This window comes from Clostridium ljungdahlii (assembly GCF_001636845.1).
GTDB classification, from domain to species: domain Bacteria; phylum Bacillota; class Clostridia; order Clostridiales; family Clostridiaceae; genus Clostridium_B; species Clostridium_B ljungdahlii_A.
Map to the genome: position 1 here is coordinate 57,672 of NZ_LITT01000004.1, position 57,671 is coordinate 115,342.

The window sequence follows — 57,671 nt, forward strand, 5'->3', positions numbered from 1 at the left end:
ATTGAGCTATCCATAATCTTAACTCTTTTTAAAAGTTCCAGTGAACGCTTGTAAACTGCCATTGGTCTTACTTCTTTATATAGAGCAGGTGTGGTCTCTACATTGTGATTTATTACATTAGGTTCTGAATCCACTACCTTTTTAAGTGCAGTTTCATTTCCTTTAAAATCCGGTATTAAAACTTCTACCGTTATATTTTTATTAAGCTTTCTTATTTCTTCTACAACGCTAGCAAAATGAGAAGCTCCTCCATCTTCTAAATCATCTCTTGTAACAGAAGTTATTACTGCATATTTCAATTTTAGTTTATCCACTGCTTGTGCCACATTAAAAGGTTCTTTTTTATCAACTTTTTCAGGTTTGCCCTTAGTTACATTACAAAAAGTACAATTCCTTGTGCAATTTTTTCCAAGTATCATGAAAGTTGCCCTGCTTTTATTAAAACATTCCATTCTATTAGGACAATTTGCCTCACCACATACAGTATTTAAAGAATACTTTTTAAGTATATCCTTTACATCCTGAGATACTTGTCCCCCTCTTATTTTTATTTTTAACCACTCAGGTTTTCTCTTATACATAAAATACAATCCCTCGTTTCTTCTTTTAAAATATGCTAATTTTTTAACACATCTCCACAAAATTAGTATACTACTATTTAAGCATAACCTCCATAATATCTTTTTTGCTTATATTATGCATATATCTTTCAATGTCTACGTTTTCAAGTGCTTTCAGAATTTCTTCCTTTTCATACTTAATTCCTAAAAACTTATTTTCCAATTCACCAATATCACAACTGCTGAAAAAATCTCCAAAAAATTTTATACTACCTATAATACCTTTTTTTACATATATATTAACCTGTACAATTCCTCCTGGGAATTTTTTCTCGTTGGAATAATTAAACTTTTTAAGATGTCCATAATTCCATTCCCAAGTCTCATATTTATGAGAACATATTTCTTTTATTTTTTTCCATTCCTCTTTTGAAAATGTATATATTTTAGGATTTTTATCTTCACTTATAACTGATTTCATTAAAAATTCTTTGAATTCAATTATAGTCATATCGCTTTTAATATAATCATATATATTCGTAACTCTGCTTCTTACTGATTTAACAGCTTTATCGGAAAATTTTATAGGATTTACATAAAGAGCTTCATTCAAATTTTTCATATTAACAGAAAATAAAATGCTTCCGTGATGCAAAATTTTATTTCCATGTTTATACTGAGCATTTCCTGAAATTTTTTTACCATCTATAACCAAATCATTTCTACCAGAAAGCTCTGCATTTACAGATAGCTTTTTCAATGCTCTTATTATAGGATACGTAAACTTACTAAAATCTGCAAAAACATTGTTTTCGCCTACAGATATAAAAGTAAAATTTAAAGTTCCTAGGTCATTGAATATAGTTCCTCCCCCTGACACTCTTCTTACCACTGACAAATTATGTTTTTTTACATAGTCTATGTTTATCTCTGAAAGGGTATTTTGATTTTTGCCTATTAAAACACAGGGTCTGTTTCTCCAAAGGATAAAACAATCCTCATTGAATGTTTGCATTACATATTCTTCAATTGCATGGTTCATATATGGGTTCGTATTTTGGTGCTCAATAAATAACATTTTCATTACTCCTTTTTTAGAATAGACTTTTTACCAACACTTATCTACAAAGCTACCTAAAATGAATTATACACAATAAGTTTAATATTTAAAAGTAGTTAAATTATATTTCGATACTTGTAATATATAGATAAAAATGTATTAAATGTTAAATGATAATATTACTAAAAAAGTTTTTAATGGTAGCAAAATTATTTTAAAAATTGCTTTGATTATAGAGTCAAATTAATGTATAATATGTTTATTAGGTAACATCAATATTTAATGTGAAATTTTAAGATTTGTTGTTAATTTTACATTTTTGTGTTATACTAATGTAATAATAAACACCGATATACAAAATCAAGCTATATCAATTATAAGTGTTTTATCTTTAGGAGGATAATAAATGAAAATAGGAACAGTAAAATGGTTTAACTCAGAAAAAGGATTTGGATTTATCGAAGTACCTGGCGAAAATGATGTTTTCGTACACTTCACTGCAATCCAAAGTGATGAACCAAGAAAAAATCTTGAAGAAGGTCAAAAAGTTCAATTTGATGTTGAAGAAGGACCAAAAGGTCTTCAAGCTGCTAACGTTGTAAAACTATAATTTATAGCTTACAATATTAGAATAAAACATCTTAACATAAATGAATAGAATGTTTTACCACCTCTGAATAAAAGGTGGTTTTTTATACCTTTGAAAAAAGGGATATACAAGTATTTGTATATCCCTTTTTTAATTTCCAAGTACCTGCTTTTTTAACTTAAGGCCAGTTTCTGTAACTGCAAGTCCTCCAAGTGCTGTCTCCCTAAGTGCACAGGGAAGTTGTTTTCCAACCCTATACATTGCCGAAACAGTATCATCAAAAGGTATTCTACTATATACACCTGCCATAACCATATCTGCTGTAGTTAGTGCGCTTACGGTTCCTGAAACATTTCTCTTGGCACAAGGTACTTCTACAAGACCTGCTACAGGATCGCAAACTAATCCTAATACATTTTTTATCACTATAGCACTGGCATTTAAGGCTTGCTCTGGAGTACCGCCCATCATCTCAACCACTCCTCCTGCTGCCATAGCAGCTGCAGAACCACACTCTGCCTGACAACCACCTTCAGCTCCTGACATAGTGGCGTTTTTAGCTATTATCATTCCAATTCCAGTTGCTGTGAAAAGCGCTTGAATCAATTCATCCTCGCTCTTGTTTAGCTTTTCTCCTGCACTTATTATTGCCGCAGGTATTATTCCACAAGAACCTGCTGTAGGTGCAGCCACTACCTTTCCCATAGCAGCATTAACTTCCGAACACGAAAGTGCCCTTGCCATAGCTTTTATCATAAAATCTCCAGTTAAACTTTTTCCTTCCCTACAATAATTATTTAATATGTAAGCGTCCCCACCTATAAGTCCGCTTATAGATTTTACTTTATTTTGCAGACCATATTCTGCAGCATTTTGCATTACTTTAAGATTTTTTCTCATCTTTCCTAAAATTTCTTTCCTGCTGGAATCTCCCCTTCTAACTTCTTCCTCAACTGTATATTCCCATATTTTCATACTTTTTTCTCTACATATTTTTATAAGTTCATATCCGGTATTAGCCATCTATCATTCCTCCTCTGTTATAGGATTTATAGCTCTTATCTTCTTTATATTTGAAATTTCATTTATCTCATTCACAACATCCTCGGAAATTAAATCGTCCACTTCAAATACCATAGTTGCTCCAGAACCTCTAGTGCTTTTTCTATACACTCTCATAAAAGCTATATTTATTTTATGCTTATAAAGTATATCAGATACCTTTGCAACCATGCCTGGTACATCCATATGATTTATCAATATAGTAGGGTAACTTCCTGTAAATTCTATTTTGTCCCCATCTACTTCACTTATTACTACATTTCCTCCACCTATAGATGAGCCTACCATTTCACAAGTTTCCCCATTATCCTTTTCTATAATAAATTTGACTGTATTAGGATGAACGTCTCCTAAATCTATTTCTTTAAATTCAATTTTAATTCCCTCTTTCCTTGCCAAAATAATAGATTCTTTTAGATTTTCATCCCAGGGATCCATTCCCAGTATTCCAGCAACTAAAGCCTTGTCTGTACCATGTCCTTTATAAGTTTTAGCAAAAGATCCGTGAAGCAGAAATTGTACCTTTAAAATTTTGCCTCCTGCTATAGTCTTTGCAATTTTACCCAGCCTTGCTGCCCCAGCAGTATGAGAACTGGAGGGTCCTATCATTATGGGTCCTAGAATATCAAAAGCACTATATTCTCGCATATTAAGCACATCCTTTCATTTTAGTCCTAAGATATAACAGCTTTTATTATATTATGATCATTCAAGAACTAGTATATAATTAAACTAAAAAAATTGCACTAGGCTGGCACTTTTTATGTGCATATTTTTGTTTGTATTTGCAGAATATAAATTCTATAATATATAAAATTTTTGGAGGAAGTACATAAAATGTATGCAAATAAAAATATTCAACTACTAGAACTAGAGCGCATTTATGGTAAAATAAGTCCTTTTGAATTAAAAAACAAACTAATTAGCCTTGCTAAAGATCAAAAGGTAAAAAGTGCACATACTCTTTTAGATGCAGGAAGAGGGAATCCTAACTGGATAGCCGCTTCTCCCAGAGAAGCCTTTTTTGCTTTTGGACAATTTGCATTAGAAGAATCACGGCGAATATGGAATGAAAAAAACTTAGGCGGAATGCCTGAAAAACAAAATATACATATACGCTTTTATAACTATATTGAAACTCATAGAACTTGTCCAGGCATAGATATGTTAAAAAAATTTATAGACTATGGTATAAACTCACAAGGATTCAATGCAGAAGATTGGATTTATGAACTAACAGATGGAATTATAGGTGATAACTACCCGGACCCAAGCAGAATGTTAACTCATGTAGAAAAAATAGTAACCCAGTATTTAACCAAGGAAATATATCACTTACAGGAGTTCGATTCTAAGTTCAAATTATTTGCCGTAGAAGGTGCTACTGCTGCTATATGTTATATATTTGATTCATTAATTGCCAATGAACTTCTAGAAAAAGGCGATAAAGTGGCAATTATGACTCCTATTTTTACTCCATATTTAGAAATTCCAATTATTCCAAGATATAACTTTAATTTAGTTAAGATAATGGCCTCTGAAAATTCCGAAGAAGGAAGTAGTCCATGGCAATATCCAAAATCAGAACTAAAAAAACTAGGTGACAAAACTATCAAGGCTTTATTTTTAGTAAATCCAAGCAATCCACCTTCAGAAGCCATGGAACCTGACTCAATTAAATATCTTATAGAAACTATTAAGGATTCCAATCCAAATTTAATGATTATATCAGATGATGTATATGGTAGTTTTCCAGACAACTTTAATTCTATAGTATCAGCTCTCCCCTATAATTGTATAGGAGTTTATTCATTTTCAAAGTATTTTGGTGTAACAGGCTGGAGGCTTGGTACTATAGCTATCCATGAAAATAATGTATTTGATAATCTTTTAAAAGAGCTGCCAGAAGATAAAAAAAGTACTATAAAAAAACGTTATGAATCCATTTCAACCGATCCAACGGAAATTAATTTTATAGATAGAATCGCAGCAGACAGCCGTCAGGTAGCACTTCACCATACTGCAGGTTTGTCAACGCCCCAGCAGGTTCAAATGGCCTTTTTTGCAATATTCTCACTGCTAGATACTAAAAACGAATATAAAGACCTGATAAAGAGCATATGTAAAAGGCGAAAAAGGTTACTATTTAAAAGTCTTGAAATAACTATACCAGAAGATCCTTTTGACGCAAGCTACTATGCAGAGTTTGATCTATTAAAATGGGCAAATACTCATTACGGAAAAGCTTTTGGAGATTATTTAGACATGAACTATGAACCAATAGATATACTCTTTAAATTAGCTGAAAAATCTTCTATTGTATTATTAGGAGGATCTGGCTTCTATGCCTCTAAGTGGTCTGTGAGAATTTCACTTGCAAATTTAAATGACAGTGCCTATTCTAAAATAGGAAATGTGCTCCATAACATCTTACAGGAATATAAAGATACTTGGGAAAACAGCAAATAAGGATAACATATATATAGCCTATGCTTAATTCCTATGTTTATTTTATTCATAAACTTTTCAGCTATTTGGTACATTTAAAATCATACTACATATTATATATAAGTACCTTATAGGAGTGATTTTAATATGTCCTATGATAAAATAAATCATAATTACAGAGAATTAATAACCGGTGTAGATACAAAAATACCTTTAAAAAATGGGAAGCTGGTAACTGCTATAAATTTTGATAATGCAGCTACTACACCTCCTTTTAATTATGTTATGGAAAAGGTAGTTAGTTTTTCACCCTATTATTCTTCTATTCATAGGGGAACCGGTTTTAAATCTAAATTATCCTCTGAAATCTATGAAACATCGCGACAACTTATATGTAACTTTGTTCACTGTGATTCCGAAAAAAATACAGTAATCTATGTAAAAAACACTACTGAAGCTATCAATAAATTATCTTATATTTTTAATTATCTATATAAAGATGCTGTTATATTAGCTACTAGAATGGAACATCATTCTAATGATTTGCCCTGGAGGAACAAATTTAAAGTAGATTATTTGGAGGTGGATGAAACTGGTAAACTAATTCTTTCAGATTTAAAGCGTAAATTAGAAAAACATAACGGCAAAGTTAAGTTGGTATGTGTAACTGGTGCTTCTAATGTAACGGGATACAAAAATCCTATATATAAAATTGCAAAAATTGCCCATAATTATGGATCAGAAATTCTAGTAGATGGTGCACAACTTGTACCTCATTATCCTATATACATGAAGCAGCATTATGAAGACGAATCTATTGACTATTTAGCCTTCTCAGCACACAAAATGTACGCACCCTTTGGTATAGGCGTATTGATAGGCCCCAAGGAGACTTTCTGTAGTGTATCACCTGAATATAGTGGAGGAGGTACTATAAAATTAGTTACAGATGACAGTGTAATATGGAATGATCCACCTGAAAAAAATGAAGCCGGTACTCCAAATGTACTTGGTATAGTTGCCCTAACTGCTTCTATTGAAATGTTAAACAAATTGGGAATAAACAATATAGACAAAAGTGAAATGAAAATATATAACTACGCTTTAAGCAAAATCATTAGTCTTCCAAACATCGCTTTATACTGTGACCCAAATCCAAATTGCGATAAAGTTGCAATTCTTCCTTTTAATATAAAAGGACTTTATCATGGTATTACAGCAAAACTTCTTTCAGATTTATCCGGTATTTCAGTCAGGAGTGGCTGCTTTTGTGCTCAGCCTTACGTACAAAGACTTCTTAAGCTTTCTCGTAAAGATATAACCTACTTAAAACACAATTACAATGACATCTCCCACCCAGGTCTCGTTCGATTGAGCTTTGGTTTATACAATACTTATAGTGAAGTAGATATTTTAATTGACACCCTAAAGGAAATAATTAAAAATAAAACTTAAATAAAAATGTTATATGGCAAGGATAAACAATTAAACTTTAGGTGTTCTATCCTAAAATTTAATTGTAGGTGTTCTATCCTAAAGTTTAATTGTTCTATTTGCTATTTACTTAAAAGTCCTGCTGACAATACAAATACCATGAGTATAGGAAAACAATCACATATGATCCAACCCAAAATTATAATTATAAGGCTTAATAGATTGTATTTAAAGTACTTGTAGATAATTAAATTATATATAAAAAACAAATTAGTCACTATAAAGGCAATAATCATAGGAATTGGATTGGATACTCCATATACCACTAAAACATGAAGTACAAATATAAGTGTTAAAACAGTAGCCATAAAGAAAATTATTCTAAGCCCATCTCTATTTTTAAATTTTAAAAATATACAAAATCCATCGTACACACATAATGCCAAAGGTACGAGTGCAATTATTTCAAATTTGTCTATGTAAAAATAAGCAGTGATTAAGACAGCAACAAAAAACAGCACCTTAACATTAAAGTTAAAATTTTTTTCATTCATTAAAATCGTCTCCTAAAATATTCTACTTTTTCATAGAAAAAACACGCAAAAAATTTCTAGCTACCGATGACATATATCTATTCTTTAAACATATGGCAGCTATACTAGTTTCCAAATCAACTTCATCTATCCTCTTTCTTTTCAAATCTACATTTTTCACCACATCAATGGATGTCCTTGGAACAATGGCCATTCCAATGCCCGATTCTGCCCACACAATTGCTGTTCTTGCATCTTCAGTGCTACAAATTATATTAGGTACAAAACCTTCTTTATTGCAGCACTCAAATATCAACTTTTCAAATCTTCTGTATATAATCAAAGGTCTACCTTTCAAGTCCTTTAAGCTTACACTTTCTCTATCTTCAAACAAATCACACTCCTTGTTAAATACAACAGTCATAGGCTCTTTAGGCAGAGCAGTTATTTCAAGCCCTTCAGTATTAAAAGGGGTTCTTACAATACCAACTTCTATCAATCCACTATTTAATATTTCTAATATTCTAAAGGTATTTCCTTCCCATACGTTAAAATTTACCTCTGGATATTCTTTATGAAAAATATTTATTCTTTCTGGTAACAATGTAGCACCTGAAGAAGATACTGTTCCAATAGAAAGCGTTCCCTTTGCTCCTTCTTTAAAATCCTTTAACTCTTTTGCAGTAAAACTTACTAATTTAAGTATTTGTTCAGCTCTGTTTGCAAGTATTTGTCCTGCACTTGTTAAATGTATCTTATGACTTCCCCTATCCATAAGCTTAACACCTAATTCTTCTTCCAAAAGCTTTAAGTGATAACTTAAAGGTGGCTGCGCCATATTTAGTTTTTTAGCTGCACTAGTTATTTTACCTTCTTTAGCAATAGTCAGAAAATACTTCAGCTGCTTAATATCCATAAAAAGATATCACTCCTATTATATAATTTCTATATACTTTGAATACTAATTATGTATTTTAAATATACAAGTTTCCTTGATATAATAATACTTGAAAACAAAAATTTATTCAACATAGGAGGAATGGCATTTTGTCGATATTAACATTAGAAATTCTCAGTGTATCCGTTATTGCAGGCATAGCAGGATCTATACTGGGTCTCGGAGGTGGAACAGTAATTACTCCAGCACTTACTCTTTTATTTGGAATAGATATAAAATATGCTATAGGTGCTAGCTTAATATCTGTTATTGCCACTTCAAGTGGAGCCGCTGCAGCTTACATAAAGGATAGAATAACAAATTTAAGAGTTGGCATGTTTCTTGAAATAGCCACAACTATAGGGGCTATAACCGGTGCCTTTCTTGGAGGAATCATAAATCCAAAGTATCTTTACTTTTTGTTTGGATTGCTGCTTCTATACTCCGCACTAGCTATGGCTAAAAAAGGCAAAAGTGAACTGCCTCAAGGTGTACAAACTCATCCTCTTGCAAAAAAACTTAAACTAAATGGTGAGTACTATGACAAGATTGTAGGACAAACTATATGCTACAACGTAGCTAATGTACCCAGCGGATTCGGGGTAATGTATGGTGCTGGTATCATTTCTGGTCTTCTTGGAATTGGAAGCGGTAGTTTTAAGGTCATGGCTATGGATTTATTTATGAAATTGCCTTTAAAAGTATCAAGTGCCACCAGCAATTTTATGATGGGCGTTACTGCTGCTGCCAGTGCAGGCGTTTACCTTTTAAGAGGCAATATAGATCCTAAAATTTCTGCTCCCGTTGCCTTAGGTGTATTAGCAGGGGCAACTATAGGCACTCGAATTATGCAAAATATGAAAAGTAAAACCATAAGAAAGATATTTGTACCTTTTCTTATTTATATATCTGTAGAAATGGTTTTGAAGGGATTTGGGGGTAGGTAACTAATGCAACATCAAAATAGTACTATTGAAAAAAATAAAAAAAGTGCAGAAGAACTAGAACTTATTATAAGTACATTTTTAAGGATAGGTGTCATATTAAGCTCAATTGTAATATTAACAGGGCTTTTAATGTTTTTAATATCTGGCCACAGTGGCTATACCGGAAACTATTATCCAACTAAACCTATTGAAATATTAAAAGGTTGTAAATATTTTAAGCCTTATGCAATCATGTTGCTGGGTCTTTTGATTTTAATGGCAATACCTGTACTCAGGGTAGCAGTATCCATACTAGTATTTTTTAAAGAAGGGGACTACCTATATGTAAAAATTACTTCCTTGGTACTTGTAATACTTATATGCAGTATTCTCATGGGAAAAGTAGGCTAAATCTTTAAACATCATAGCGCTTCTAAACGAAAAATCAACGTATACTCCTTGTATATTTTTTTATATTTTTAATTACGGGACTTATATGGAAAAGAATATTTAAAAATTTGGTAGGAAAGTTTTCTCAAGAATTTGGTAAAAGTGGTCTTTCAAATGAATAAACCAAGGGATATAGATAAAATTTCACATCTATCTACATCCCTTAACTTCATTGATTTAATAAAGTTCTATCCATATCTGCTGCCACTAACTTGTACATGATTATCTCCTCTTAGGCATTTTCAAAGAAATAATCAGTCAGTATGCTAGACTACTTTCTTTCAAATGCCTTATGAATCTTTTTCTATATGTTTTCTTTTTTTTCATTTTTCTTTTTCAACTTGCTAACTATATTAGGTACCAATTCCATAAGTTTGCTAAGGTTATTCTTATCACCTATAGGCAGCATTTGAATTGTATCTCCTTTTATTACAAGTACTGCATTTGGAGTTATTTTCGCTCCTGCACCAATACCTGAACCTCCACCTTCCTGCTTATTTTTCGGATCTGTTCCCTCTCCACCACCGGTTCCACATCCAAAAGTAACTGTTATAAACGGTACAAGAGTTATATCTCCTACCTGTATTGGTTTACCTACAACAGTTTCTGTTTTAAAAAAGTTTTCCAATTTTGAAAATAAAACTTCTGTATTTTCTTTAATATCCATATAAATACCTCCATTTTTAATAGCTTATTTCCTTTTTTATACATGATATGTGCAATACTTTAAACAGTGTGATTGCAAGCAATACTATTCTGCATTTTCCACTAACTTCTACATACAAATTAAAAACTTCATTAAAAAAATCTGGTCTCACTCTTATAGAATTTTTAGGTAAAAATGAATAAATTACATTAAAAGCTCCACTCAACATACCCGTCATACAAGGATCATCAAACCCATAATTACCTTCTATCTTAACATACTTAGGCTTAGTTATAGAAATAATCTTTACTATAGAATCTTTACATTCATAAAGTTTTCTAATATATTGCATGATATGAGAGCAACTGCACGACAAGTCATCCTGTGTCCTATCTTTTTTAGAATTTATATTTAACTTCTTAGTAAAAAACAATATTCTTACAGATAAATGGCTGTCATTATTACTTCCCTTTAATATTATAGAAATAATATCAAAAAATAAACCAATTTTCAAATTATATATTATGTTATTTTCTCTAAAAGTAGACTTTGCCTTATATGTTACCTTACTTATTAACAAAAAGATTAAAAGAATTACAAGGATTAAAATTATAGCTCCCATTACTTTCAAAATAATCAAAATAAAGATTCCCCCCAGATTAAACTTAAAGTATCCATTATTATCTACTATATATCTATAATACTTAAAAGTTTAACAAATTTATATATATTTTTATCATTTTTTTTGTTAAAATCTATATGTGACTTACGTTAAGAGAGATTACTTATGCTTTTTTTCTTATATTTATCAGGAATATTGGCTATGTTACTTGGTGTAACCTTATTCCAAAGACAAAGTAAAAAAATAAGAAATAAAAATTATAGTGATGAACTTATACTACGCTACTTTGCAAAAAAAGCGATTGAAAATATAATGATAATGTGCTTAGTGGTAATAATCGTATCACTTCTACTTCCTCTTTTAATATGGACATTATCACCTAAAGAAGTTGGTGTCGTAGATAAAATTATAGAAACTAACACTTTATCTCCTATTTCTTCTTATAATAAAAATCAATATATAAAAGAAGTAACCGATACAGGTGTTAAATCATATATTGTAAATGTGGGGGAATCGTCTAAGGATATACAATATGATGAAGGAAAACTTATATCTAATAAAATAAAACTATTTGTACCTGACAAATAGAAATAATTTAGAAACAGTATAAGGGATGTTTTAAATGAAAAATCATTTTTTTATAAAATTAATATCTATATTTATAATAATTGCAGTTAGTTTTTTAGGATATAAAATTTATACTTTAAATAACAAAACTACAACTATTTATAAATACAGTGAAATTCAAATACCTTTAAAAGATAAAATTATATGGGATGACACTTCTATAAAAAATATTTCTGTAAAAAGTAAAGACAATGAAACTATGGATACCTATGTTTTTCCATCTGTGGATGGCAAAACTCTTTTTATAAATCCACCTATAGATGGTTTTTACGAGAATGATAAAATTTGCGTTACCTTATCTCCTAACTTACATTTTAAAAATTATAAAATGACGGAAGAAAAGAAGTTATATTTTCAGGTGAAGAGTGGAAATGATATTACCCTGTCCAAGGTACATACGGAGCCTCAATATGGAGATATAATAGGCACTGAAGATACCTTTATGGGCTATCAATATACACATTATGGAATATATGTAGGTAATAATAAAGTTATTCATTACTGTAGTACTACGGGTAACTCTAAAGATGCCAAGATAAAGGAAACAGACATGTCCCCTTATTTTAGGAAAGGACATTATTTTATTTTAAACATAAAAGGTAGTCCACAATTTGATTCAAAAGAAACCATTAAAAGAGCAGAGATGCGAGAGGGTGAAAGAAGTTATAATTTATTACAAAACAACTGTGAACATTTTGTAATTTGGGCTAAAACAGGTTATTCAAGATCCTACCAGATAGACAGCCTGTCCCAAGAAAAATTAGCTCAACTCAAAATATTCACAGCCATGGGTATAAATTTACAGTAATCAACCACCTATTTGATACATCATCTTCTCACTTTCACTTTTATGTTTAGAACTCATATTATGTTCCTCAGGTTTTCCTAGTATTCCTCGTTTTAATTCTTCCAAAAGGAGTTTTTCGTCATTTAAGCAGTGTTTTAAATTTATAACTTTATCCGAATGAAGACATGGTTTTAAATCTCCTATAGACGTAAGTCTTAATCTATTGCAGTCTTTACAAAATTTACAACTCATTGGACTTATAAAGCCTATGTTTCCCTTATATCCTCTCACCTTATATAGGGAAACAGTACTACTTTTAGAAGTAGGCTGGGAAATTACATCAAAATTATCCTGAATTTCCTTTAAAACAACTTCTGAAGAAAGATTATCATTCTCGTATAATTTTTTTCCTTCTCCTATAGGCATAAGTTCAATAAATCTAATATCTACTGGTAAATTCTTCGTAAACTCTACAAAATCCATAATTTCAGTATCATTAAAGCCCTTTAATAAAACTGTATTTATTTTAACAGGAGTCAATCCTATACTTAAACATTTGTCAATAGATTTTAATACTGCATCCAAGTTTCCACACCTGGTTATAAATTTATACTTATCTGCTTTTAGGGTATCTAAACTTATGTTTACCCTTTTTAATCCTGCTTCTTTTAACTTATCTGCCATATCACAGAGAAGTATCCCGTTGGTAGTAATGGCCACATCCGTAATTCCTTTTATACTGGCAGTTTCCCTTATTAAATACTCTATATCCTTCATTATAAGAGGTTCTCCACCAGTATACCTTATTTTATTTATTCCAAGAGTTGCTGCTGCTTTAATAATTTTTAATATATCTTCAAATCTTAACAGATCCCCATAAGGTCTTTTTACTATTCCTTCCTTTGGCATACAATATATACATCTTAAATTACACCTATCTGTCAGTGAAATCCTAAGATAGTTTATACTTCTTCCATAGCTATCTTTCATACAATCAATCCCCCTAAGTCACTATAATTAATTTTTATATCTATTACGCTGTACCATATAACTCAATTATACATGAAATTGTTTACAATTGTTAGCTCTATACTCAATATTTAAAATTTCTCTATACCTTCCTTATAAGCTTTATATAACTGGAAATTAATGAAGATTTAAACTTTAATTAACTTCCAGCTTTATTTGTATATAAAATAATTAGTGAACAATTTCATTAAAATCATGTGAACGTGCTCTTACTGAACTTTATACATGCCCTTGCTTTCCATATATTTATAAATGGATTCCCCATGCTGCTGTTCTTCTTTTTGTATATGGTTTAACACATTTCGGACATTCGTATCTCTAAATTCAAATATAGCTGCATTATAAACTCCTGAAATATATTTTTCTGCCATAAGCATATCCTTACACATATCCTCGTCACGTACTTCACACAAACCTACAGGTGGCATAGACGATCTAGCTATACCTGCTGTATTCACTTTGCTTGTACCTTGATTACTATTTAAATTAGGTACCTCACCGCCCAAAATACAGTTAATAGAATTTAAATGATCTTGCTCAACTGATGCATTATTTATGAATAGCTGTTTCAACTGTGAATCCTTTGTTTGATTAGCATAGTTTGTATATTTTTGTATACACATGGATTCATGACTTTTTTCATCTTCTAAAAGCATTCTTTCTTTATTGCTTAAAGTTATTGTCATAAAAAACACCTCCAAAATTATTTTGTATAATTAGAAGTGAATTTATACAAAAAGGCTTCAAATAAAAAAATATAATTTCATTTGAAGCAAAAAAAACATTTCAACCGTCTAAATAAATAGGAAGGTTTATGCAAACTCCTATAAAATACGAAAATATATAATTGGAGGGTACACAAATTATATAGTAAAAATACTACAGAAGCTTACACAAACTTGTTTATCAAATACGTGATTATTCAATTTCAGTCACTATATTTTAATACTATTAACAAGATGATTATACCATTAAACATCAGCATTTAAAACCTTTATTATAAATTTTACAAGGCAATTTATATTAACACAATTTATAAGTATTGAATATATTATCATTGTAAAGAGACTTAAGAGGTGAAAATAGTGTATTCAAAATTTGTTCCACATGCGAACTCAAGATCAATGCCATCTGCTGGCTTTCCTCCTAATTCAGGTAAAAGATTAGCAAGGGCTTATGTTCCTATGCAGCCTTATATTGGACTGCTTCCTTTAAATATAGCATTAAAGAAAGGTACCATATTTCCAAATTTAGTTATGCCTTTCCCTGAAAACGAAGATTAAATAGCAGTCATTTAACTGATTATACGAGGAGGTAATAACATGAGTGATCGTAAAAAGCTATTAGATGAAATTCGCCAGCTTGAATTTGCCACAGTAGATTTAAATTTGTATCTAGATAATTTTCCTGATAATAAAAAAGCTCTGTCTGATTACAATATGTTCACAAATCAACTTATCCGTTTAAAAAGGAACTATGAAGACAGATTTGGTATTTTAACTAATTTTGGATATTCCGAGAGTCAGTTTCCATGGACTTGGATAAACGAACCCTGGCCTTGGGAATGTGGAGAATAGGAGGGTTGACATATGTGGATTTATGAAAAAAAATTAGAGTATCCTGTAAAAATTAAAACAAAAGATATTCAAATGGCTAAATATCTTACTGCTCAATATGGAGGACCAGATGGGGAATTAAGTGCTGCTATCAGATATTTAAATCAACGTTATACTATGCCCAGCGGCAGTACTAAAGCATTACTTACAGATATAGGGACTGAAGAGTTAGCCCATGTTGAAATTATAGCTACCATGATATATCAGCTGTTAAAAGACGATACCATAGATGAACTTAAAGAAGCAGGATTAGCTTCCCACTATACCCAACATGGCAGGGCTACTTTTCCTCAAGATGCCAATGGCGTTCCATGGACATCCGCTTACATCCAAGCTACAGGAGATCCCATAACCGATTTACATGAAGATATGGCAGCTGAGCAAAAAGCCAGAACAACTTATGAACATCTTATAACTCTAACAGATGATCCAGATGTAATAGTTGTGCTTAAGTTTTTATGGGCAAGAGAAATTGTTCATTTTCAACGCTTTGGTGAAGCCCTTGTACATGTACAAGATAATATGGATGCTAAAAAGTGTTTCTAAATTGAAAGTTAGCTTATGCCAAATCATATAATAACAGGTTTCAATATTTTAGGCGTAAATTAGGAGTGGATAGTTGAAAGTGGATAGTAACTTAAAGCCTATTGAAGTTTTGCTTAAATAGCGCTATATTTAGACTTTCCGTAGTATTATCGAAAAAAGTCATCCATAACTATCAACTTTCCACTCTCAACTTTTAAATATATTTTATGTATAAATTTAAATTGAAATCAATTCAAAGGTCTTCTAACTCAAAAACATATATTACCTACTTACCACATTTACAGGAGATCCTTCCAAAAATCTTTCTAGATTCTCTGCTGCAATGTCCATAAGTCTCTGTCTTGATTCTCTAGGTGCCCAAGAAATATGTGGGGTAATTATACAATTTTTTGCCTTCAGCAGGGGATTGCTTTCCTCTATAGGCTCTATAGATACTACATCTAAAGCTGCTCCAGAAATTTTTCCACTATTTAATGCCTCTGCTAAATCTTTCTCTACAATTAAAGGCCCTCTAGCATTATTTATTATAATTACTCCATCTTTCATTTTACTTATGGAGTCTTTATTAATGATACCTCTATTACTGTCAAATAGTGGGCAGTGCAAAAAAACAACATCTGATTCTTGAAATAATTCGTTTAATTTTGCATATTTCATACTGTCGTTTTCCAAATTTTTATTCTCATGTTTATCATAAGCAAGTACTTTCATGCCAAATGCCTGTAGTATTTTTCCTGTTGATTGTCCAATCCTACCATAACCTATAATTCCTGCAGTCTTATTAGCTAACTCAATAAGGGGATATTTCCAAAAACACCAATCTCCATTGCTTGCCCATTCTCCATTTTTTACTGCCTCACTATGAGCCCATACATGGTGACATAATTCAAGAAGCAGTGCTACTGCCATTTGGCTTACAGAACTTGTACCATATGTCGGAATATTTGTTACAGTAATTCCTAATTCCTTAGCTGCATTTACATCCACCATATTGTACCCTGTAGCCAGTATTCCAACATATTGTAATTTAGGTGATTTTTCCAATACGTCTCTAGATAATGTTATATCATTTGTAAAAACAATTTCTGCATCTTTTATTCTCTCCAATATTAAATCATTATTATCGTTATCATGGGAAGTACGATCATAGACATTTAAATCTCCAAGCTTTTCAAGGGGTTCCCAGCTTATATCTCCGGGATTTAACGTATATCCATCCAATACAACAATTTTCATGCTAACTCTCCTCATAATTATAAATTTTCTAAGTATAAAATAATTTTATACGCATTAATATAGGATTATGTATAAATTAAAATACCTATAAACTCAACTTTCGCACATATAAAATTTTGACTTAACATAAAAAAATTACGTCGCAATATTTTTGAGAGGACAGAGGACAATTGACAAAGGACAGTGAAGGATGATTTTTCTCCGCTGCACTACGAAAAATCTTTAATTAAATTTTTAATGACTCATTTCACTAAAGTGAAATATTGCTGACTTATATAAATTTGAAGCTTGTTTTGCATTAGCAAAACAAGCCCCAAAAAATAAATTAGTTTTCTGACATAAGGAAGAAAACTTACCTTCACTGTCCTCTGTCCTCTGTCAATTGTCCTCTCAAAAAAAATTGCTTCGCAAAGTTTTTAAACTGCGAGAGTTGAATTTTCTAAGTAAAAAGTAACTTTATACACCTTGATATATCGTGTAGATTAAAATACTTATAAAATAATTATAAGTATTTTAACCACAAAAATCTATATTTGGCCTGTAGCTTTTAAAACAATTTGTGCAATCATAGTAGCAAAAACAAAAGTACCTGTGTAAACAGTTAATGCCACAATAATTATCTTCCAACTTAAAGATTTAAAAAGTTTTAAATCCTTGCCTAGTGACAAACCAGCAAAAGCTAAAACTGGAGTAGTAAGTGCAATCATATCTATTTTTTCTAAATACTGTTTGTCCAAAAAAGCACCATAGGGATTAAGAGGGCTTGTAACCAAAACAGCTACTATAGATACCCAAAACACTGTAGGAATATTAGCAGGTACAATTTTTTTAATTATAATACCTAATAAAGTAATAGCTACTAATATAGCCATTCCAATAATTCCTATTTTTAAAGGAACCTTATTTTTTATAGTATTTCCTACTAAAGCAATTATTCCAACCCAAAATAAAATAAACGCTTCCTGAATAAATCTTTTCATGCTAGATTTCCCCTCTCTTTTTGCTACTTCTTCCTATTTTAGGTTCTAACCAATCATACAATTTATTGGCAACTGGTAAAGAAACAAATAGTGTAAAATATATTCCTACTATGGTTGTTATTAAATTAGATGCTGCTGCAAAACTAGCTATTTCCTTAGCTTTTGCAGGGAAAACAGCAGTAATAGCTCCTGAAGCTGCCGCCATCATACTTCCAGATCCTACCCCTGATCCCATGGCTAATGCTAATGGGTTAAATATTTTTACTGATCCAATATATCCAGCAAGAAGTCCTATATAAATTGCCCCAAATAAAGTTCCACAGATATAAATTCCCATTACTCCACGTCCTTCTGGAGAATCCATACCATACTTTTCTGCAATAATTGCAATATTAGGCTCACGATCAATAGAGAAAGTAGCTCCTACTGCTTCACGTTTAAGTCCAAGTAAAAGGGCAATTGGAAGTCCTAAAATTACTGTACCTAAAAAGTGGCCTAGTTCCTGGAAACAAAGTGCCCATCCTGATTTAACTAGCATAGCAATAGAAGGTCCCATTGTAGCACCTATTTTGGCAACAAATAATATTACTACAATTCCCATAATATCATTTGACAGCTTCATTTCATCTTCCGACATAATTTTTAACTTAGGTAAACTTATAATTATTCCGATAACTAATGCATAGAGCATTGGTAGAAACACAAGATATCCTGGTCCTAGTTTTATTTTCTTTTGACCTATTAGTTCTGTTACTACAACTAATATAAGAGCTAGGATAAAAATTTTAAAATATTTTTTTAACATTATTTTGCCCCCTAATAATTTTTTAGCTAAAATGAATTTATGTTAATTATTAAACTCATCCATTACCTTTAGATATTCTTCTTTAGAAAATTTAGGCTTGAAATTTTTTACTATATCTTTGCCTTTTTCTGCACCATTAACTAAAAGATCTATTACTGTCATTGCAAATAACTTAGCTGGCAGAATACAGGCTGCTCTATAATCCTCTACATTAAATTCCTTTGAATGTAAATTTCCACTTACACCGCCTACATAAGGATGTATGCTCGGTATTAACTGAGATATATCCCCCATATCTGTTGAAGCAAAAAAATGTCCTCCATCTAAAATGCTTTTCTCAGGAAGGAATTCCTTACAGTTACTTTTATATATATCATTTAATTTAGCACAGCACTCAAGAGGTAGATAACCTGGTATAGTCTTAATAACTGTTTTTGCACCTACTGCATCTCCTCCAGCTTTAAGAGCTCTATCAACTTTTCTGTTGGTTTTTGCCATGGCATCTATAGTTCTTGCACGCACATAGCTTTCAATTCTTACATCATCAGGGACGCTGTTTACTACGTCTCCTCCTTTTGTAATAATAGGATGAAATCTTATATAGTCTTCATCTCTAAAAGTTTCTCTAAGAGCATTTACACCCATTAGTCCCAGCATTGCTGCATTTAACGCATTTACACCTTCATCTGGTGCTTCAGCAGCATGAGCTACTTTTCCTATATATTGTATTGTCTTTGCAACAAATCCATTGCTGGATTTACCTATTGAAACAGTAGGTTTAGGACTATTTTTTAGAGAGTGCACCATCATAGCTATATCTACATCATCAAATTCACCTTCATATATAAGCTGCTGTTTTCCTCCAAAAAAGTGAAGTTTGCCTTGCTTGCGAAGTTTTTCTCTGTAGTCAAATTCAATACATTCCTCTGAAGGTACCGCAAAAAAAAGTTACATTTCCATCTAACTTATCTGAAATTCCAGAAAGTTTTAATCCTACAGCAGCACCAATTAAAGCTCCTAGTTGGAGATGATGGCCACAAGTATGAGCTGCCCCAGTTTCTGGATTTGAATTTTTATTTCCTCTACATATAACTGCATCTAACTCTCCAAGTACAGCTACATTTACACCTTCACACTGGTCTTTTAATTTTGCCTTTACTCCAGTTAAAGCAAGACCGTCTCGATACCTTAAACCTATTTCGTCAAAAATGTTTTTTACCTTCTTTGACGTTTTCTCTTCCTTAAATCCTAATTCTGGCTCCTTTTCTACAGATTTTGAGAAATTTATTATTTTTTCTGCATTTTTTTCAATTGTACTACATACCAACTCCTTTAATTTTTTAATCTCTTCTTCTTCCATTATGTAATGCCCCCTAAATTTGATTTATAAATACAATTATAGCACATTTTATGACAAATTTATTTTCAACAAAAAACGATATAAAAATTGCTAATTTAGTCTCGTTAATATTTTATCAATTATAAATATAATTTTTGTAATATTTTTTTATTTAACTATCTAATACATAGGATAATAAAGTAATATCTCAAAATAACATTTAATTTATAATATTATATAAAAAACTTAAACTTTTTAGCCGTAAATAGCCAGAATCTTTCGAATTTGGTATTGATATTTTATTAACAATATTCCACCTTTAGTAGTATAATCAAGTAAATTAGGAAATATAAATAGAGGGAGGTAATTTATTATGAAAAATAAATCTTTGTTTCAACCTATTAAAATAGGGAAGATGGAAGTAAAAAACAAAATATCAATGGCACCTATGGGAGCTTTTGGACTTGTGGATAATGAAGGTTGCTATAATCAAAGGGCTATTGACTATTATGTCGAAAGATCCAAAGGCGGTACTGGACTTATTATAACAAGTATCACTAAAGTTGAAAATGAATTAGATAAGGTTGTACCAGGTATCATTCCTGTGATTTCAACAAACCCAGGAAGATTTCTAATGACATCCTCAGAGATGACAGAAAGAGTTCATGCTTATGGTGCAAAAATATTTTTGCAATTGACAATGGGCTTTGGAAGAAGTGGGGCTCCAGGAACACTTTTAACATCTCAACCTGTCTCTGCTTCAGATATTCCAAATTATTGGGATCCAACTGTTACCTGTCGAGCACTCACTACTTCAGAAGTAGAATGGATAGTTTCAAAATTCATTGAAGGAGCTGACATTGCTCAAAAAGCAGGTTTTGATGGTGTTGAGATACATGCTGTACATGAAGGCTACTTGCTTGACCAGTTTACACTTTCCATATTCAATAGAAGAACAGATAAATATGGCGGAGATTTAAGAGGAAGACTCCAGCTCCCTATAGAAATAGTTCAGGGAATAAAAGCAAGATTAGGAGATGACTTCCCAGTAGGCTTAAGATACAGCGTAAAAAGCTGCATAAAAGACTGGAGGCAGGGAGGGCTCCCAGATGAAGACTACGTTGAAAAAGGTCGTGACTTAAAAGAAGGCCTTGATGCAGCAAAAATCCTAGAAGCAGCAGGATATGATGAACTCAATACAGATGTAGGAACCTATGATGCATGGTACTGGTCACATCCCCCTATTTACCAAAAGAACGGATTATATTTACCTTATACCAAAGAACTAAAAAAAGTTGTAAAAATTCCAGTTATAGTTGCAGGAAAATTAGGTATACCAGAGGATGCAGAAAAAGCTCTTGATGATGAAGCAGCAGATATGATTGGACTTGGAAGACCGCTTCTAGCAGATCCATATTGGCCAAAAAAAGTTATTTCAAATAATTCTGAAAGAATTCGTCCTTGTATCGGATGCCATACTGGATGCCTTGGCAGAGGATTTCAGGGAAAACCTTTGAGCTGTACAGTAAATCCAGCTGTCGGCAGAGAAAGATATTATGAAATAAAACCTACACTTACACCAAAGAAAGTTATGGTTGTAGGAGGCGGAGTTGCCGGGATGGAAGCAGCTAGAATTATAAAAATGAGAGGACATGATGTTACAATTTATGAAGGTACAGATAAACTCGGCGGAGTAATTATTCCAGGTTCCGTACCTGATTTCAAAGTAGATGACAGAAGGTTAATTGATTGGTATAAAAATGAGATAAAGGAACTTGAAGTTAAAGTTAATTTTAATACAAAAGTAACAGAAGAACTTGTAGAAAAAGAAAAACCAGATGCAGTCATAATTGCAACTGGTGCGAAAGAAATTAAAATCAATGTTCCTGGTATAGAAAAAGATAAAGTTATAACAGCTGTGGAACTTTTAAATGGCACCAAAAAAGTTGGCAATAACGTACTTATGGTAGGCGGTGGACTTGTAGGCTGTGAAGCTGCACTTTATCTTGCAAAACAAGGTAAAAATGTTACCATTGTTGAGGCAAAGGATACAATATTAAGTTCAGGGAAACCAATTCCACATATGAACAAAATCATGCTTATAGATCTTTTAAATATGTATAATGTAAAAACCATTACAAATAATTCACTTTTGGAAGTAACCGATAAAGGTGCAGTACTTATCAATAATAAATTTAAAAAGCAAGAAGTATCTGCAGATACCGTTACAATTGCCATTGGATTTAAATCAGACAGAGAATTATATAACAAGCTGAATGGAAAGATAACTGACCTATACTTAATCGGAGATGCATACCAAGCTGCTAATATAATGGATGCAATTTGGAGTGCCAACGAAATTGGCCTCAACTGCTAAAATATAAATACTTATAGAGTTTCTAAGCAGAAAATAAGATTATACTCCCTTTTTCGTTTAGAAACTCTATAGGCCTCCTAGTTTGAAAGCTTATATTTATCAGTATTTATTTCTTGCTTAGAAATTTGTTTTCCATCCTTATAGGTAACTTTATAAGCTTTTACCGTTAGTACTGTTTTATTATCTTCCTTCGTTGTTTTAACACTATTTACAAGATTATAGGTTTTTTGAGTTAGTTTCGAATTAGAATAGATATTAAATGTTAAACTTCCATTCTCTACTAAGCATTCTATATACATTGGATAATTCAATGTATTTTTAAATTTATAATCTATATTTCCATAGTCTACTGTAGCATCCATTCCAAGCCCCACATAGCTAACAGGTAAATTATGATGATCCCTCTCTATAGGTACTATACCTGCCCTTATTATAGCATTATGAAGAGTACTTGATACCTGACATACGCCACCACCAAAACCAGATTCTAACTTATCACCTACAATAACTGCAGCGGCTTGATATCCTCTTTTTTCTGTTCTTTCTCCTACTATATTATTAAAACTAAAGATTTGATTAGGCATTATTGTAATTCCATCTAAACTCTTTACTGCCACATTAATATTATTAGCTCTACTATCTGTGGATGATGAAAAATCAGTTGTAAAACTAGATATTTTTGTATCTATCTTTTTTAAATCTGATTTTTTCATTACAGGCTGAACCTTTTTCATTTTAACATTAACCATTACATCTTTAGTATCTTTGCTATTAATTTCAGCTTCCATATCTTCAACAAGCTTGTCCTTATCAATCTCTTGCCCCTGCTTTTCCGAAGTAATTTGAAATTTATCATTCTTATCTCTAGTTATTTTGGCATCTATGGGTTTTTTATCAAAATCATTCTCAATTTTTGATATAATTTCTTCAACTTCACTTTTATTATAACTGTACTTTAACCTAAACTGTTTTTCTTTTGCACTTCTTATAATTTTATATTTATCGTAAATATCACCCTTTTTACCATATTTAAAAGCATCTTTTACAGTATCCTCTATGTTATAATTCATATTCAGCTTTGAATAGTTTATTGTATATATTTTATTTCCAGCTTTAATCAATATATTTTTTTTCAATACTTCATTTACATATTTGTGCTTTAAAGTATCTACAGCCTCTTTTTCAGTATCCCCACCTAAATTTATGCCCTCTACTTTAACTCCAGGATATATACGCTTATTATATCTATTAACTACAAAATGTACTAAGAATAGATGTAAAATATAAATTGATAAGATCAGCAGGCATAGTGACCTTATCATTTTCTTTTTATTAATTCTAAATTTTATTGTCTTTTTCTCATTTTCTGTAATTTTTACCATTTGCTATTGCAAATCCTCCTATAAACTAAAACTCTATTAAAATGGATTAATTTTATCCGATGGCTACCATCCGTAACACTCCCATCACATACAGCGAAAGTGACTACCACAAAATCAAAGATTTGGAGTATCTGCTTTTCTTTAGATGGGAGATATTAGAACTCTTGAGCTTCAGCGATTTAGAGTTCTTATGCTGTGCATAACGGCTGATACGCCCCTGGATAAGTTCTTCTAAGACTCAGATGGATAAGTATTCCTTATAAGCAAACTCCACCTGAGCCTAAGAATCACTTGATAAATAAATACACGAAACTTCACCTAAATTAGATAATTATGTTATTTTATACTATATATAATACACCTATTTTGAAACCTTTGCTATGAATTTTATCATATATTCATGTCTTTCCAATACTTTGAATTTTTATTGGATTTTAAATGACAAAAATGCAAATTCTAATATATAATTAATATAACAACATTTGTTGATTTTGAAAGGAGCTAATATAAATGAAATACGTTCTTGACGTACATACTCACACTATAGTTAGTGGCCATGCTTATTCTACTTTATTAGAAAATGCCAAATATGCTAGTGAAATAGGACTGGAGCTTTTAGGTTCAACAGAACATGGACCTTCTATGCCTGGTGCCCCTCATAAATGGTATTTTGAAAATCTTAAGGTACTTCCAAGAAAACTTTTTGGTGTAACTATGCTTTATGGATGTGAAGCAAATATCATAGATTATGAAGGAAATCTTGATTTATCAACAGATCTGCAGGAAAAATTGGATATAATCATAGCAAGTATCCATGAACCTATAATGGAGGCAAATAAAAATCCAGATTTAAATACCTCCACTCTATTAAAAGTTATGGATAACCCTAATGTACATATTTTAGGCCATCCTGGTAATCCAAAGTTTCCAATTCATGCAGAAGAAGTAGTTAAAAAGGCCAAAGAAAAAAATATACTTATTGAAATAAACAATAGTTCCTTCGTAAGTTCACGAAAAGGCAGTGAAAAGAATTGTACGAAAATAGCAAGTCTATGTAAGGAATACGGAGTAAAAATAATATTAAATAGTGATTCCCATTTTGCTTACCGCATCGGCGGCTTCGAAACTGCAGTAGAAATGTTAAAACAAATAGATATGCCAGAGGAACTAATCATAAACAGCAGTAAAGAAGATTTTCTCAGTTTCTTAAAAAGTAAAGGAAAAAACATTCAATAAGCAGAGTTCTTGGCATCAGATGGAGTTTTAACTCCACCTGATGCTTATTGACAGGCTTCTTAGTGCTTCAGCACTTAGAAGGCGTTATCCTTTAGGAAAAATCGTTATTCAGGGACGTAGCCGCTCTAATACTCCAACTTGTATAAGTTGGAGTATTAGAGCGGGTAGTCATCGGATAAACTATTAAAAAGGTGATAGTCTGAGAAGTTCAACTTTCCAGACTATCACCTTTTTATTTAATTAAATTTATATTTTTTATTAGTTAAGCGATAGCCATATTCAACTATTTTTTTTCCAAAGTTGCCATGAGCATTAGATATTATACCAAATAAACAGTATCTCATATCTGAATAGAGATTTTTATTTACACTCTTTAAATAGGACCACAAATCAGTTCTCTTTTTAAAGTTTTCCTCACTTCCCGAAACTATAAGGAGTACTGAAGAAATTGTCATCATCATAGAAAGATAGTTTCTCATGTACTTGTCCAAACGTTTATTAGGTATTTTATCAAATTTACAGTAAAAGTCTATCATACGTTTATTCACATAAAGCTGTTGATCTATCCTTTTTATCATGATTTTTTCATTTACAGATTGATCTTCCCTGCCAATAAAATATCTATATAAGTTGATATCCATGTAGTAAATTGTCTGTACATATGGAAGAGGCTCATAAACGAACAAATTATCCACATAAAAAGTATGCTTTGGAAGCTCAAGTCCACATTCACACAAAAGAGATTTTCGATATATAACAGAATGCATGAGAATATACTGGGATATCTTAAATTTACCTACATCATCCCATCCAAATATATGATTCTCAGGCAGCACATTTTTATAGTTAACTACATGGCTGGTATTATCTTTAGAATGCTCATAAACATAATTACATATCATCATATCTAGTGTTTTTCCCTCTTTATAAAGTCTTTTCAGCACATCTATAACTTTCAACATTCCGGGTACATCAAGCCAATCATCAGAATCTACAACTTTAAAGTATATACCCGAGGCATTCTTAATACCCGTATTTACAGCCTGACCATGGCCTCCATTCTCTTGATGTACCGCCTTTATAATATTAGGATATCTTGCTGCGTAATCATCTGCTATTTTTGCAGTATTATCAGAAGAACCATCATCAACAATTATTATCTCTACATCCTCTCCTCCTGGAAGGAGAGTTTCTATACAATGTTCCATATAATCTGCTGAATTATAGCACGGAACTGTAAATGTTATTATCTTCATCAATATTATTTCCTTTCCTGCTACAAATAATTTCATCTGCCAAAATTAGTGCCCTCTCAATTATTGCATCCATGTTATAGTATTTATATTCTGCAAGCCTACCTAGCAAATAGAAATCATGTAAGCTATTAGTAAGCTGTTTGTATTTTTCGTAAAGCTTAAAATTGTCCGAACTAATTATAGGATAGTAAGGTGTTTCACCTTCAGAACCTGTATATGATTTCGGGTATTCCTTCATTATAGTCGTCTTATTATAAACATTCTGACCTGTTAAATGCTTGAATTCCGTAATTCGTGTAAAAGGTTGATCTACCGTATAATTTATAGTTCCCTTTGACTGATACCATGTTACATCATGTGTTTCAAACAAAAAATCTACAGTTCTGTAGGGAAGACGCCCAAACTGGCAGTCAAAAAATTGATCTAGAGCACCAGTATATATCACTGTACCTTCAAACGGTCTATCCTCAAAAAATATATCACCTTCTATAATTTTCAAGAGTGCATTTGCATCAGTATCGAGACGCAAACTTACATTAGGATGATCCAATAACTTATCAAAAAGAGAAGTATATCCATTAGCTGGAATTCCCTGATATGTATCTTGAAAATAACGATTATCACGTGAAATCAGTATTGGGACTCTAGCTATAACAGACGAATCTATTTCTTCTGGAGTAACCCCCCACTGTTTTTGAGTATAATTGAGGAACACATTATTATAAACAAAATCAGCAAGTTCCTGAAATTCAATATCCTTATTATTTCGCAGTTCTGCAATGGTTAATCGCTGACCCATACCATAAGCAGAAACAAGCTTTTGTTCTAGTCTATCTGCTTTTTTCAAATCGAAGGCCATATAAAGAGAATTTAAATTAAATGGGACAGGCATAAATTTTCCATATATATTTGCCAAAACTTCATGAGAATAATCTCTCCACTTTGTAAATCGAGAAATATAGTCAAATACACGCTTGTTATAAGTATGAAATATATGAGGTCCATATTTATGTACTAGTATACCATCCTCATTTAAAAAATCATAAGTAGTACCTGCGATATGGCTGCGTTTTTCCATAATCAATACCTTTTTACCTGCCCGCTCTGCTAGTTCCCTAGATATCACCGCTCCTGCAAGTCCACAGCCTATTACTAGGCAATCATATGTTTTATTCATTTGTTCATATTTCCTCCATTCATTATGTATTGTGTCTTATGTAAAAAAATTATATACTTCATCTTAAAATAATCATTATTATATAAAATTAAAATTAACCTCACTTATTTTTTATTTTTATAAGTACCCTTATAATTTAATAGTACACATACCTTTTATTCATAGCAAGACTCTAATACAATATTTGTTTGTTTTTAAAAAAATGTTTACTTTTAATTGCAACAAAAAGAGAGATATAAATACCTCTCTTCACTTATCTAATGTTTATCCGAAATACCGCCGCTTTTTTCTTGAAACCTATCACACTGATAGGTGGGTGCTCTCACAGATGTTTCTATCTCTTAAATGCCTTAAAGGTCTCACAGAAGGTACATATACACATCAAAATATTGAACTCCCTTATAAATACTGTAGGATCAAGATAAGAAGCTAATCGAATATTTCAGAAATTATTTTCTTTTAATGTGAAGGACGGAAGTTAAATCTCTAGTAATTACTCACACGTTCTTCAAACTTCACTTATTAGAAACTACCCTAAACTACTGTAGATCAATACCTTTAGTAAACTTAAAAACAAGTTTACTATCATTCCATATATGTATATTATCACAATAAATTAAACATTTCAATTTAATTTTAATACTACTTTAACTCCATTGAAGCATACCTTTGGTAAAATGCTTAGCAAATAAAAAACAATCTCAATTTTAAAATTGAGATTGTTTTTTATTTTAACTATCTTAATGAACTCATCATTTGATTAGATTCATTTTTTAATTGTTGTACATCCGATTCTGGAGCATCTTTTGTAGGATACCATCCCTTTTGTCTCATAGTATCAAAAATTTTGTACTGAATATCCTGAGCATTTTTAAAATTGTTTACTAAAGTGCTTCTCAAATTAGTACAAGAAGTTTCTGTTATTCCTGTACTATATGCTGAAATAACCTGTTTTTCACTAGCTAAAAGGTCGTGCATAAGTTCTTGTTCATTCATAATCTAATTCCCCTTTCTTTTTATTGATGTGAATCTAAATAGGATTTTAAAGATGTAAAGTTTTGTTTGTGGACTTGAGCAGCTTCATTACACAAATTTTTTATTTGTGTATCACTACATCTTCCTGAACAATCATTAAACTTTTTGTTCATCAGTGCTTCGTATTCAATTTGATCCTTCAATACCTTTAAATTTCCAGTATCCAATTGTTTGTTGCCAGTTGTCATAATTTCTACCTCCCTAATTTTTTTTACAAGTATATTATTACCTTATAAATCAAATTTATGTATATAACATTCAAGATCTTTGAACATAAGCCTTTAGGTATTTTCAAAGAAATAGCCAATCCGTATACTAGCCTATTTTCTTTCAAATGCCTTATTGAATATTTTTTTATTAAAAGGAAAAATTAATCTTATCTGAATATATAAAGGAGCGTAGGTTTATGAATAAATGTTGTACTAACCCTAATGCTATAGAAGGAATTTTAGAGTCTTACTGGATAGACTCCACATCCAAAACAAATTACCCTTCTTTAAAAGAAGACATACAAGTTGATATTGCAATCATAGGAGGCGGCATAGCTGGAATTACCTGTGCTTTTCTACTCAAAAAAGAAGGTTTTAAAGTTGCTCTATTAGAAGCAGACAACATAGCAAACGGTACTTCTGGTCATACAACTGCTAAAATAACTTCCCAACATCATTTAATATATGATAAATTAATAAATGAATTTGGAATGGAAAAGGCAAGACAATATGCAGAAGCAAATGAAAATTCCATTAGATTTATAGAAAATTTAGTAAAAGAATACAATATAGATTGCGACTATAAACATGTACCTGCTTATATGTATACCCAGGACAAAAATTATGTAAAAAGTCTAGAAAAGGAAGTAAAAGCTGCTCAAAGCCTTGGATTAAAAGCAGAATACCTGGATAATATACCTCTTCCATTACCCATAGAAGGTGCTGTCTGTTTTAGAGACCAGGCTGAATTTCATCCTAAAAAGTATCTTTTATCCCTTGCTGATAAAATACCTGGAGATGGCAGCTATATATTTGAAAAGACTACTATAATAGATGTAGAAAGTGAAGATCCCTGTATACTTTTATCCCGTAATGGAAAAAAAGTAACCTCATCAAAACTCATTATAGCTTCACATTTTCCGTGTTATGATAACTTAGGTTTATATTTTACTAGACTTAAACCAGATAGATCTTATGTATTAGCATTAAAAATTAGAGAAAAATTTCCAGAGGGTACATTTATAAATGCAGAAAGCCCTGGCCGCTCCCTTCGTTCTCAGACAGATAATGGGAAAGAAATTGTGCTTATTGGAGGAGAAGGTCATAAAACAGCCCATGGTGAAAACACTATAAATCATTATAATAATTTGAAATGTTTTTCTGAAAATCTATTTAGTGTTGAAAAGATTTTATATCAATGGTCTACACAGGATTATATAACCTTAGATGGGGTACCCTATATAGGCAAATTGACTTCATCATCAAAAAATATCTATGTAGCCACAGGTTTTGGGAAATGGGGAATGACGGGCAGCACCGCTGCTGCTGTCCTATTAAAGGATTTAATCATGAATCATGACAATCCTTGGGAGCAAGTTTATAATCCTTCTCGTTCTATAACACTTAATTCTACTAAAAGTTTTTTTTGTAGAAAACTTTGATGTAGCCAAACAACTACTACAGGGAAAGCTTAGTTATGCCTCAAATGAACTCAAAATTGGAAAAGGGGAAGGAACAGTTTTTACTTTTAATGGGAATAAGTATGGAGCTTATAAAGATGAAGATGGCATTACCCATATAGTAGATATTACCTGTACCCATATAGGATGTGAATTAGTGTGGAACGACGCTGAGAAAACCTGGGATTGTCCTTGTCATGGTTCTAGATTCAGCTACGAAGGTGATGTAGTAGAAGGACCTACCCACCGTAGATTAAATCATTTTAGAGAAAAGCCAAATAAACCTGACCCAAACATTGTTTGATATATCATGTTTCAGCAGAAATACACGTTACTGAATTCCACAATAGGCGGAGGATGTAAGTAAAATGAAAAAATTTATTAAGATAACATCAGTTATCCTATTTATAATTATAGCAGCGGGTTTTTTTATTATTCAAAATTTAACTAAAACAAGTAGCGGCAGACTTGATACCTACATTGCAGTAAAATTACACCTAAACAAAATTTTAAACCCTAATTCAATAGATGCTAAATCAATAAAAGAAATCAGAGAATACTTAAATTCTCAATCAACTAAATGGTCTAACAATCCCATACCATTTTCTAATATAAAAAACACTACTATAGAGGTAAGCTCTGAAAAAATACCAGTGCGTATATATACACCTAAAGATAGCAGCAAACTTCCTATTATTATTTTCTCTCATGGTGGTTTCTGGGTTGGAGGAAGTATTGATAATTATGATGGTATTTGTAGAAAACTTTCGCAGAATACGAATGCAATAGTAATATCTGTAGGCTACCACCTTGCTCCAGAAAATACTTTTCCTGCTGCAGTTAATGATATATATAATGTACTACAATGGACTCATAAAAATGCATCAAGTATAAATGGAGATGGAAGACATATAGCACTTACAGGGGACAGTGCAGGCGGAAATCTTTCTGCTGCAGTTTCTCTCATGTCAAGAGATAAAAATGGTCCTCCTGTAACTTGTGAGGTACTAATATATCCATCTACAAATATATTTCAATTAAATAGTAACTCCTGGTCTTATTTTTCTAATGATCTTAACTTATCAAAAAAAGATATGGAAAAATATATCTCGCTATATGTTCCTAAAAAAGAGGATAGAAAAAATCCTTACGCATCTCCTCTTTTAGCTAAAAACTTCAAAAAGTTACCTGATACACTTATAATAACAGCAGAAATCGATCCCCTCCGAGATGAAGGTGAAGCTTATGGTAAAAAGTTAAAGGAGGCAGGAATAAATACACAAGTTACCAGATACAATGGTGTACCCCATGGATTTATTTCAATGAGTAAAATAACAAATAAATCAGAGAAAGCCTTAAATGAGATTTCTCTCTACCTTCAAAAAGAGTTTCACAAATATAAATAATGGAAATAAAAAAAGGCAAGTTTTAAACTTGCCTAAAATATCATAATTGGTGCGAAGAACGGGAGTTGAACCCGTACGATGTTACTCACACGCCCCTCAAACGTGCGCGTCTGCCTATTCCGCCACCCTCGCATTACAATAGATATTATACTGACTTTTTATGAAACTGTCAACTAAAATTTAAAATTCCATAAACTTACAAAAACTATACAACTACTTGTTTTCAAATTTTCATACAAATACTTATATACTCTATAATTCACTTTCACACGCTTAATATATTTATCTGTTTCTTTAAAAGGTATGTACTGAATGTTTTTCCCATCTTTAGAATGATCGGAATCCTTCAGCCACTTTTCTACATTTCCTCTGCCTCCATTATAAGCTGCTAAAATCAAATCTATATTATTATTAAACTCCAATTTCAAATTATTTAAATACCAACATCCCATTCTTATATTAAAATCAGGATCATTTAACATACTATCTTGAAAGTTTGATACCCCCATCTTATCTGCCGCCCATTCTGCAGTATCTGGGGTTATCTGCATAAGCCCTATAGCATTCTTATTGGATCTTACATCTTCTTTAAAATTGCTTTCTGCTTTAATTACAGCCATTACAAAATAAGGATCTAGATCATACTGTTTTGAATATTTTGCTACATAATTTGAATACTTTAATGGGTAACAATATTTTGCAATACTTTTTACACATAATACAGCTACCATTATCAGTAGTATAACTATTGCTACTCTTTTTAGAAACTTCAATTTTTTTGTGTCTTAAAATTTATATTTTAGGACACTCCACCCCCCATTTTCTGCTTATTCTTATAAATATCTCCTTTAATTGTGTTTTAGTTTCATCTAAGGTATTAGAATTATCTAATACAAAGTCCGCATAATTTTTCTTTTCTTCCAAAGGCATCTGAGAATTTATTCTGCTAAGCACTTGACCTTCTGTTAATTTATCTCTACTTTTTACTCTGCTTATCTGTACTCCTTTATTTACCCAAACTAATAGCATTTCATCCAAATAACTACAAAATCCATTTTCTATGAGGGTAGCTCCATCTATAACACAAATTTTTTCACCTTTTTGTTCTAATTCTTCTACTTTTTTTAATATTTCCTTTTTAATGAAAGGCATTATGATACTTTCATATTTAGTTCTTTCTCCTTCATTAGAAAATATATAATTTCCAAATTCTTTTCTTTTAAGTTTACCTGAAAGATCAATAAATCTTTCTCCAAAAATATTTTTAATTTTTTCAATTATTACAGGATATTTTTCAATTACTTCCCTAGCTATAATATCTGCATCTACTATACTTATACCGTGCTCTCTCAGTATATCAGAAACAGTGCTTTTTCCGCTTCCTATACCTCCAGTAAACCCTATTTTAATCACAGTTTTCTTCCCCTTTATACTAATTTACTTAGCCTCGTACCAATTACTTCCTACACTTATATCCACTTCAAGAGGAACTTTCAGTTGTAAAACTTTTTCCATTTCTTCTTTTACTACAGATTTTACATTATCAATTTCCTCTTTATATACATTTAGAATCAGTTCATCATGCACTTGAAGTATTAGTTTGCTTTTTAATTTATTCTCCTCTAATCTTCTATACACATTTACCATAGCTATTTTTATTATGTCCGCTGCACTGCCTTGAATAGGTGTGTTCATTGCAAGTCTTTCTCCAAATGACCTCACTATTTTATTTGAAGATTTTATCTCAGGTATAAACCTCCTTCTATTCATAAGTGTAGTAACATAAGAATTTGCTTTAGCTTCCTTCACTATATCGTCCATATATAACTTTACCTTCGGATATCTTTCAAAATAGGTGTCTATATAAAGCTTTGCTTCTTTTCTAGATATTTTTAAACTTTTAGCCAAACTAAAGTCACCTATTCCATAGACTATACCAAAGTTTACTGCCTTAGCATTGCTTCTCTGAGCAGATGTAACTTCATCTATAGGTACCTTAAACACTTCTGAAGCAGTCTTTGTGTGAATATCACTGTGATTTATAAATGCACTTATCAAATTTTCATCATCAGCAATATGAGCAAGTACTCGCAATTCTATCTGTGAATAGTCTGCTGAAAGTATAACACAGTCTTCATTTTCTGGAACAAATATCTTTCTTATTTCTTTACCCATCTCATATTTTATAGGTATATTTTGAAGATTTGGCTCTGTACTTGAAAGTCTCCCCGTAGTAGTTACAGTTTGATTAAAACTGGAATGAATTTTGCCATCTTCCTGTATTACTACCTTAAGTCCTTCAATATACGTTGAATACAATTTAGTAAGCTGTCTATAGTAAATTATTTTTTCAACTATAGGGTGTTTATCTTTTAACTTTTCAAGTACTTCTGCATTAGTGGAATATCCCGTCTTAGTCTTTTTTATTACAGGTAGATCCAACTTTTCAAATAAAATTTTTCCAAGCTGTTTTGGAGAATTTATATTGAATTCTTCTTCAGAAAGAGAATATATTTCTTTCTGTACTTTATCTATTTCAACTTTAAATTTGCCTTCTTGCTCCACAAGCTTATCTTTATCCACTTTAAAACCTTCGCATTCCATAGATGCAAGCACTTGTATAAGAGGCTGTTCCACCTTATACAAAAGCTCCTCCATATGAGCTTCTTCTATTTTCTTTGCCAGCTCAGAATGAACTTTACTAAAAAGCACAGTTTCCTTAGCAAAAAGTTTTTCATCATCTTTTGAAATTTCAACTCCCGTATACTGCCTTATAACATCCTTAAGTTCATAGTCAGATCTCGATGGATCTATAAGATATGCTGCTATCTTTATATCAAATTCTAATTTTAAAAATCTTATACTCATTTTATATAATATGCTGCAAGGAACTTTTACATCATACCCTACCTTGGATATATCCTCATTTTCAAATAGAACCTTAAAAAGTTCTACTGCTTTAATCTTGTCTTCATTATATATTTCATTTATATGTATCTGAAAGTTTTTTTCATCTAAACTTACAAATATTTTGTCTATATAATTTCTGGAATAGCTTTCCTCATCTTCTACCTTAAAGTTTATATATACTAAATCATTATTTTTTAAAGAATTTACAAAATCACTGAACTTATTTAAAGTATCTATTTCCGTAAATTCAACATCAAATTCCTGTGCTTTATCTTCCTGGATTTCGTTAAGCCCATGAATTTTGCTTATCAAAGATTTAAATTCAAGTTTTTCAAACATCTTCTTTAATCCCTGTGCATCATACTCTTCCTTGGACTCAATAGACTCAAGATCCATTTCTACAGGTACATTAGTCATAATAGTCGCAAGTTTTTTACTGAAAATAGCCTGCTCCATATTATTTTTTAAGTTTTCCTTTAACTTTTTTCCACTTATATTCTCTATATTTTCATATACATTTTCTATACTCTTATATTGTTTTATTAATTTAAAGGCAGTTTTTTCACCTACACCAGGAACTCCCGGTATATTGTCTGAAGTATCGCCCATAAGGCCTTTAACATCTATAAACTGTGTAGGAGTTACCCCATACTCTTCTATCATTCTATCACTATCATATACCTCTTTTTGAGTGATACCTTTTTTAGTGATAACTACCTTTACTTTATCTGTAGCAAGCTGAAGAGCATCCCTATCTCCTGTAACTATATAGACCTGTATACCATTTTTTTCAGCAAAGACAGATAGTGTCCCCATAAGGTCGTCTGCTTCAAATCCATCTATTTCAAAAATACTTACGGACATCAATTTTAATATTTCCTTAATTAATGGAAATTGCTCTGACAATTCAGGAGGCATCTTTTTTCTTCCGGCTTTATATTCACTGTATTTATTATGTCTAAAAGTAGGTGCACTCCTATCAAAAGTACATACTACATAATCTGGTTTAATTTCCTCCTTCATTTTAAGAAGCATATTTAAAAAACCATAAACTGCATTTGTATGGGTTCCTTCTAGATTAGTTAAATCTGGGAGTGCATAAAATGCCCTATGCATCAAACTATGTCCATCTAATATCAGCAACTTTTCATCATTCATTGAATTACCTCCAAAATTTCATTTATGAAGAAACTGTACACTCTATATATAGTATCATTTTTATTGCAAATTAGAAATAAAGTATTGTAAAAATTTTTATCTTATTCTAAAATTAATATAAACACATTAAAATTATAATTATATCATGTACAAGTTAATAATTCTATAATTAATTTTTACTTTCACTGCAATTAATAATTTCAATAATAATTTCAACTAATTAAAAATCTTTAATATAGCAATTCAGGTTCAAAATATTTTCTATTTAATTTCTATACTAAATATATATATCCTATGCATTGCTAATTGCAGTCTATTTTCAAGGAGGCTTTTATATGTTACTCAGCTATAAATTTTCGAACAACATTCCTCTATTTAAATGTGATATTTGCGGGAACTGCAGTAATTTTGTAGAGTCCACATCCTACACAAATATAAAGAACAGAGGTTGCTGCTGGTACTTTCCAAAATACAATTTAGTAGATATTAAAAATATAATAAACAATGGGAGCATGGATTTTATATACTATTTATCTTCCATTCCAAATTGTGTAGAAAATTATGATATCAGGGTAAAAGGAATTTTTTTAAAAAAGCAATATAACGATTACACTGAAAACAATATAAAATACAGTGATTTTGACAGTAGTCTCTTTTTTAAATTATGTCCTTTTTTAAAAAAGCATGGATGCAAATTAAGTTTTTCTTTACGACCACATCCCTGTAATTTATATTTATGTAGAGAAGTACTTCAATTGGCAGGTAAAGAATACACCATGTATTCTAGAGAACGAAAGGATTATTATGCATATTGTAACTATTTTAATGAATGTTTAAAAGAAGATTTAAAATCTAATAATGCAACCCTATCAGATAATTTAGAGGAATCTTTGGATATATTAAATTCTTCCACATTACCTCCTTTTCAACCTAGAAAACTGCACAATATTTACATAGATTATTCTACATGTCACCATAGTGCTTGAACTTCAAATTTTTTGAATACTTTTTGCTAATTTAGGTTAAACTTATACTGCCTTGATGATATGATAACTCCCATTAATTCTATGTAAAATAATCCTGGTTTAAAACTGGGGTTATTTTACACTCACTAATCTTCTATTATATAATCTATAGTTATGAATTTTATAGGATTCTTTGACAACCTTTTCATTTATAAACCTTTTATTCTTCAAGTAATCTTCAAAATCATAAGCACACATACAGGAAGCGTTCATTTCTGAGATTATATTTAATATATTTCTATTAAAATTTAAAAAGCTATCTTGAGAGGTATTATAGATGGCATAATCAGCCTGTATAATAAATCTTACGCCTACATATCCCTCTTTATTAATTTCATCTATATACTTTAAAACTTCTTTTCTTATATTATTTACTTTCAGCTTTGGATATTCATTAATCATTTGTGTCATATCAACGTATTCCACACAATTATTTTTTATGTCAACATACTTTAATAATTTTTTATACAGTTTTAAATCCGTGTATACACAGATTTTCTCTTTTCTTTCAATACCTTCTTTTATATATTGACACATATTTATAATTAAATGTTCTAATCCAAAGTAATAAAACGAAGAATTAAGTCCAAAAATACTACGATTAATCATATCTTTTTATCCTTTACAAAATAAGTTTATTGCTTATGTATTCTACATAATATATACATACTCCTCTTAATATTCATAAGCATATTACAAAATATTTCGTCACATATTTGTATTTTTATACTTTAATTTTCATAAAGTATTTCATTTTTTACATCGTTCCACCCTATTCTACTTATTGTATCATCAAGTGATTCTTAGGTTCAGGTGGAGTTTGCTTATAAGGAATCCTTTTCTCCATCTGAACCTTATTAACAGTATTCTTAGTGTCTTTAGCACTTAGAATACGTTATCCTTTAGGGGAAGAACTTATCCAGGCGCGTAGCAGTGCTTATCCCCCACTTTGAAGAAAAGCAGATATCCCAAATCTTTGATTTGGTGATAGTCGCTTTCACTGTGTGCGATGGGGGTGTTAGCAATGGTAGCGATCGGATAAAATTTTCCTATCACTTATAGATATAAAAGCACACAGAAAAAATGACAGGCACTTCCACCTATAACAAAAAGGTGCCATATGGCATGATTATAAGGTATTTTATCTAACATGTATAAAAAAGCTCCCACCGTATATATGATTCCACCTGCCACTAAAAGAACTATTCCAGCTGGAGGAAGAAGTAGTAAAAGTCTTTTCATAGCAAAAATTATTATCCATCCCATGGCAATATATATTAGTGTAGACACAACCTCATGTTTCCCTATCCAAAATATTTTCATTACTATGCCGCAAATAGCCATAATCCATACTATAGCAAATATCATCCAGCCTATAGAACTTCTTAAAATAGTAAGTGTAAAAGGAGTATAAGTTCCAGCTATTAATAGATAAATAGATGCATGATCAAATATTCTAAAAACTTTTTTTGCCTTTAAGTTAGTTATACTGTGGTATAACGTGGATTCTAAGTATAAAATAAGCATAGAAACGCCATATATAGTGTAGCTTACTATATACCACTTATCTCCCATCCTGGAAGAAAATACAATTAATAATACAAGAGCTGCTATTGACAGAAGTGTACCTACTCCATGTGTTACAGCATTAGCTATTTCCTCTCCTCTTGTATAAAATTTAAGTTGATTATCCATATTAGACCACTCCTTAATAAACTTTGTATGTTTGTCACATAGTTATTAAAACTACTTTATGATATACGTATATGATAACATGATATATGTATAAGTTCAATATCTATTCCTATTTTTATAGCAAATAGATTGATTTTTTAGTATAATAAGTATTGTTATATTATTATTTGCAAAATTTGTGGAGGCATGCAAAATGTTAAAAAGAACTATTACTGCTGAATTAATTAAGAAATTTAATGAAATGCTATATAAAATACTAGATGATATGGATAATAAAAATTATGAAGGGGCCTTAGATTCAATAGATACCGCTTTTAAATACATTTTTAGATTGAGTATAAAATTTTTCAATTCCCTATCTCTAGAAAATATAATGGAAATGGTAAAAATTAATGGGAGCATAGTTACAGATAAGTGCATAATTATGGCCAAATTATTGGAAGAAGAAGGAAATGCCTTGGAATTCCAGTGTAAATTGGATGATGCTTTTTATATACATCAAAAATCATTAAATTTGTTTTTGGAAGCTTATTTAAATGAAAGCACCAATTGTGATTTAAAAAATTATTTTTCAGATATAGATCCTTTAATAAATAAACTTTGTGAATATAAGCTTTCTTTTACTCTTTTAAGTAAAATAGCAGATTACTATGCAGAGACCAAAAGATATGATAAATCAGATGATGTAATCTATGAAATGCTTGAAGAAAATAATCATGATGCAAAATGTGTAAAATTCTCAATAGAATTTTACGAAAATTTGCTTTTAAAAAATGATAATGATTTAAACTCTGGGAACTTACCAAGAGAAGAAATAGAAGGGTCTTTGTCTTCTTTAAGAAACATATTACAAAACAAATAAAATCCCACCATGCCGTATTATGAGTTATTTTGAACCCGCCCCAAAGCAGGTGGGAATCTCCTTCTTGCTTCCTGTCTCCATTACAAATGGATATCATTCCACAAGAAGAGTCCGATTCCCTTTTATAAAATGTTCGGTCAAGACTAACTCATTCCTCGCACACAGCAGGAATATTTATCCGATGACTACTTGCTCTAATACTCCCACTTCTCCAAGTTTACGTTGCGAGCAACTACGTCCCTGGATAACGATTTCTAAGCATCAGGTGGATTTAAAACTCCACCTGATACCAAGAACTCTGTTTATAACTTTATTATACTATACTTTTTAATATTTATGTTTACTCTTTGAATAATTCATATTATTTTATAGATATACCCAATTCTTTTAACTGAGATTCATCTACTATATTAGGAGCTTCCGTAAGTGGACAAAATGCATTCTGATTTTTAGGGAAAGCTATTACATCCTTTATGTTATCTGTCTTTGCCAGAAACATTACCATTCTGTCAAATCCATAAGCAAGTCCGCCGTGTGGTGGTGGTCCAAACTTAAATGCTTCAAGCAGGTATCCAAACTTCTCCCAAGCTTTTTCCTGTGAAATACCAATTACTTTAAACATTCTTTCTTGAAGTTTAGTATCGTGTATTCTTATGCTTCCTCCGCCTAATTCTTCTCCATTTAGAACTATATCATAAGCTTTTGCTCTTACTCTTCCAGGATCACTATCTAAATACTGTATATCTTCGTCCATAGGTGCTGTAAATGGATGATGCTCTGCCTGATATCTTTGTTCCTCCTCATTATAGGATAGAAGAGGGAACTCAGTTACCCATACAAATCTAAACTCATCATTTCCATCCAATATGCCTGTTTCTTTTGCCATATGAACTCTGAGTGCACCAAGGCTTTCAAATACTACTTTATTTTTATCTGCCACAACAAGAATAAGGTCTCCTGGTACTGCTTCCAATTTATTTAATATATTTTTAGTATCTTCCTCAGTTAAGAACTTTGATATAGAAGATTTAATTCCATCTTCCTTGTATGCTATCCATACAAGTCCTTTGGCACCATAGTCTTTTACAAATTCAACTAGCTTATCAATCTGTTTTCTTCCCATTTTAGCTGAATTTGGCACCTTTATGGCTCTTACAGAACCACCAGCTTCAATTGCACTTTGGAACATCTTGAAATCTATATTTTTTACAACTTCACTTATATCATTTATTTCCATGCCAAATCTCAAGTCAGGTTTATCTGATCCATATTTCTCCATAGCAATTTTATAAGGCATTCTCTCTATAGGCAGCTTTACATCTACATTTAGGATTTTCTTAAATACCCTTTGAATAAACTTTTCATTCAAATTCATTACATCATCTTGTTCTACAAAGGAAAGCTCCATATCTATCTGGGTAAATTCAGGCTGTCTATTTGCCCTCAAATCTTCATCTCTAAAACATTTAACTATCTGAAAGTATCTGTCATATCCTGAAACCATCAAAAGCTGTTTAAAAAGCTGTGGTGATTGAGGAAGGGCATAAAACTTTCCATTGTAATTTCTGCTTGGTACAAGATAATCCCTAGCACCTTCCGGTGTACTTTTTCCAAGCATTGGAGTTTCTATTTCTAAAAATCCTTCTTCATCTAAAAAGTCTCTTACTACCTTTGCTGTTTTATGTCTTATCATAAGTATTCTCTGCATATCTGGTCTTCTTAAATCCAAATATCTGTATTTAAGTCTTATATTTTCAGCTGCATCTAAGTTTTCCTTTATGTATATAGGAGGTGTTTGAGATTCTGAAAATATCTTTATATACTCTCCTTTTACTTCTACCATACCTGTTGGAATTTCCGTATTTGGGGATTCTCTTTTTACAATAGTTCCTGTAGCTGCTATGCAGTATTCAGATTTTACATCATCTGATTTTTGAAAGGCTTCTTTATTTATCTTCTCTCCAAATACGATTTGAAGTATTCCTGTTCTATCTCTTAAATCTACAAATATGAGTCCACCTAAATTTCTTTTTCTCTGAACCCATCCCATTACTGTAATCTTTTCACCTATGTTACTTTCTCTCAGTTCACCACACATGTTGGTTCTCTTTAGTCCATTTAATGATTCTCCCATGTTAACACACTCCGTTTATAATCTAATTAAATCTGAAATTTTGTCTAGTTCTTCTAATTTAATTTCAAATTGATTGCCATCTTCCATTCTCTTAAATTTAGCAATTCCACATTCTAGTTCGTTGTCTCCAAGTATTACTGTAAATCTAGCTCCTATTTTATTTGCATACTTCATTTCAGCTTTTACGCTTCTATTTGTATGGTCACATTCACATCTTACATTTTTTTCTCTCAATTGATTTACTAAATTCAGAGCCTTTAACTTAGCGTCATCTCCCATAGCTCCTACATATAAATCTATGTATGGTCTATTTGGTATCTCTATTTTATTTTCTTCCAGAGTAAGAAGTGTCCTCTCTATTCCCATTCCAAAACCTACAGCAGGCATTTTAGGACCTCCAACTTCCTCTATTAGATAATCATACCTTCCTCCACCGCATATTGTTATATCATTGTTTATTATTTCAAATACGGTTTTAGTATAATAATCAAGTCCTCTTACTATTAAAGGATTTATCTTATACTCTATATTTACAGCAGACAAATACTTTTGTAGACTTTCAAAGTGCTCCTTACAGTCATCACATAAGTAATCAATCATCAAAGGTGCATCTTTTACTATTTCCTTACAGCTTTCCACTTTACAATCCAGTATTCTCATAGGATTCTTACTAAACCTGCTTTTGCAGGTGTCACATAATGCATCATAATTTTCCTTCAAGAATTTTTTTAATGCCTCATTGTACTTTTTTCTGCAAGTAGCACATCCTATACTATTTATATTTAATTCAATTCCCTTTACTCCCAGTTCCTTATATACTCGCATAGCCAAACTTATAACTTCAGCATCCAGTGAAGCATTTTCTGCTCCAAATGCCTCTATGCCAAATTGGTGATGTTCTCTAAGTCTTCCTTTTTGAACATTTTCATATCTTAAAACCGGGGTAAAATAAAATAACTTAGTTGGCTGAACTTCATTATACAAACTGCTCTCCACAAAAGCCCTCACTGCAGGGGATGTACCTTCTGCTTTAAGGGTTAGGCTTCTGCCAGCTTTATCTTGAAAGGTGTACATTTCCTTCTGAACAACATCTGTAGTTTCACCTACTCCCCTTTCAAAAAGTTCCGTATATTCAAATACTGGTGTCCTTATTTCTCTATATCCATAAGAAGCTGCTATATTTTTGAACTTATCTTCTAAATAATGCCACTTATAAGACTCTGTAGGTAATATATCTTTAGTACCTTTAGGTGCTTGTATAGCCATATTAATTTACTCCTTTTTTGTTTTATATTTTCTTAAATTATAGATTATAAGTGAAATTTAAAAGTACATTTAAAAATTTTAATACAAAGTATTTAAAAGATCTATCTTTTTTTTCACCATTTCATCTATTCTTCTCACATATTCTCCTACATCTTTTATATTTGCCTGTCTTTCGAATCTATTTTCATCTAAAAACATGACTTTTGTAACAGCATCTGCTCCACAAGCTATTATAGTCTGCCTTTCTTCAATCATTTCCACATTATAAAGCCCTCTATGTTTTCCTGATGTATATCCTATGTTTTCCATATTGCCTACCATATTTTTTTGTCTATACATGTAATATGGTTTCATCTTCATTGATTTAGCCAAAAGTGCAGTTCTTTCATACATCAAATTTAATTCTTCATGACCTGCAATAGAATAACTTATATTATTCACTATATTTTCATATAGTCTAGATGCTCTTTTTACAGACATACCATGCACGGTTAAATTATCTGGCCCAAGCTTTTCAATTTCATCACAGGTTTTATTTACCTCCTCTATTCCTTCACCAGGCAATCCTACAATCAAATCCATGTTTATGTTGTCAAATCCATATTTTCTTGCCATATGAAACTTTTCCCTTACCTCATTTACTGAATGATTTCTTCCAATAAATTTTAATGTGCTGTCATTCATAGTCTGTGGATTTATACTCATCCTATTTACTCCATATCTTTTCATGGTTTCAAGTTTATTTGAAGTAATACTGTCAGGTCTGCCACATTCTACATCAAATTCTTTTATTTTGTAGTCCCGTACAAAACTATTATATATTTGATGCATCAATTTTTCAAATTTTTCATTATCTATAGAAGTTGGAGTCCCTCCTCCAAAATATATACATTCTATATTTAACTCATGTTGTTTTATGTATTCAGACATTTTTTCTATCTCATAAGTCAAACTTTTAAGATAGGGTTCTACTAAGTCCTTACAACCTTTAATAGGATTGGATGCAAAGGAACAATAGAGACACTTAGTTGGGCAAAAAGGCATCCCTACATATACGCTTATATTTCTGCTATTCGAATTCACTAAGTTTTTTTCCGAATTTGCTACATCTATACAAAGTTCTGCCTTACTTTTATTGCAACAAAAATGTTTGTCAAAATACTTTATTATTTCATCCCTGCTCTTGCCATCCTTTATAAACTTTAAAGTTATCTTACTAGGTCTTATTCCAACTAAAGTTCCCCATGGTAAAGTTTTCCCTGTTTTATTGGTAAAATACAAAAATGCTGCTTTTTTTATATTTTCCCTTTCACTTAAACCACTTTCAAATTGCATTTTGCATATGTCATTTTTATCATCTATAATAACTTCATTCTGCAGTAACTCTATATTAAAATTCCAACTTTCATCTTCTACAAAATTTATATCTGCAAAATCATAAAACAAATTGATCATTTGAAATATGTGATATCTATATTCCTTACTATTTAGTTTAACTTTTATCTCCATATCAATTAAAATTGTCATCTCTTTTCTTTATAAAAATCTTAAGTAAAAAATTAAATTATACCAGATCATATGCTGACAAATCTCAACACTACAAAAACTTTTGACAAGTCTAAAGTTCGGTATTTTGAAAATCTAAAGGAGTTTAGTTAAACTCGTACCTCAAACATACCTAAACTCCTAAGATTTTCTAAAATACCTCACTAAGACTTATGGAAAAGTTTTTAAAGGTGTTTTCTATTTTGTCAGCATATTTCTCTGGTATAGATTTAAATTTCACTTGAATTTTTACAAATTTATAGACATTTTAGTAAAAATTAATTTATTCGTAGAAATATTTTTACATGAATGAACAACATTTAAATATTTTGCACATAAGTCTTAATAAAAAATTTTTTAAAAATCTAGAACTTTTGAATTGTTTGAGGTACGAGTTTTCAAAAGTTCTCAGTATTTTTTTAATTTTTTGCTTAGACTTATCAAAATATTTAACGTTATGAATGTTGTAAAAATATACGGAGAATAAATTAATTTTCTACTATGGCTATTTAAATCTATAAAAATGGATTATGCATTTTTTCTTCTTTGATAGAAGTTTTAGAGCCATGACCTGGAAATACAACCATTTCATCTGGTAAAGTCATAAGCCTATTTTTTATACTGTCCATGATTGCATTAAAATCTCCTCCTGTAAAGTCAGTTCTTCCTACAGATCTTTTAAAAAGCGTATCTCCTGTAAACACCATGTTTTCCCCTAAGAAGCTCACTCCACCAGGCGTATGTCCAGGTGTATAAAGCGCCTTTAACTTTATATTTCCAAATTCAAACATCTGGTTATCTTCAATGTATATGTCAACTTCATCTATAAGCTTTCCATACATAAGCTCTCTTGATTTCATCATATTATAATCTTCTCTGCTTATTGCTATAGGTGCATTATATTTATTCCTTATTTCCTCAGCTGCACTTGTATGGTCTGCATGACCATGAGTTAGCAATATATATCCTACTTTTGTCTTTGAAGCATCTATAGCATCTATTATATCTTTTACATCATCACCAGGGTCAATTACTACAGACTTACTCTCCTTTTCATCTATCAATATATAGCAATTAGCTGCATATGCCCCTACTATGAGTTTTCTTAATTTCATAAAAATACCTCCCTATCTTTTCCTTTATCTTGATAATTAAAATTTCTTCTTACTGTCTATCATAATAGTGACAGGTCCATCATTTTCTATACTCACTAGCATATCTGCACCAAATTTTCCTGTCTCAACCTTGCCTACTAAATCTCTACATTGACCTACAAATTTTTCGTATATTTTTTCGGCTTCATCGCCACCCAAAGCTTCTATAAAACTGGGCCTTCTACCTCTTCTACAATCTCCATATAAAGTAAACTGAGAAATTATAATTATTTCTCCGTTTACATCCAACAAAGATTTATTTAGTTTTCCATTTTCATCTTCAAATATTCTGAGGTTCAATATTTTGTCCCTCATATAGATTATATCCTCATCTGTATCTTCTTTAGATATTCCAAGGAGTACATTTAACCCCTTTTGTATTTGTCCTATAACCTTTCCTTCCACTTCAACTTTAGAGCTATTGACTCTTTGAACTACTGCTCTCATAATAACATATCTCCTTAATTTTTGGTTCTATAAACCTGAATAACGCCCTCTAATTTTCTAAACTTTTTCATTACATCTTTTAAGTCATCTACATTTGATATTTTTAATTTTATATCTATAACAGCCAATCCATTTTTTACTGGCTTAGCATTCACAGCATAAAGTGCAGTCTTACTATTACTTATAACTTCCATAGATTCGGCCAAAAGTTTTCCCCTATCTTCAGCTTCTATTTTAATCTGAGCAATATACTCTGCTCCTTTTGGTCTTCCCCAGGAAACTTCAACCACCATGTTATCTTTATTCTTTAATAAGAATTCTGCATTTTTACAATCCTTTCTATGGATTGACACTCCTCTTCCCTTTGTTATATACCCTATTATGTCATCGCCTGGTACAGGATTACAACACTTGGCAAATCTGACTAACACATTACTTTCACCCTTTACTATTATCCCTGGAGATTTCTTTTCTGCTTTATGAGACTTACCCATAGGTTGATCCAGATTCTCTTGAATCTTTTTCCAGTCAATTTCATCCATCTTTGAAGTTTTCATATAAATATCTTTTATTCTCGAAACTATAGTAGAAGAGGTCACAGCACCAATTCCTACAGAAGCATACAAATCATCTACAGAATTCATATTATATCTTTTAAGAACTGTATCTAGGATTTCCTTCTTTGCAATTTCTCCAAAATTATATCCTTGCTTTTTTGTTTCCTTTTCAAGAAGGTCCTTTCCTTTTACTATATTCTCTTCTCTTTTAGCCTTTTTGAACCAGGATCTTATCTTACTTTTTGCCTGATTACTTTTCGCCATATTCAGCCAATCAATACTTGGACCTTTGGGCGTACTTGATACAAGCACTTCTACAATTTCCCCTGTTTTCAAATGATAGTCAAGAGGTACCATCTTACCACTTACCTTTGCACCTATACAACTATTTCCTATCTCTGTATGTATCTTATAAGCAAAATCTATAGGGGTTGCTTCATAAGGTAAATTTATTACTTTTCCATTTGGAGTAAATACAAATACCTCATCTGAAAACAAATCTATTTTAAATCTTTCCATAAATTCTTCTGCATCTGAAGTTTCTCTCTGCCACTCAAGTATTTCCCTTAGCCAGGTAAGTTTCTTATCTATATCATTTGCTGTATCAACGCCCTCTTTATATTTCCAGTGAGCTGCTATTCCATATTCTGCTGTTTTATGCATTTCAAAAGTTCTTATCTGTATTTCAAAAGGTTTGCCCTGAGGCCCTATAACTGTAGAATGTAGTGACTGATACATGTTTGGTTTAGGCATAGCAATATAATCCTTAAATCTTCCTGGCATAGGCTTATATATAGTATGTGCTATTCCCAGTGCAGCATAGCAATCCTTTACTGTATTTACTAAAATTCTTACAGCAGTTAAATCAAAAATCTGATCTATAGTTTTATTTTTCTTTACCATCTTTCTATATATACTATAAAAATGCTTTGGTCTTCCTTCAATATCTGAATCTATTCCCGATTTTTTAAGATTATCTTTTAATTGAGATATTATTTCATCAATATATTTTTCTCTTTCTACTCTTTTTTCAGCAATTTTTCTAACTATAAAATAATATTCATTTTGATTTATATACCTAAAAGCTAAATCCTCAAGTTCCCATTTAATTTTAGACATTCCAAGTCTATGGGCAAGAGGTGCATATATGTCAAAAGTTTCTTTTGCTTTTTCTTTCTGTTTTTTCACAGGCATGTATTTAAGTGTTCTCATATTATGAAGTCTATCTGCTAATTTTATAAGTATTACTCTTATGTCATCTGCCATTGCAAGGAGCATCTTTCTAACGTTATCAGCTTGCTGCTCTTCCTTAGTTTTACATTCTATTTTGCCTAATTTAGTAACACCTTCTACTAAGTTTGCAATTTCTACACTGAATTCCCTTTCTATGTCTTCATAGCTAAATTGTGTATCTTCTATTACGTCATGAAGGAGTCCTGCTACTATAGTGCTAGTATCAAGTCCCATTTCTGCCAATATATAAGCTACTTCTACAGGATGGCTTATATAAGGTTCTCCAGATTCCCTTTTCTGTTTTTTATGAGCTTCATCGGCAAAATAATAAGCCTTTTCTACTATTTTTTTATCTACATTATTACAGTTTTTATCTATTAACTCCATTAATTTTTCTAACATACCGATACTCCCTAAAATCAATGGCTGGTTTAACAAACCAGCCATTATTTTTTACTAATATTATATTATATACTAAAAAAACTTGCAATTTGAAATTTTATATATCCTAAACATTATATTTAGTAAGAGAAATTACATCATAACCTTCTAATTTTTCCCTACCTTTTAAATCCGTCAATTCTATCACAAATCCTATAGTAACAACTTCCCCACCTGCTTGTTCTATAAGTTTCACTACAGAAGCAGTAGTGCCACCTGTCGCAAGTAAGTCATCAATTATTACCACTCTATCTCCCTTTTTTATTGCATCTTTGTGCATTTCAAGTATATCACTGCCATATTCTAAATCATAACTAACACTAAAAGTGTCATAAGGCAACTTTCCTTTTTTTCTTATAGGAACGAAACCTGCACCTATGGCATAAGCTATAGGTGCTCCAAATAAAAATCCTCTTGCTTCAGGTCCTACTACTACGTCAATATGTTTATTTTTTAAATATCTAGCTATTTTATTTACTGTATACTTAAAAGCTGTTTTATCCTGCAGCAAAGTAGTTATATCTTTAAAACTTATTCCTTCCTTTGGAAACCCATCTATTACTCTTATTCTATCTTTTAAATCCACCTGTAATCCCCCCTAAAAATAACTTAATCATTCCAATAGAAACCTACTTTACAATTATATATTAAATATTGATACATATTCAAGTTTAAGATATTTTTGCCTTTATACAATCTCATTTTTCAAATATTTAGCTATTTGTTCTGCTCTATCCATATTTTCAGTTATAAAAAGCTCTACTGCAATCCTTGCATTATCTATATATCTCTTGTTCTTAATTGAACACATCATTCTATTTGATAATTCACATACATTCTCCCTATTCACACTAGAAATATCATTCACCTTAAGCAATGCCCTTACCCCATAATTATTTGTACATTTTAAATAATACATACCTTCATCTACCATTATCTTATTTTCACCAGTTATATCAATTCCCCGGGAAAAAATACCTAAAGCTACAAGATCTAAATACTTGCTTATGTACTTCATATCATAATACATTGATATGGCTTGAGATAACTTAAAGGTAACACCTACCGCTGTTAAATCTTTAAATGGATATGTACACTGCTTCTGATTGGGATTTACAATAATAGTTTTCGGTAAATTTTCCCCAGATTTATGGTAATCTGTTATTATAACATCCATACCTAAAATTTTACATAGCTCTATCTGCGAAACGCTTTGAATTCCACAGCCAGCTGTTATTATAAGCTTTGCACCTAAAAATTTTATATGGTTTTTTATTATATCTGCTTTTATATTGTAATCATTAATTTTATCAGAGATAAAATATTCTACATCTGCATTTAAATATTTTAACACTAATAACATAAGTGACACCGAAGTTATACCATCCAAGTCGCATGTACCATAAATTACAATTTTTTCTCTCTCATTTACTGCCTTTATTATTCTCTTCAAAGCTTTCTCCATATCCTTTAAAAGAAAAGGATTATGCATGCCTAAAAAATTAAAATCCTGTATGTTATCTTTTTGCCTCTCCATAATAAAATCCTCCAAATTTATCGAAAGCACTTATATTATAAATGATATTGTCTTCTATTACAAATACATTATGGTTAGATTATTTGCAATAAAAAAATCCAGAGTACCAATATACTCTAGATTTTTTATTTTATCATATTTAATGTATATTTTATAGCTTATTCACTTACTGTATGCAACTTTTTTTTATTTTGAAGCATATGTTTCTTTATAATTACCCAACATGGACTAGCTATGCATATAGAAGAATAGCATCCTGTAATTATTCCTATAAGTATAGGCTCTGAGAAAACTCTTACAGAAGGCACTAAAACATATACTGATGTCAAAGTTATTACAACAGTTAATACTGTATTTATAGATCTTGCCAATGTCTGAGTTACACTAGCATCTGCAACTACTATAGGCTCCTGTCCTCTCATGTATTTTTGATTTTCTCTTATTCTATCAAAAACAACTATAGTATCATGAACAGAATAACCTATAACCGTAAGAGCTGCTGCTATAAAGTTAGAGTCTATAGGAACTCTAAGTACTGCATATACAGAAAGCATTACAAGTACATTGTGAATTAATGATATAATAGCTGCTATACCAAAACTTAACTCAAACCTTATACCTATATATATAAACATAGCTATAATTGCAACTATAACAGCTTGCAGAGCTTTGGTCCTTGTTTCTTGCCCTATAACCGCACCTATATTTTCTTGATTCGTCAAACTACTCTTTTTATACTTTGCCTTTACAGCTTTTACAATACCACTAACATCATTATTGCTTAAAGTGGCAGCCTTTATAGATATAGACTTATTATCCACTTTATTGGATTGAAAATCACTGGAGTATTTCTTTACTATATTATCTACATCCTGTTTATTAAAATCCTGACCCACATTTATTTCAACTACTGTACCACCCTTAAAATCCAGTCCATATTCAAGACCTTTAGTAGCCATAGTAAATATTCCAATTGCAATTATTATAAGGGATATAGTAAACCATATTTTTCTTTTTTCAATAATCTTATACATATTACTTTACTACCCCCTTTCTGAAGTCATGCACACCAAATGTTCCAATTGTCTCCTTATGGTTAAACCAACCCATATTGGCTAATAACTTCATAAGAGTTCTAGTTACCGTTATAGCCGTAAACATACTCAAAATTGTACCTATAATAAGCGTAAGAGCAAATCCTTTTACGGAACCTGTACCAATATTATAAAGGACACACCCTGAAATAATAGTAGTTATATTTGAATCCAGTATTGAAGTCATAGCTCTTCTAAATCCCGCATCTACAGAGGCCTTAATGGATTTACCACTTTTAAGCTCCTCTTTAGTTCTCTCAAATATAAGTATGTTAGCATCTACTGCCATACCTACTGTTAGCAAAAATGCTGCTATACCAGCTAATGTCAAAGTTACATTTACGTTGGCAAAAGCTGCTAAAACTATATATACGTATAGTACAAGTGCTATATCTGCAACAAGTCCAGGTAATCTATAATATAAAAGCATAAATATCATTACTAGCCCTATACCTATTTTACCTGCCAATATACTAAGTGGAAGTGCATTAGCACCAAGAGAAGCTCCTACAGTTTTAACCTGTACTGGCTTTACGGTAACTGGAAGTGCACCTGACTTTATCAAATTTGCCTTTGTTTGAGCCTCTTTCATAGTCATATGACCGCTTATAATAGCTCTACCATCAGTTATATGTGCATCTACTTTCGGATCTGACAATTTATCCTTATCTAAATATATGCTAATTACTTGCCCCATAAATTTTTGAGTGGCATCTGCAAACTTCTGAGCACCTGATTGAGTTAACTCCAGATTTATTGCACCTTGGCTGCCATTTTGAGGGTCAATAGAAGCTGTAGCATTTTTCACATCCTTACCTGTAAGTATAGTATTGTTGTCTGGTCCAACAAACTTAAGTTCACCTGTTTTTGCTACACCATCTACTACTTCTTTTGCATCAAATTTTCCAGGTATATCAATTCTTATCCTGTCTTTTCCTTCTCTTACAGTCGTAGTTTCACTTACTCCTAATTTATTAACTCTTTGTGAGATCATATCTACAGTTCTATTTACAGTATCCTGATCTACATTTTTCGACTGTATTTCTTCAAGTACAGAAACTCCACCTTGAAGATCAAGTCCTTTATTTATTACTTGGCTAAATGGCTTTAATTTATATCCACCAAAAGTTACTCCATATGCTCCCGTATAAGCTAAAAAGCCTATTAAAATCACGCATAGAAAGAAAACTACGGTACTTTTCGCCTTAGATTTCATTTTTATCCTCCTTCGTCAATAACCAACTACCTCTTATCCTCACCTATTTACATTAGCAATTATATTACTTAAAAAAAACACCGTCAATACACATATTACAAATAAAGTAATATGATGTATTAAGTTTTTGTAAATGTTATTACTATTTTTTCAAAATTCTACTTTTAAGTGCAATGGCACACTCAATTCTCTTTTTCTGCATTTTGCATCCAAGGCTGTAAGGTATGTTCATATCCTTATTGAAATTGTAATTATTAGCCTGGCATCCACCGCTGCAGTAAAATCTTGCCCAACATTTTCTGCATTCAGGTTTATTGTATATATGAGCAGACTTAAATTGCTTAGGAATATCTTTTCTCAAGTTATCAACGTCACTTAAATTTCCCATTTTAAAAGCTTCATTACCTACAAATTGATGGCATGGATATATATCTCCATCTGGTGTTATAGCTACATACTCATGTCCTGCCCCACATCCTGATATCCTTTTGTATACACAAGGACCGCCTGTAATGTCTATATTAAAATGGTAAAATTTAAACTTTCCTCCTTCCTTGTTTCTTCTAATCATTTCATCATACAATTTATCATATTGTTCATAAATAACCGGAAGGTCTTCTTCTCTAAGAGACAATGGATCATCCTTTGGAAGTACTACGGGTTCTACAGATATTTCATCAAATCCCTGATCTGCAAGATATTTTATATCTTCAAAAAAATCAGTATTGTTTCTAGTAAAAGTACCTCTTGCATAATATTGTTTAGACTTGTCCCTTATTTTTACCATCTTTTTTATTTTAGGCAGTATAGAATCAAAACTTCCACTTCCATCAATTCTAACTCTTACTTTGTCATTTACTTCTTTTCTTCCATCAATACTGAGTACTATATTTCCCATGTTTTTATCAAGATAATCCATTATCTCATCGTTTAACAGGGTAGCATTGGTAGTCATTGTAAATCTTATATTTTTGTTGTACACCTTTTCCTGCTTCTTAGCATACTCTACGATTTCCTTTACTGCATCAAAGGCCATAAGTGGTTCTCCACCAAACAAATCAACCTCTATATTCTTCCTAGGTCCTGATTTTTCTATAACAAAATCAATAGCCTTTTTTCCTATTTCTGCAGACATGAGTTTTCTGCATCCTTTGTACTCACCTTCATCTGCAAAACAATATTTGCATCTCAAATTACAATCATGAGCAATATTAAGGCATAATGCTTTTATAAATGAAGGTTCACTTTCATGCTTTTTTGCAATTCCTTCATATATATCTTTTGAATACAACATTTCTTTTTTAATTAGCTGTTGTATCTCACCATAAGCCTCCACAACTTCTTCTTTTTCATATTTATCTTTAAGAAGTTCTACTGCCTTTTCAAGTTCTGGCAGTTCTTCATCATCTAAAATATCATATACTAGTTCATCAATTTCATGAAGTGTACCAGAGTTTACATCTATAACATATCTATATCCACCCTGGACAAATTTATGAATATTAGCCAAATTGTTCTCCTCCTAATAAAAGTGTATAATTTTTCATTATATAAATTTTAGGCAGTAACTATTTTGTTACTGCCTAAAATTTATATTAGTTTTCACAAGCTAAATTGGCAACTGTGCAAGAAGTTTTACATGCTGATTGGCATGAATTAGCACATTCCTTACATCCTGGCTTTTTTAAACTTTCTTTTATATTAGCATTATTTAAAGTTTTTATATGTTTCATACTAAGCTCCTCCAATTAATAAAGTTATCTGTTTGATTATAACATAAAGCTATAATAAAATAAAGTTATCCACAAATGTGAGAAGTTTAAGGAATTCCCTATAAGTTAATTGCAATCATACCTGATAGAGCTCCTACTATAAGGTCAAGCAGCAATCGTTTTACTCCATAGGAACTTATAGCTGCAGAATTTCCAGAAACTACAGAAACTACATACAGTATAAACAAGTATAAAAGAGTTACTCCAATACCTACAAGCCATCCTTTTTTACCTATTCTTCGCACTGCATAAATAACTCCATACATTATACTAAGTATGTTTGTAATAACGTAAAATATGTATCTTACTCTTGAACCTATATCTATAAAAGTCATTATAACTGCAAAAATTAAAAGTAAAATAACTGTAATTATAAAACCTCTAAGAACTCCTTCCACTGCAGGAAGGTAATTACTACCTTTTTCCAAATTAAAGCACCTCCCATCTAATAGTATTTATGTAGATAAAAGGTGCTTTATACCTAATTTTTAAACTTCTTTTTTTTCCTCTATTTTCTTAGAAGAATTTTCTTGACTTTTAGTTTCAGATAAAATATTTAGTACTCCTGTTTTATCTAACTTTATTCTTACTCTATCTGGTCCTGTTTGAATGGTTATATTTCTGTCCTGAATATTTACAACTTTTCCTATTATACCACCTTTAGTCATAACCTCATCATTAACCTTAAGGCTTTCAAGCATTGCATTATATTTCTTTTTTCTCTTGCTTTCTGGTAGAAATATAAGTAAATAAAAGATTACTACTATAAACAATAAAGGTAGTAACGATCCCAATGAACTCAATTTTTTCACCTCCTTTTGATAAACAAAGTTTTTAACTTTATTGATTCCATTCCTCAAGCTTTTCCCTTTTATATTTAGGGAAATAGTCTCCATCAATAGAATCTCTTATTTCTTTCATTAAATTATTATAAAAATACAAATTATGAAGTACACATAACCTCATAGCAAGCATTTCCTTTGCCTTAAACAGATGCCTTATATATGCCCTAGTGTAATTTTTACAAGTAGGACACTGGCATCCTCTGTCGATAGGGGAATCATCCAGCTGATATTTGGCATTCAAAAGATTTATTTCTCCCTCTGATGTAAACACATGGCAATGTCTTCCATTCCTAGCAGGAAGTACACAATCAAAGAAATCTACTCCTCTTTCTACTGCTTCAAGTATATTTGCTGGAGTTCCAACTCCCATCAAATATATAGGCTTATCCTGTGGAAGATGAGGAACTACTTTTTCTATAATTCTATACATTTCCTCGTGAGTTTCCCCTACAGCTAAACCTCCAATAGCATATCCGTCTAAATTCATGTCACTTATTATTTTAGCGTGCTCTACTCTTATATCATCGTAGACACCGCCTTGGTTTATACCAAACAGCATCTGCTTATTATTTATAGTATCTGGCAGAGAATTCAATCTATCCATTTCAACTTTACATCTTTTGAGCCATCTTGTGGTTCTTTCAACAGAACGTTGAACATAATCTTTGGGAGACGGGTTTTCTATACACTCATCAAAAGCCATAGCTACAGTAGATGCCAAATTACTTTGAATCTGCATACTCTCTTCAGGTCCCATAAATATTTTACTTCCATCTATGTGTGAATTAAAATATACTCCCTCTTCTTTTATCTTTCTAATCTTTGACAGAGAAAATACCTGAAATCCTCCAGAATCAGTTAAAATAGGTCTATCCCAATTCATAAATTTATGTAATCCACCAAGTTTTCTTATGATCTTATCTCCAGGTCTTAAACTTAAATGATAAGTATTTGAAAGTTCCACCTGACATCCAATTTCTTTTAAATCACAGGTAGAAACTGCTCCTTTTATAGCTGCCAAGGTACCTACATTCATAAAAACTGGAGTTTGAACTACTCCGTGAGGTGTAGTAAATTCACCTCTTCTAGCACTTCCCTGTTTCTTTAGTAATTTATACATTCAAACACCTCAAATCTATTTTAAGAACATAGCATCTCCAAAGCTAAAAAATCTATATTTTTCTTTAACTGCACAGTTATATGCATTTAGTATTTTTTCTCTTCCACAAAGCGCACTTACAAGCATTATGAGTGTAGACTGTGGTAAATGAAAATTTGTTATAAGTTTATCTACTACTTTATATTTATATCCAGGATATATAAATATATCCGTCCAACCAGATTGTTCCCTAACTCTTCCATTTTCATCTCCAATGGTTTCAAGTGTTCTGCAGGAAGTAGTACCCACTGAAATTATACTTCCTCCTTTTTCTCTGGTTTCATTTATCATATCTGCAGTTTCTTTCGTCATACAGTAGTACTCTGAATGCATATTATGTTCTTCTATATTTTCAACCTTTACAGGTCTAAAAGTTCCAAGTCCAACATGTAAAGTTAAGAACGCAAGTTTTACCCCTTTATCCTCTATTTTTTTAAGCAATTCTTTGGTAAAATGAAGACCTGCTGTAGGGGCTGCTGCAGAACCTTCTTCTTTAGAATACACTGTCTGATACATTTCCTTGTCCTCTAATTTTTCTTTTATATATGGAGGCAGAGGCATTTGACCAAGCCTATCAAGTACTTCTTCAAATATTCCTTCATATTCAAACTTAACAATTCGATTTCCATCTTCTTTTACTGAAACTATTTCTGCCTTAAGTTCCCCATCTCCGAAGTCAAATCTACTTCCTACCTTAGCTCTTTTTCCAGGCTTAACTAAAGTTTCCCAGGTGTCATCTTCATTTCTCTTTAAAAGTAAAATTTCCATTTTACCACCGCTGCCTTCTTTTGCACCTATAAGTCTTGCTGGCAAAACTCTAGTATCATTTAATACAAGGCAGTCACCTGGATTCAAATAATCTAATATATCTTTAAATACCTTATGCTCTATATCACCAGTTTCTTTATCAAGCACCATAAGCCTAGCTTCATCTCTTTGCATTAAAGGATGCTGCGCAATTAATTCCTCTGGTAAATAAAAATCAAAATCTGTAACCTTCAATATTTTCACTCCATTCATCTTGTGTAAATCACATTTTGTCATCAAACAATGAAGACTGATTAAAGTTTTTTTTAGAATTTTCGCTTCTCTTTCTGTTAAAATGTCTATAGGCACTATCCGATGCCACTCTACCTCTTGGGGTTCTTATTATAAAACCTTTTTGGAGTAGATAAGGCTCATACACATCTTGTATAGTATCTAACTCTTCTCCTATAAAATAGGCTAAAGTTTCTACTCCCACAGGTCCTCCATTAAAATTATCAATTATAGCTTTTAATATTTTATTGTCTATGCTATCAAAACCTTCATTATCAACTTCCATTAATTCAAGAGCTGCTTGACTCGTTTTGACGTCTATTACACCGTTTCCCTTAACCTCGGAATAATCTCTAACTCTTTTTAATAATCTGTTTGCAATTCTAGGAGTTCCCCTGGACCTTTTTCCTATTTCAAAAGCTGCATCCGTTTCTATTTTTACTTTAAGTATATCAGCTGATCTGACTATAATTTCACTGAGTTCATCTTCTCCATAAAACTCCATAGGACATAGTACCCCAAATCTATCCCTTAGTGGCGCTGTTAAAAGTCCCACCCTTGTAGTAGCACCTATCAAAGTGAATTTAGGTAAGTCCAATCTTATAGACTTTGCTGCAGCCCCTTTTCCTATAACTATATCTAGTGCATAATCCTCCATAGCAGGATATAATATTTCCTCTACACTTCTATTTAACCTGTGTATTTCATCTATAAAAAGCACATCCATATCATTTAGACTGGTAAGTATTGCAGCCAGATCTCCTGCTCTTTCTATAGCTGGTCCCGAAGTAATTTTTAGGTTTCCTCCCATTT

General features: G+C 31.4%; 55 protein-coding genes, 1 tRNA gene, 2 other RNA genes and 2 pseudogenes (2 of these 60 cut by a window edge). 16 read left to right on the plus strand and 44 right to left on the minus strand.

Features of this window, described 5'->3' with window-relative positions; genetic code table 11:
• Both lipA and WY13_RS02175 read right to left on the minus strand, forming a co-directional pair.
• Nucleotides 1-581, minus strand: the 5' portion of a protein-coding gene (gene lipA, locus WY13_RS02170) for a lipoyl synthase (RefSeq protein WP_063554137.1). Its footprint begins 271 nt before the window's first position; the window shows 581 of its 852 coding nt (coding positions 1-581); its start codon is at nucleotides 579-581; the stop codon falls past the left edge of the window.
• Nucleotides 582-654: 73 nt separating this feature from the next.
• Nucleotides 655-1,638: a lipoate--protein ligase gene (locus WY13_RS02175; protein WP_063554078.1), complete on the minus strand. Its 984-nt coding sequence runs from the start codon at nucleotides 1,636-1,638 to the stop codon at nucleotides 655-657.
• Nucleotides 1,639-2,026: 388 nt separating this feature from the next.
• On the opposite strand from WY13_RS02175, the gene WY13_RS02180 reads away from it, so the two are divergent.
• Nucleotides 2,027-2,230, plus strand: a complete 204-nt coding sequence (locus tag WY13_RS02180) for a cold-shock protein (protein ID WP_013239953.1) — start codon at nucleotides 2,027-2,029, stop codon at nucleotides 2,228-2,230.
• A gap of 129 nt (nucleotides 2,231-2,359) precedes the next feature.
• Here the strand turns inward: WY13_RS02180 and sdaAA are convergent, their stop codons facing one another.
• Together sdaAA and sdaAB are read right to left on the minus strand one after the other, a co-directional pair.
• Nucleotides 2,360-3,232 carry an L-serine ammonia-lyase, iron-sulfur-dependent, subunit alpha gene (gene sdaAA, locus WY13_RS02185; protein WP_063554079.1) on the minus strand — a complete coding sequence of 291 codons (873 nt, stop codon included), beginning with the start codon at nucleotides 3,230-3,232 and terminating at the stop codon, nucleotides 2,360-2,362.
• 3 nt (nucleotides 3,233-3,235) lie between these two features.
• Nucleotides 3,236-3,919, minus strand: coding sequence for an L-serine ammonia-lyase, iron-sulfur-dependent subunit beta (sdaAB, locus tag WY13_RS02190; protein ID WP_063554080.1), 684 nt, complete (start codon nucleotides 3,917-3,919; stop codon nucleotides 3,236-3,238).
• Nucleotides 3,920-4,108: 189 nt separating this feature from the next.
• On the opposite strand from sdaAB, the gene aspD reads away from it, so the two are divergent.
• Both aspD and WY13_RS02200 read left to right on the plus strand, forming a co-directional pair.
• The gene (gene aspD / locus WY13_RS02195; protein WP_063554081.1) at nucleotides 4,109-5,740 is read left to right on the plus strand and encodes an aspartate 4-decarboxylase; all 1,632 of its coding nucleotides are present in this window, start codon (nucleotides 4,109-4,111) and stop codon (nucleotides 5,738-5,740) included.
• Between the two features lie 126 nt (nucleotides 5,741-5,866).
• Entirely contained in the window at nucleotides 5,867-7,174 is a 1,308-nt protein-coding gene (locus WY13_RS02200) for an aminotransferase class V-fold PLP-dependent enzyme (RefSeq protein ID WP_063554082.1), read from the plus strand.
• Between the two features lie 101 nt (nucleotides 7,175-7,275).
• Here the strand turns inward: WY13_RS02200 and WY13_RS02205 are convergent, their stop codons facing one another.
• Together WY13_RS02205 and WY13_RS02210 are read right to left on the minus strand one after the other, a co-directional pair.
• Entirely contained in the window at nucleotides 7,276-7,707 is a 432-nt protein-coding gene (locus tag WY13_RS02205; RefSeq protein WP_063554083.1) for a hypothetical protein, read from the minus strand.
• Between the two features lie 22 nt (nucleotides 7,708-7,729).
• Nucleotides 7,730-8,602 carry a LysR family transcriptional regulator gene (locus WY13_RS02210; RefSeq protein WP_063554084.1) on the minus strand — a complete coding sequence of 291 codons (873 nt, stop codon included), beginning with the start codon at nucleotides 8,600-8,602 and terminating at the stop codon, nucleotides 7,730-7,732.
• 131 nt (nucleotides 8,603-8,733) lie between these two features.
• Between WY13_RS02210 and WY13_RS02215 the strand changes: the two genes are divergently transcribed.
• Nucleotides 8,734-9,570: a sulfite exporter TauE/SafE family protein gene (locus WY13_RS02215; protein ID WP_063554085.1), complete on the plus strand. Its 837-nt coding sequence runs from the start codon at nucleotides 8,734-8,736 to the stop codon at nucleotides 9,568-9,570.
• Between the two features lie 3 nt (nucleotides 9,571-9,573).
• A complete protein-coding gene (locus WY13_RS02220; protein ID WP_063554086.1) occupies nucleotides 9,574-9,960 on the plus strand; it encodes a DUF1634 domain-containing protein in 387 nt (128 codons plus the stop codon).
• Nucleotides 9,961-10,303: 343 nt separating this feature from the next.
• On the opposite strand, the gene WY13_RS02225 is transcribed toward WY13_RS02220, so the two are convergent.
• Nucleotides 10,304-10,666: a GerW family sporulation protein gene (locus WY13_RS02225; RefSeq protein ID WP_063554087.1), complete on the minus strand. Its 363-nt coding sequence runs from the start codon at nucleotides 10,664-10,666 to the stop codon at nucleotides 10,304-10,306.
• A gap of 16 nt (nucleotides 10,667-10,682) precedes the next feature.
• On the minus strand, nucleotides 10,683-11,285 hold the full coding sequence (locus WY13_RS02230) for a DUF2953 domain-containing protein (protein WP_063554088.1): 603 nt from the start codon (nucleotides 11,283-11,285) through the stop codon (nucleotides 10,683-10,685).
• A 147-nt stretch (nucleotides 11,286-11,432) separates the two neighbouring features.
• Here WY13_RS02230 and WY13_RS02235 point away from each other — a divergent pair, with 147 nt between their 5' ends.
• On the plus strand, nucleotides 11,433-11,855 hold the full coding sequence (locus WY13_RS02235) for a hypothetical protein (protein WP_063554089.1): 423 nt from the start codon (nucleotides 11,433-11,435) through the stop codon (nucleotides 11,853-11,855).
• 34 nt (nucleotides 11,856-11,889) lie between these two features.
• Nucleotides 11,890-12,702 carry a lecithin retinol acyltransferase family protein gene (locus tag WY13_RS02240; RefSeq protein WP_063554090.1) on the plus strand — a complete coding sequence of 271 codons (813 nt, stop codon included), beginning with the start codon at nucleotides 11,890-11,892 and terminating at the stop codon, nucleotides 12,700-12,702.
• On the opposite strand, the gene moaA is transcribed toward WY13_RS02240, so the two are convergent.
• Nucleotides 12,703-13,671: a GTP 3',8-cyclase MoaA gene (gene moaA / locus WY13_RS02245; RefSeq protein ID WP_063554091.1), complete on the minus strand. Its 969-nt coding sequence runs from the start codon at nucleotides 13,669-13,671 to the stop codon at nucleotides 12,703-12,705.
• Nucleotides 13,672-13,919: 248 nt separating this feature from the next.
• Nucleotides 13,920-14,396: a spore coat protein gene (locus tag WY13_RS02250; protein WP_063554092.1), complete on the minus strand. Its 477-nt coding sequence runs from the start codon at nucleotides 14,394-14,396 to the stop codon at nucleotides 13,920-13,922.
• 399 nt (nucleotides 14,397-14,795) lie between these two features.
• Between WY13_RS02250 and WY13_RS02255 the strand changes: the two genes are divergently transcribed.
• The 3 genes from WY13_RS02255 to WY13_RS02265 are packed head-to-tail and all read left to right on the plus strand — an operon-like array spanning nucleotide 14,796 to nucleotide 15,872.
• Nucleotides 14,796-14,993, plus strand: a complete 198-nt coding sequence (locus WY13_RS02255) for a spore coat associated protein CotJA (protein ID WP_063554093.1) — start codon at nucleotides 14,796-14,798, stop codon at nucleotides 14,991-14,993.
• A gap of 39 nt (nucleotides 14,994-15,032) precedes the next feature.
• Entirely contained in the window at nucleotides 15,033-15,287 is a 255-nt protein-coding gene (locus tag WY13_RS02260) for a spore coat protein CotJB (RefSeq protein ID WP_063554094.1), read from the plus strand.
• A 12-nt stretch (nucleotides 15,288-15,299) separates the two neighbouring features.
• Nucleotides 15,300-15,872 carry a manganese catalase family protein gene (locus tag WY13_RS02265; protein WP_063554095.1) on the plus strand — a complete coding sequence of 191 codons (573 nt, stop codon included), beginning with the start codon at nucleotides 15,300-15,302 and terminating at the stop codon, nucleotides 15,870-15,872.
• A 261-nt stretch (nucleotides 15,873-16,133) separates the two neighbouring features.
• On the opposite strand, the gene WY13_RS02270 is transcribed toward WY13_RS02265, so the two are convergent.
• The 4 genes and pseudogenes from WY13_RS02270 to WY13_RS02285 all read right to left on the minus strand — a co-directional run bounded on the left by WY13_RS02270 (nucleotide 16,134) and on the right by WY13_RS02285 (nucleotide 20,253).
• On the minus strand, nucleotides 16,134-17,108 hold the full coding sequence (locus tag WY13_RS02270) for a D-2-hydroxyacid dehydrogenase (RefSeq protein WP_063554096.1): 975 nt from the start codon (nucleotides 17,106-17,108) through the stop codon (nucleotides 16,134-16,136).
• A gap of 527 nt (nucleotides 17,109-17,635) precedes the next feature.
• A complete protein-coding gene (locus tag WY13_RS02275) occupies nucleotides 17,636-18,088 on the minus strand; it encodes a hypothetical protein (protein WP_063554097.1) in 453 nt (150 codons plus the stop codon).
• A gap of 1 nt (nucleotide 18,089) precedes the next feature.
• A complete protein-coding gene (locus WY13_RS02280) occupies nucleotides 18,090-18,893 on the minus strand; it encodes a DUF3100 domain-containing protein (RefSeq protein ID WP_063554098.1) in 804 nt (267 codons plus the stop codon).
• Between the two features lie 42 nt (nucleotides 18,894-18,935).
• Nucleotides 18,936-20,253 (minus strand): annotated as a pseudogene (locus WY13_RS02285) (M20/M25/M40 family metallo-hydrolase).
• Between the two features lie 352 nt (nucleotides 20,254-20,605).
• Here WY13_RS02285 and WY13_RS02290 point away from each other — a divergent pair.
• Nucleotides 20,606-22,609, plus strand: a complete 2,004-nt coding sequence (locus WY13_RS02290; protein WP_063554099.1) for an FAD-dependent oxidoreductase — start codon at nucleotides 20,606-20,608, stop codon at nucleotides 22,607-22,609.
• Between the two features lie 77 nt (nucleotides 22,610-22,686).
• Here the strand turns inward: WY13_RS02290 and WY13_RS02295 are convergent, their stop codons facing one another.
• A complete protein-coding gene (locus tag WY13_RS02295) occupies nucleotides 22,687-23,991 on the minus strand; it encodes a VanW family protein (protein ID WP_063554100.1) in 1,305 nt (434 codons plus the stop codon).
• A 510-nt stretch (nucleotides 23,992-24,501) separates the two neighbouring features.
• On the opposite strand from WY13_RS02295, the gene WY13_RS02300 reads away from it, so the two are divergent.
• The gene (locus WY13_RS02300) at nucleotides 24,502-25,227 is read left to right on the plus strand and encodes a phosphatase (protein WP_063554101.1); all 726 of its coding nucleotides are present in this window, start codon (nucleotides 24,502-24,504) and stop codon (nucleotides 25,225-25,227) included.
• 236 nt (nucleotides 25,228-25,463) lie between these two features.
• On the opposite strand, the gene WY13_RS02305 is transcribed toward WY13_RS02300, so the two are convergent.
• The 5 genes from WY13_RS02305 to WY13_RS02325 form a co-directional block, all read right to left on the minus strand.
• Nucleotides 25,464-26,483 carry a glycosyltransferase family 2 protein gene (locus WY13_RS02305; RefSeq protein WP_063554138.1) on the minus strand — a complete coding sequence of 340 codons (1,020 nt, stop codon included), beginning with the start codon at nucleotides 26,481-26,483 and terminating at the stop codon, nucleotides 25,464-25,466.
• Nucleotides 26,449-27,660 carry a UDP-galactopyranose mutase gene (gene glf / locus WY13_RS02310; protein WP_063554102.1) on the minus strand — a complete coding sequence of 404 codons (1,212 nt, stop codon included), beginning with the start codon at nucleotides 27,658-27,660 and terminating at the stop codon, nucleotides 26,449-26,451. Before glf ends, WY13_RS02305 begins: the two co-directional genes overlap by 35 nt.
• Before the next feature lie 261 nt (nucleotides 27,661-27,921).
• Nucleotides 27,922-28,112, minus strand: a non-coding RNA gene (ssrS, locus tag WY13_RS02315) — 6S RNA.
• Nucleotides 28,113-28,395: 283 nt separating this feature from the next.
• Entirely contained in the window at nucleotides 28,396-28,656 is a 261-nt protein-coding gene (locus WY13_RS02320) for a spore coat protein (protein ID WP_063554103.1), read from the minus strand.
• A gap of 20 nt (nucleotides 28,657-28,676) precedes the next feature.
• Nucleotides 28,677-28,883: a hypothetical protein gene (locus WY13_RS02325; protein ID WP_013239984.1), complete on the minus strand. Its 207-nt coding sequence runs from the start codon at nucleotides 28,881-28,883 to the stop codon at nucleotides 28,677-28,679.
• Between the two features lie 218 nt (nucleotides 28,884-29,101).
• Between WY13_RS02325 and WY13_RS02330 the strand changes: the two are divergent.
• Together WY13_RS02330 and WY13_RS02335 are read left to right on the plus strand one after the other, a co-directional pair.
• Nucleotides 29,102-30,668 (plus strand): annotated as a pseudogene (locus WY13_RS02330) (FAD-dependent oxidoreductase).
• 64 nt (nucleotides 30,669-30,732) lie between these two features.
• Nucleotides 30,733-31,770, plus strand: a complete 1,038-nt coding sequence (locus WY13_RS02335) for an alpha/beta hydrolase (protein WP_063554104.1) — start codon at nucleotides 30,733-30,735, stop codon at nucleotides 31,768-31,770.
• Nucleotides 31,771-31,817: 47 nt separating this feature from the next.
• Here WY13_RS02335 and WY13_RS02340 read toward each other — a convergent pair.
• The 4 genes from WY13_RS02340 to polA form a co-directional block, all read right to left on the minus strand.
• Nucleotides 31,818-31,902: transfer RNA gene (locus WY13_RS02340), tRNA-Leu, on the minus strand.
• Nucleotides 31,903-31,943: 41 nt separating this feature from the next.
• Nucleotides 31,944-32,543, minus strand: coding sequence for a lytic transglycosylase domain-containing protein (locus WY13_RS02345; RefSeq protein WP_063554105.1), 600 nt, complete (start codon nucleotides 32,541-32,543; stop codon nucleotides 31,944-31,946).
• 19 nt (nucleotides 32,544-32,562) lie between these two features.
• Nucleotides 32,563-33,183, minus strand: coding sequence for a dephospho-CoA kinase (coaE, locus tag WY13_RS02350; protein WP_063554106.1), 621 nt, complete (start codon nucleotides 33,181-33,183; stop codon nucleotides 32,563-32,565).
• A gap of 24 nt (nucleotides 33,184-33,207) precedes the next feature.
• Nucleotides 33,208-35,838, minus strand: coding sequence for a DNA polymerase I (polA, locus tag WY13_RS02355; RefSeq protein WP_063554107.1), 2,631 nt, complete (start codon nucleotides 35,836-35,838; stop codon nucleotides 33,208-33,210).
• Between the two features lie 335 nt (nucleotides 35,839-36,173).
• Between polA and WY13_RS02360 the strand changes: the two genes are divergently transcribed.
• A complete protein-coding gene (locus WY13_RS02360) occupies nucleotides 36,174-36,824 on the plus strand; it encodes a hypothetical protein (protein WP_063554108.1) in 651 nt (216 codons plus the stop codon).
• 111 nt (nucleotides 36,825-36,935) lie between these two features.
• On the opposite strand, the gene WY13_RS02365 is transcribed toward WY13_RS02360, so the two are convergent.
• Together WY13_RS02365 and trhA are read right to left on the minus strand one after the other, a co-directional pair.
• Nucleotides 36,936-37,472 carry an MEDS domain-containing protein gene (locus tag WY13_RS02365; RefSeq protein WP_063554109.1) on the minus strand — a complete coding sequence of 179 codons (537 nt, stop codon included), beginning with the start codon at nucleotides 37,470-37,472 and terminating at the stop codon, nucleotides 36,936-36,938.
• A gap of 447 nt (nucleotides 37,473-37,919) precedes the next feature.
• A complete protein-coding gene (trhA, locus tag WY13_RS02370) occupies nucleotides 37,920-38,558 on the minus strand; it encodes a PAQR family membrane homeostasis protein TrhA (RefSeq protein WP_063554110.1) in 639 nt (212 codons plus the stop codon).
• A gap of 193 nt (nucleotides 38,559-38,751) precedes the next feature.
• On the opposite strand from trhA, the gene WY13_RS02375 reads away from it, so the two are divergent.
• Nucleotides 38,752-39,420 (plus strand): DUF6483 family protein, encoded by a 669-nt coding sequence (locus WY13_RS02375; protein ID WP_063554111.1) that lies wholly within the window; start codon nucleotides 38,752-38,754, stop codon nucleotides 39,418-39,420.
• On the opposite strand, the gene ssrS (WY13_RS02380) is transcribed toward WY13_RS02375, so the two are convergent.
• From ssrS (WY13_RS02380) to ruvB, 18 genes are all read right to left on the minus strand, one after another.
• Nucleotides 39,418-39,594: non-coding RNA, 6S RNA (ssrS, locus tag WY13_RS02380), on the minus strand. The two genes, WY13_RS02375 and ssrS (WY13_RS02380), sit on opposite strands and share 3 nt — an antisense overlap.
• Before the next feature lie 187 nt (nucleotides 39,595-39,781).
• The gene (aspS, locus tag WY13_RS02385; protein ID WP_063554112.1) at nucleotides 39,782-41,554 is read right to left on the minus strand and encodes an aspartate--tRNA ligase; all 1,773 of its coding nucleotides are present in this window, start codon (nucleotides 41,552-41,554) and stop codon (nucleotides 39,782-39,784) included.
• Between the two features lie 15 nt (nucleotides 41,555-41,569).
• Nucleotides 41,570-42,820, minus strand: coding sequence for a histidine--tRNA ligase (gene hisS / locus WY13_RS02390; RefSeq protein ID WP_063554113.1), 1,251 nt, complete (start codon nucleotides 42,818-42,820; stop codon nucleotides 41,570-41,572).
• A 78-nt stretch (nucleotides 42,821-42,898) separates the two neighbouring features.
• Nucleotides 42,899-44,329, minus strand: coding sequence for a coproporphyrinogen III oxidase (locus WY13_RS02395; RefSeq protein ID WP_063554114.1), 1,431 nt, complete (start codon nucleotides 44,327-44,329; stop codon nucleotides 42,899-42,901).
• A gap of 551 nt (nucleotides 44,330-44,880) precedes the next feature.
• Nucleotides 44,881-45,480, minus strand: coding sequence for an MBL fold metallo-hydrolase (locus WY13_RS02400; RefSeq protein ID WP_063554115.1), 600 nt, complete (start codon nucleotides 45,478-45,480; stop codon nucleotides 44,881-44,883).
• 36 nt (nucleotides 45,481-45,516) lie between these two features.
• Nucleotides 45,517-45,966, minus strand: a complete 450-nt coding sequence (gene dtd, locus WY13_RS02405; RefSeq protein ID WP_063554116.1) for a D-aminoacyl-tRNA deacylase — start codon at nucleotides 45,964-45,966, stop codon at nucleotides 45,517-45,519.
• Nucleotides 45,967-45,980: 14 nt separating this feature from the next.
• Complete coding sequence (locus WY13_RS02410; protein WP_063554117.1) at nucleotides 45,981-48,158, minus strand: RelA/SpoT family protein; 2,178 nt, start codon at nucleotides 48,156-48,158, stop codon at nucleotides 45,981-45,983.
• 106 nt (nucleotides 48,159-48,264) lie between these two features.
• Nucleotides 48,265-48,783 (minus strand): adenine phosphoribosyltransferase, encoded by a 519-nt coding sequence (locus tag WY13_RS02415; protein WP_063554118.1) that lies wholly within the window; start codon nucleotides 48,781-48,783, stop codon nucleotides 48,265-48,267.
• Between the two features lie 102 nt (nucleotides 48,784-48,885).
• Nucleotides 48,886-49,734, minus strand: coding sequence for a DHH family phosphoesterase (locus tag WY13_RS02420; RefSeq protein ID WP_063554119.1), 849 nt, complete (start codon nucleotides 49,732-49,734; stop codon nucleotides 48,886-48,888).
• Nucleotides 49,735-49,892: 158 nt separating this feature from the next.
• The gene (gene secF / locus WY13_RS02425; RefSeq protein WP_063554120.1) at nucleotides 49,893-50,768 is read right to left on the minus strand and encodes a protein translocase subunit SecF; all 876 of its coding nucleotides are present in this window, start codon (nucleotides 50,766-50,768) and stop codon (nucleotides 49,893-49,895) included.
• Between the two features lies 1 nt (nucleotide 50,769).
• Complete coding sequence (secD, locus tag WY13_RS02430) at nucleotides 50,770-52,044, minus strand: protein translocase subunit SecD (RefSeq protein WP_063554121.1); 1,275 nt, start codon at nucleotides 52,042-52,044, stop codon at nucleotides 50,770-50,772.
• Between the two features lie 142 nt (nucleotides 52,045-52,186).
• Nucleotides 52,187-53,554, minus strand: coding sequence for a thioether cross-link-forming SCIFF peptide maturase (gene scfB, locus WY13_RS02435; protein WP_063554122.1), 1,368 nt, complete (start codon nucleotides 53,552-53,554; stop codon nucleotides 52,187-52,189).
• Between the two features lie 85 nt (nucleotides 53,555-53,639).
• On the minus strand, nucleotides 53,640-53,777 hold the full coding sequence (scfA, locus tag WY13_RS02440; protein WP_013240005.1) for a six-cysteine ranthipeptide SCIFF: 138 nt from the start codon (nucleotides 53,775-53,777) through the stop codon (nucleotides 53,640-53,642).
• 98 nt (nucleotides 53,778-53,875) lie between these two features.
• Nucleotides 53,876-54,244: a TIGR04086 family membrane protein gene (locus WY13_RS02445; RefSeq protein WP_063554123.1), complete on the minus strand. Its 369-nt coding sequence runs from the start codon at nucleotides 54,242-54,244 to the stop codon at nucleotides 53,876-53,878.
• A 60-nt stretch (nucleotides 54,245-54,304) separates the two neighbouring features.
• Nucleotides 54,305-54,619 carry a preprotein translocase subunit YajC gene (gene yajC, locus WY13_RS02450; RefSeq protein ID WP_063554124.1) on the minus strand — a complete coding sequence of 105 codons (315 nt, stop codon included), beginning with the start codon at nucleotides 54,617-54,619 and terminating at the stop codon, nucleotides 54,305-54,307.
• A 37-nt stretch (nucleotides 54,620-54,656) separates the two neighbouring features.
• Nucleotides 54,657-55,781, minus strand: a complete 1,125-nt coding sequence (tgt, locus tag WY13_RS02455; RefSeq protein ID WP_063554125.1) for a tRNA guanosine(34) transglycosylase Tgt — start codon at nucleotides 55,779-55,781, stop codon at nucleotides 54,657-54,659.
• A 15-nt stretch (nucleotides 55,782-55,796) separates the two neighbouring features.
• The gene (queA, locus tag WY13_RS02460; RefSeq protein ID WP_063554126.1) at nucleotides 55,797-56,822 is read right to left on the minus strand and encodes a tRNA preQ1(34) S-adenosylmethionine ribosyltransferase-isomerase QueA; all 1,026 of its coding nucleotides are present in this window, start codon (nucleotides 56,820-56,822) and stop codon (nucleotides 55,797-55,799) included.
• 28 nt (nucleotides 56,823-56,850) lie between these two features.
• A protein-coding gene (gene ruvB / locus WY13_RS02465; RefSeq protein ID WP_063554127.1) for a Holliday junction branch migration DNA helicase RuvB crosses the window boundary here: on the minus strand, nucleotides 56,851-57,671 show its 3' portion. 226 nt of this gene lie beyond the right edge of the window; 821 of the gene's 1,047 nt are visible here — the last part of the coding sequence; the start codon falls outside the window, past its right edge — the gene reads right to left on this strand; the stop codon is at nucleotides 56,851-56,853.

Excerpts from the sequence above, each read along its gene's own strand:
- WY13_RS02175 (WP_063554078.1), bottom strand. The coding sequence starts at position 1,638 with ATGTTATTTATTGAGCACCAAAATACGAACCCATATATGAACCATGCA.
- WY13_RS02180 (WP_013239953.1), top strand. The coding sequence starts at position 2,027 with ATGAAAATAGGAACAGTAAAATGGTTTAACTCAGAAAAAGGATTTGGA.
- sdaAA (WP_063554079.1), bottom strand. The coding sequence starts at position 3,232 with ATGGCTAATACCGGATATGAACTTATAAAAATATGTAGAGAAAAAAGT.
- sdaAB (WP_063554080.1), bottom strand. The coding sequence starts at position 3,919 with ATGCGAGAATATAGTGCTTTTGATATTCTAGGACCCATAATGATAGGA.
- aspD (WP_063554081.1), top strand. The coding sequence starts at position 4,109 with ATGTATGCAAATAAAAATATTCAACTACTAGAACTAGAGCGCATTTAT.
- WY13_RS02200 (WP_063554082.1), top strand. The coding sequence starts at position 5,867 with ATGTCCTATGATAAAATAAATCATAATTACAGAGAATTAATAACCGGT.
- WY13_RS02205 (WP_063554083.1), bottom strand. The coding sequence starts at position 7,707 with ATGAATGAAAAAAATTTTAACTTTAATGTTAAGGTGCTGTTTTTTGTT.
- WY13_RS02210 (WP_063554084.1), bottom strand. The coding sequence starts at position 8,602 with ATGGATATTAAGCAGCTGAAGTATTTTCTGACTATTGCTAAAGAAGGT.
- WY13_RS02220 (WP_063554086.1), top strand. The coding sequence starts at position 9,574 with ATGCAACATCAAAATAGTACTATTGAAAAAAATAAAAAAAGTGCAGAA.
- WY13_RS02225 (WP_063554087.1), bottom strand. The coding sequence starts at position 10,666 with ATGGATATTAAAGAAAATACAGAAGTTTTATTTTCAAAATTGGAAAAC.
- WY13_RS02235 (WP_063554089.1), top strand. The coding sequence starts at position 11,433 with ATGCTTTTTTTCTTATATTTATCAGGAATATTGGCTATGTTACTTGGT.
- WY13_RS02240 (WP_063554090.1), top strand. The coding sequence starts at position 11,890 with ATGAAAAATCATTTTTTTATAAAATTAATATCTATATTTATAATAATT.
- moaA (WP_063554091.1), bottom strand. The coding sequence starts at position 13,671 with ATGAAAGATAGCTATGGAAGAAGTATAAACTATCTTAGGATTTCACTG.
- WY13_RS02250 (WP_063554092.1), bottom strand. The coding sequence starts at position 14,396 with ATGACAATAACTTTAAGCAATAAAGAAAGAATGCTTTTAGAAGATGAA.
- WY13_RS02260 (WP_063554094.1), top strand. The coding sequence starts at position 15,033 with ATGAGTGATCGTAAAAAGCTATTAGATGAAATTCGCCAGCTTGAATTT.
- WY13_RS02265 (WP_063554095.1), top strand. The coding sequence starts at position 15,300 with ATGTGGATTTATGAAAAAAAATTAGAGTATCCTGTAAAAATTAAAACA.
- WY13_RS02270 (WP_063554096.1), bottom strand. The coding sequence starts at position 17,108 with ATGAAAATTGTTGTATTGGATGGATATACGTTAAATCCCGGAGATATA.
- WY13_RS02275 (WP_063554097.1), bottom strand. The coding sequence starts at position 18,088 with ATGAAAAGATTTATTCAGGAAGCGTTTATTTTATTTTGGGTTGGAATA.
- WY13_RS02280 (WP_063554098.1), bottom strand. The coding sequence starts at position 18,893 with ATGTTAAAAAAATATTTTAAAATTTTTATCCTAGCTCTTATATTAGTT.
- WY13_RS02290 (WP_063554099.1), top strand. The coding sequence starts at position 20,606 with ATGAAAAATAAATCTTTGTTTCAACCTATTAAAATAGGGAAGATGGAA.
- WY13_RS02295 (WP_063554100.1), bottom strand. The coding sequence starts at position 23,991 with ATGGTAAAAATTACAGAAAATGAGAAAAAGACAATAAAATTTAGAATT.
- WY13_RS02300 (WP_063554101.1), top strand. The coding sequence starts at position 24,502 with ATGAAATACGTTCTTGACGTACATACTCACACTATAGTTAGTGGCCAT.
- WY13_RS02305 (WP_063554138.1), bottom strand. The coding sequence starts at position 26,483 with ATGAAGATAATAACATTTACAGTTCCGTGCTATAATTCAGCAGATTAT.
- glf (WP_063554102.1), bottom strand. The coding sequence starts at position 27,660 with ATGAATAAAACATATGATTGCCTAGTAATAGGCTGTGGACTTGCAGGA.
- WY13_RS02320 (WP_063554103.1), bottom strand. The coding sequence starts at position 28,656 with ATGAATGAACAAGAACTTATGCACGACCTTTTAGCTAGTGAAAAACAG.
- WY13_RS02325 (WP_013239984.1), bottom strand. The coding sequence starts at position 28,883 with ATGACAACTGGCAACAAACAATTGGATACTGGAAATTTAAAGGTATTG.
- WY13_RS02335 (WP_063554104.1), top strand. The coding sequence starts at position 30,733 with ATGAAAAAATTTATTAAGATAACATCAGTTATCCTATTTATAATTATA.
- polA (WP_063554107.1), bottom strand. The coding sequence starts at position 35,838 with ATGAATGATGAAAAGTTGCTGATATTAGATGGACATAGTTTGATGCAT.
- WY13_RS02360 (WP_063554108.1), top strand. The coding sequence starts at position 36,174 with ATGTTACTCAGCTATAAATTTTCGAACAACATTCCTCTATTTAAATGT.
- WY13_RS02365 (WP_063554109.1), bottom strand. The coding sequence starts at position 37,472 with ATGATTAATCGTAGTATTTTTGGACTTAATTCTTCGTTTTATTACTTT.
- trhA (WP_063554110.1), bottom strand. The coding sequence starts at position 38,558 with ATGGATAATCAACTTAAATTTTATACAAGAGGAGAGGAAATAGCTAAT.
- WY13_RS02375 (WP_063554111.1), top strand. The coding sequence starts at position 38,752 with ATGTTAAAAAGAACTATTACTGCTGAATTAATTAAGAAATTTAATGAA.
- aspS (WP_063554112.1), bottom strand. The coding sequence starts at position 41,554 with ATGGGAGAATCATTAAATGGACTAAAGAGAACCAACATGTGTGGTGAA.
- hisS (WP_063554113.1), bottom strand. The coding sequence starts at position 42,820 with ATGGCTATACAAGCACCTAAAGGTACTAAAGATATATTACCTACAGAG.
- WY13_RS02395 (WP_063554114.1), bottom strand. The coding sequence starts at position 44,329 with ATGGAGATAAAAGTTAAACTAAATAGTAAGGAATATAGATATCACATA.
- WY13_RS02400 (WP_063554115.1), bottom strand. The coding sequence starts at position 45,480 with ATGAAATTAAGAAAACTCATAGTAGGGGCATATGCAGCTAATTGCTAT.
- dtd (WP_063554116.1), bottom strand. The coding sequence starts at position 45,966 with ATGAGAGCAGTAGTTCAAAGAGTCAATAGCTCTAAAGTTGAAGTGGAA.
- WY13_RS02410 (WP_063554117.1), bottom strand. The coding sequence starts at position 48,158 with ATGTTAGAAAAATTAATGGAGTTAATAGATAAAAACTGTAATAATGTA.
- WY13_RS02420 (WP_063554119.1), bottom strand. The coding sequence starts at position 49,734 with ATGGAGAGGCAAAAAGATAACATACAGGATTTTAATTTTTTAGGCATG.
- secF (WP_063554120.1), bottom strand. The coding sequence starts at position 50,768 with ATGTATAAGATTATTGAAAAAAGAAAAATATGGTTTACTATATCCCTT.
- secD (WP_063554121.1), bottom strand. The coding sequence starts at position 52,044 with ATGAAATCTAAGGCGAAAAGTACCGTAGTTTTCTTTCTATGCGTGATT.
- scfA (WP_013240005.1), bottom strand. The coding sequence starts at position 53,777 with ATGAAACATATAAAAACTTTAAATAATGCTAATATAAAAGAAAGTTTA.
- tgt (WP_063554125.1), bottom strand. The coding sequence starts at position 55,781 with ATGTATAAATTACTAAAGAAACAGGGAAGTGCTAGAAGAGGTGAATTT.